The sequence below is a fragment of the Pseudarthrobacter sp. AG30 genome (assembly GCF_003116525.1).
In the GTDB taxonomy this organism is placed as follows: Bacteria; Actinomycetota; Actinomycetes; order Actinomycetales; family Micrococcaceae; genus Arthrobacter.
The window spans coordinates 113,519-169,776 of the sequence record NZ_QEHL01000019.1 but is presented as its reverse complement, the minus strand read 5'-3'; the positions used below and the strand labels follow the sequence as shown (position 1 = coordinate 169,776).

Here is a 56,258-nt window from a genome sequence, read left to right as displayed (position 1 = left end):
AAGAGGCAAGATAACAGGGGCCAGTGGCGGGTCGAAGAAAAGATGCTGGAGCAGTACATCCAGGAACGCTATGCCGAGGCCAGCCGCATGATCCAGGAGTCCCGCGCCAAGTCGATGTGACCGGCTAGCGCACCTTCCAGCCGCAAAAGCAGCAGGACCGACTGCGCCGCCGCTACAGACCGCCCGTCTTGCGTGACCTGATCATGGCAAGCCCGGCGAAGGGTATGGCAGAGACCTGGCTCACGCCCTGGCTCCTGCGGACCTCGCCGGGCGTGACCACGGCCAGGTCGATGTAGTCACTGCCCACGCGGTCGATCACTCCTGCCAGGCGGACGAGACCTGCAGCACCGCCAACGGTCACCGCCAGCTCCGCCCTGTCGCGTGCAAGGCCACGCAAGGAATGCGCGAGCCCAATCGATCGGCGAACCGCGGAATTTTCTGCTTGCGCGTGCCGCCCCAGTCCGACATAACGCGCCACGGCCGCGTAGGGAACAAGCACTTGGCTCTGCTCATCGTCCAGGACCAGCGCATCGGCCCCGGCATGTGTGAGCTCACCGTGTACGGTTTCCCCGCAGAGAAGATGGACGCCAATCCGGTAGCCCACCGATGCCCGCAGCCTGTCCTCAACCGGCAGGCTTACCAACTCGGCGCGGGCCCGCTCATTGATTTCGGCGTCCAACGACAACCGGTCAATTTCTGCAAGTTGGCTTTCGATGTCATTGAAAAGTGCATCCCAGCGCATTCCGCCAGCGTAAGTTGCCCTTCCGCCCCGGTCAACGCAGCCAGGATTTTCTCTCCAACGTCTGGACAAAAGACCTTACATCGGTCCAAACTGAATCAAACAATATCAAATGACATCAAAAGGAACGATGATGGATTGCAGGGAAGAAACACGGTGGTCGGACATCGTGTCGGCACTTGCCTTGCTCGTGCTCGGCGTCGCACTTTGGTTTCTGGGCTCCGGACTTGTCGCCCAATGGCAGGCTTCCGCCGCGCGCAATCAGGAACCATCCGTGGAAGTCCTGTTGGCGGCCGCCGCATCAGCGGCCGGTGCCGGCATTTTGCTGTGGTGGACGTTTGCGATCGTATGCGCCGGTTCAGGAGTCCTACTCGAGCGCCTCGGCCGGCGTCGGTCCGCGGCAGCCATGCGCCGGTTCTCTCCTGCATTCATGCAACGGGCCCTGGTTGCAGCCCTTTCGATCCAGCTCCTCGCGGGAGCGGCCGCACAAGCCGCCGCAACCCATCCGGGGCCCGCATGGGGCCCCACACCCAGCCACTCGTCGTCGGCCCCCTTCAGCCCACCACCCACGAGCAGCATTCCAGACACGGGAGGAGGAACCGTGAAGGAACAGTCCGCAGTGGAACCGCCAGGGAGCATCCCCGCAACGGAAGGACAACCCGGGCCCCAACCGCCCGCCGCCATGCCGGCACCCGGATGGCGTCCCGCTCCTCAGGTAGTGGAACCCGGCCTGCTCGCCGCGCCAGGGAGCAGGGCAGCAAGTGGAGCTGCTCCCGGGACCGGGGCTGTAACCGTGACCGTACTGTCCGGGGACACACTGTGGGCCATCGTAGCCAACCAGCTTGGCCCCGGCGCCTCGGATGTGGACATAGCCCTCGAATGGCCGCGCTGGTACTCGGTGAACCGCGGGCAAATCGGCGGGAACCCGGATGTCCTGCTGCCAGGCCAGATCCTCCGGGCGCCGCAGCCGTCGTAACTGCACTTTGCTACCTGGCAGTGGAACCAGCCAACTAAATGAAGGGGAATCCAATGATTGCTGTGACACCAATTCGCGCCAAGCAGGACGTGACGGCGCTTTCCGGGAACAAGACCGGTGGGCCGGGGATTGCCGCCAGCGGGACCTCGTCCGCAGGGCGTTTCCGGGGAGCACGTCCGGCACCGCTGCGACCAGTCGACGAGGCCGCGGAAGTGCGGGCCATCACCCGCGGGACCATCCAGGCCTCCATGGAGGTCCTGGCCGGAATCCGGCCCGTCCACCAGCTTGCACGCCGGCTGGATCCACGGTGCCTGTCGGCCCTTCAACACCGGGCAGCGTTGATCAGGCGTGAACTGACCCGGACTGGCAATCCGGCACTGGCCCGGCTTCACCGGAATTCAGTGGTCCGCTCGGTACGCGTCTGTGAGGTGTCCGATGGAATCTACGAGGCCAGCGCCGTCGTTGTGGATGACGTGCGCGCCCGCGCCGTTGCTGTGCGCATCGAACGGAGCAAACAGGTGTGGCGGGTGGTCGAACTTGTCATCGGGTGAGAGAGCGCCCGGAGAAGCCGACAGGGCAGGGAACAAGAGGTTCCCTGCCCTGTCGGCGGATGCCGGCGCCTTGGTAAGCCCGGCGGGCTAACGCTTCTTCTTCTTTGCGGGGCGCTTTGCTGCGTCCTGGGCGGCCGCCTTGGCCGGATTGCCGGAACGTCCGCCTGAGCGGGTTTCCACGCGGGTCTCGGTTCCGCCGCCTTCGCTGGGTGCCGTGTACCGGAGCTGGGCAGGCTTCTCGGGTGCTTCGAGACCGGCCGCCCGCAGTTGCGGATCCACGTGCTCGGTGTGGCCGCCGGAAGCATCCTGGACCACGACGTCCTGGGCGGGAGTGACTTCCACCTCGAGGTTGAAGAGGAAGCCGACGCTTTCCTCCCGGATGGCTTCCATCATGGCCTGGAACATGGCGAAGCCTTCACGCTGGTATTCCACGAGTGGATCGCGCTGGGCCATGGCCCGCAGGCCGATGCCCTCCTTGAGGTAGTCCATCTCGTAGAGGTGCTCCTGCCACTTGCGTCCTATGACCGACAGGACCACACGGCGCTCGAGTTCGCGCATGCTCTCGGAGCCAATCGCTTCCTCCCGCGCCTGGTAGACCAGGCGGGCGTCAGAGAGGATCTCCTCCTTCAGCAGCTCCACGGTAACCCGTGCCTTGCCGCCGGCTTCTTCGATGATGTCTTCCGCCGTGACACTGACGGGGTAGAGCGTCTTGAGGTTGGTCCACAGCTGGTGGAAGTCCCAGTCGTCACCGTTGCCCTCCGCCGTGGCGGCATCAATCAGGGCCACAATGGTGTCCTCGACGAAGAACTGCACCTTCTCGTGCAGGTCATCGCCCTCAAGGATGCGGCGGCGGTCGCTGTAAATGGCTTCGCGCTGGCGGTTCAGGACGTCGTCGTACTTGAGGACGTTCTTGCGCTGTTCGGCGTTGCGGCCTTCCACCTGGCCCTGCGCCGAGGCGATGGCCCGCGACACCAGCTTGGATTCCAGCGCGACGTCGTCCGGAACTGAGCTGTTCATCAGTCGTTCGGCGGCCCCAGAGTTGAAAAGCCGCATGAGGTCGTCCGTCAGGGAGAGGTAGAAGCGGGATTCTCCGGGGTCACCCTGGCGGCCGGACCGGCCGCGAAGCTGGTTGTCGATGCGCCGGGACTCGTGGCGTTCGGTGCCCAGGACGTACAGGCCTCCCAGATCCAGCACTTCCTCGTGTTCGTCCTTGACGGACTGCTTGGCTGCCTCAAGGGCTGCCGGCCAGGCGGCTTCGTACTCTTCGGAGTTCTCCTCCGGGTCCAGGCCGCGCTTGGCGAGCTCGGCCACTGCGGTGAATTCTGCATTGCCGCCCAGCATGATGTCAGTACCGCGGCCGGCCATGTTGGTGGCCACGGTGACGGCGCCCTTCCGGCCGGCCTGGGCAACGATGGCCGCTTCACGGGCGTGGTTCTTGGCGTTCAGGACCTCGTGGCGGATTCCTTCCTTTGCGAGCAGCTTGGAGAGGTACTCGCTCTTCTCCACGCTGGTGGTGCCCACCAGGACGGGCTGGCCTTTTTCGTGCCGCTCGGCGATGTCCTTCACGACGGCGTCGAACTTGACGACCTCGTTCTTGAACACAAGGTCAGGCTGGTCGATCCGCTGCATGTCCCGGTTGGTGGGAATCGCCACGACACCGAGCTTGTAGGTGCTCATGAATTCGGCAGCTTCCGTTTCGGCGGTGCCGGTCATGCCGGACAGCTTGCCGTACATGCGGAAGTAGTTCTGGAGCGTGACGGTAGCCAGGGTCTGGTTTTCCGCCTTGATCTCGACGCCTTCCTTGGCCTCGATTGCCTGGTGCATGCCTTCGTTGTAGCGCCGCCCGGCCAGGATGCGTCCGGTGTGCTCGTCGACGATCAGCACTTCGCCGTCCAGGATGACGTAGTCCTTGTCCCGCTTGAAGAGTTCCTTGGCCTTGATGGCATTGTTCAGGAACCCGATCAGCGGGGTGTTCGCGGACTCGTACAGATTTGAGATGCCGAGGTAGTCCTCGACTTTTTCGATGCCGCTCTCCAGGACGCCCACCGTACGCTTCTTTTCGTCCACTTCGTAGTCCTTCTCGGGCTGCAGCCGGAGCACTACCTTGGCGAATTCGCTGTACCAGCGGTTGGTGTCACCCTGCGCCGGGCCGGAGATGATCAGCGGCGTACGGGCTTCGTCGATAAGGATGGAGTCCACTTCGTCGACGATGGCGAAGTGGTGGCCGCGCTGGACCAGTTCGCTCCTGTCCCACGCCATGTTGTCGCGCAGGTAGTCGAAGCCGAATTCATTGTTGGTGCCGTAGGTGATGTCCGCGGCGTACTGCTGGCGGCGTACGGCCGGATCCTGGTTGGCCAGGATGACGCCGCTGGTCAGGCCCAGGAAGCGGTACACACGGCCCATGAGTTCGGACTGGTATTCGGCGAGGTAGTCGTTCACGGTAACCACGTGGACACCCTTGCCGGAAAGCGCGTTCAGGTAAGCGGGAGCGGTCGCCACCAGGGTCTTGCCTTCACCGGTCTTCATTTCCGCGATGTTGCCCAGGTGCAGGGCGGCGCCGCCCATGAGCTGGACGTCGAAGTGTCGCATTCCGAGTGTCCGCGAGGAGGCCTCGCGGACGGCGGCGAAGGCTTCGGGAAGAAGGTCGTCGAGTTTCTCGCCATCCTGGTGCCGCTCGCGGAGGCGGTCGGTCTCCTCCCGCAGTTCCGCGTCGGTGAACGTCTTGAACGAGTCTTCGAGGGCATTGATGGAGTCGGCATAGTTCCGCAACTGCCGGAGTGTCTTTTTGTCACCCGTGCGGAGGATTTTTTCGATAAGTGATGCCACGTGAAGATGCTCCCAGTCTCATGCCGCCGAATTCTGGCGTGTTCAGTCTACGGGAGAGACACCCGGCCGTTACTCCCTTTTCCCTGAGAGCGGATAGTCCTGCAGCCGCCCAAGCTCCTGTGTCAGGCATGCGGCGAGATCTCCCGCCGGGCCGGCTTCCACGTCGGGCAGGCCAAGCCATTGGCCCATGAGCTTCAGCTCTGCAGCCAGTTCGGCGGCGGTGTCCCCGGGGGCGTCCGGCTCGGCAAAAGCGGACCTCACCAGCAGCCTGCCCCCGGCGCGGTCCGCTTTCACGTCCACCCGGGCCACAATTCTGTCCCGCAGCAGAAAAGGCAGCACGTAGTACCCGAAACGCCGTTTGGGCTCCGGGGTGTAGATCTCAATCCGGTAGTGGAAGCCGAACAGTTCCAACAGGCGCCGCCGCTCGAAGACCAGGGAGTCGAACGGGCTCAGCAGGGCCCGGCCGTTGGCGCGCCTTGGCATGGCGGCTTCCACGTGCCGGAAGACTTCGCGGTTCCAACCGTTCACGTTGACGCGTTCCAGCCTGTCTTCCGACACCAGGTTCTCGACGGCCAGCGCGGTCGCCTTCACAGGTGTCCGGAAGTAGTCGGCGAAGCAACGGACGCTTCCGATCCCGTGCGCCATGGCCGCCGCCTCTGTCAGCCGCTGGAGCGCGGCGGCCGGATCGGACGCCGTGGCTTCGTTCGAAGAAAATGGCAGGACCTTGGCCGTCAGGGTGTACTTGCGCTCGAACTGCCCGGTCCTGGCGGCAGCTGACACTGCCCCTTCTTCGAAAAGGTGTTCCAGGACCCGTTTCACAGCGTTCCAGTTCCACCCCCAGTTCTCGGTCTGCCGTTCCTCGACGTGGCCGATCCTGGCTGTAAGTTCCGAGGCCGTCATGGGCCGGGACGTGGCGAGGACGGAAAGGATCCTGCCGGCCAGGTCGCTGCGGAGTTCCGGGTCCATGCGTGAGGCACCCACCCATGACCGCTTCTGCCATTGCAGGAGGTCACGGTAGTGCTCGGGCCGGATATAACTGGCCTCGTGCGCCCAGTACTCCACCATGCGGCGTGGCCGCTGCGCGGACATGCGGTGCAGGATTTCGCGATCGTAATTGCCAAGGCGCGAAAAGAAGGGCAAATAGTGACTGCGGACCAAGACGTTGACGGAATCGATTTGGACGAGCTGGAGACGGGCAAAGGTACGGCCCACCGCCCGTGCTGTCACGGGGCCGGCGGGCCGTCCTTTGTGGAGTCCCTGTGCTGCCAATGCGATGCGCCGTGCCTGGTCAAGGCTCAGCGATGCTGACATTCAGTCCTCTCACGTGGTGGTGTATTCCACCTTACGCGTTGGCGGGTGCGTCGTCGGAGCGGTACGCGAGGATCTTTTCCTCCACGACGGTGTCGCCGGGCTCGCACTCGTGGTCCAGGGTGATGACCCCGTAGGTCCAGCCACGACGGCGGTACACGACGGAGGGCGTGTTGGTGGCTTTGTCCACGAAGAGGTAGAAGTCGTGTCCCACCAGTTCCATGTTGTCCACGGCGTCATCGAGGGAGAGCGACGCCGCGGGGAAGACCTTGCGCCGGATCAGCACCGGTGAGCTTCCCGCCGGGATGTCGTTGTCGACATCATAGGGAGACTTGTTGTCGGCGGCCTGTACGGTTTCATCCCGGTGGTTTGCCTCAAGGTACAGCGGCTCGTGCGCGCTGGCGGGTTCAAGCGATGCGGTGGCCTCGCGAACGGCCTTGGGGGTGTGGCGCCCGTGGTGGACCTTCTTGCGGTCCTTGGCCCGGCGGAGCCGCTCAAGAAGTTTGTTGTAGGCGAGGTCAAAGGCAGCAAATTTGTCTGCGGCGCTCGCTTCGGCACGGATCACGGGTCCGCGGCCCAGCACTGTCACCTCTACGGTCAGCTGGTCGCCGGTTTGCCGGGCATTGGTCTCCTTGGAGACTTTCGCGTCGACACGCTGGACCTTGTCACCCAGCGATTCGATTTTTGCGATCTTTTCCCCGGCGTATTCGCGGAACCGGTCTGAAACGGTCAGATTTCGTCCGCTGATCATAAACTCCATGGTGCCCTCCAAATGACTTCGGTGACACGACGGCGGCACTTCCCTGGGCCCAGCTGTCTGACAGTCGAGCCCCTCTCCGAGCCGCCATCGAAAGGTACATTCTGTTCTTGGTACCCACCTTCGACGTTAGTTCATAGCCACCTGTTATTCATCCTTTCCCGGTTTATTTTTTTCTAAGTCATGGTCGCTTCGGCGGTTCCATGCGGGCGCCGGGCGCGGGGTCCGCAGCATCGGGCGGGCGTGTCGCGGCAAGCACGACGGCGCCCCTCACCTTGGCCCCTGCCTGGTGCAAGGCACGGGCTGCTTCCCCGATCGTGGCACCCGTCGTCAGGACGTCGTCGACGATGATGCACGGCCTCCCCGCAACCGCTGGACGGGACCGGACGACGACCCGCATGGACCCCCTGACCCGCTGGGAGCGGGCGCCCCTGCCCAGCCCCTTCTGGCCGCCGGACAGTCCTGTCCACCTGAGCGCTTGGGCCCCCGACGGCCGGACCTTTCGCAGGGCATCGACGACGGCAACGCCCGGCAGGTGCCCGGCCGCCTTCTTGAGTAGCAGGTGGACCGGGCTGAAGCCCCGGTTGACGTAGGCCGCCGTGCTGGTGGGGACGGGCACCAGCACGAACCCGTCAGCGTCCGCTGTTGCCGCCCGGACGGCCCCGGCCAAAGCCCGGGCCAGGCTTGCACCAAGCTGGTGCTGGCCGTGCCGTTTAAACGAGAGCAGGCCCCGCGCCAGCTCGTCCCGGTAAACAGCGGCCGCCACGACGGGGAGCAGGATGGTCCCGGATACATCCATCAGCGCGGGGGCGCCGCCCTCAGCCCGGAACGGCTCCCTGGCCAGGTGCCGGATACGGCTGCTGCAGGCTGGGCAGAGGGCACTGTCCTCCGCACCGCAGCACACACAGTCCACCGGGACGGCCAAGGCCAGGAGTTCGCCTCCGGCCCCCGCCACCCAGTCGACAAGCCGCAAAAGGGCACTCGCTTGATCCGCGCGGTGCTTTGCAGCCCACCGCGGCGGCGGATGAAGGTCCGGGTCACGGGCAGGTTCCCTGTCAGGGGACCTCGATGTTCCGGCGGGTCGTCTGGTGCCGTTCACCTTTACACCATCACCGGTCGGTACCTCATGGGAAAGGACCGGGCCCACCTATGTGGATACCAGGTGGGCCAGGTCCGCCCGCCCTCAGCCGGGGAACGACGGATCCACCGGGCCCTTGATTTGCGGTGACCAGCCATTGCCCAGGCGCTGGAAAATCCCTTCGCCGGACTGCACGTAAATGTCATCGGCACCGTTGCCTGCGCTGATGGACACCACCCCTGGCCAGGGGGCAAGCTGCTGCGGCTGGCCCGAGGTCAGGGACAGCAGCTCCGGCGTAACGTTGGAGCCAGCTGCCGCTTTCATCACGGCGACCGAGGTGCTGTTGACCCAGACCCCTTGGTCGGGATCGGTGGCGGTGACCAGCGTGATGGGCGCCGTCAGTTCGCGCGGGGTGCCGTCGCCGCCGCGGATCACGCCCGTCACCTGCACTTTGGATTTTCCGTTCTGTTCGGAGATCACCAGGGCGCGGACACCGTCACGCGAGATCCGGAATTCCTTCACCGTACGGCCGGCAAGCCACGACGGCGCCAACGTCACGGAGGGGACGGGTGCACCTTCCGCCACTCCACCGGGACGGAACGCCACCACCTCGGTTGCCCCGGTGGCGCCGGGGCCCGCCGTCCACACCCAGTCATTGAGGCTGAAGGACGGACGGCTGAGGGTGCTCCGTGTGGTCAGGGCGCGGGCGGGCTGGCCCGGGCTGATGCTGTACAGCGTGGTGCGTCCTTCGTTCAGGAACGCGGCAGCCTGGGACACGGGTGATTCCGCGGGGAACCGCGGGTTGAGGGCCGAGACGGACTGCATGTCGGGCAACGGGGAAACCCGGTTGTTTTCGTACCGCACCAGTTCGCCGCCGCTGACGGCAATCTGGCGGGACGGCACCGTCTTATCCAGCACCGGGGGAAGAACCGAACCGTTGTCCTCCACGCGCACCAGGTCCTGGTTGGCACGAAGCTCCACGTTGACCACATCAGGCTGGGTCCGGAACGTCAACGTCAACTGCATTTGCATGCGGAGCCGGTCTTCGGCTGATGTTTCCGTGAGCTCTTTTGCCGTCAAATCAACCTGGGCTGCTCCGGACACCACCGGCACCGATTCACGGGCCAGTTTGATCCCGGAAGGAAAGGCACTGACGACGGCGCCGCGAAGGTAGGGAGCGGGCCCGGCCAGCAGGGCACTGGTCATGGCTTTGACCGTCTTGTTCTTCAGGAACCACCGCACGTCCGGTACGGCATAGGTGAACGTCGGGTCGTAGAAGTAGATCGGGTAGGCGCCGTAGATCACCTTGAAGGTTTCCTCGGCGATGGCGGTCCCATCCGGTATCGCGGAAATCCGCCACTCGCCGTCAACCTGTGTCACGGTGACGGGAATCCGTTCCACCGTTCCCGGCGGTGACTGGGTGGCAATACCGTCGGCGTCCACGGTGTAGGCGACATCGAGCTCATAGTTGTAGACGTTTTCCGTGCCGGTCGGTACCACCCGCGCTTCCCGGTAAACCAGCGCCCGCTTGTCGGGTTTCCAGGACACCGCCGATGCCTGGGTGAGGTACTGCCGGGCCACTGCGTAGTCGTCCTCGTAGCCGCTGCCCGCCCGGTAGAAGTAGTCGATGATCGTCTCCGGTGTGGCGCCCGGTTGCGGCGCTGCAGGAAGGAACACCGGGGCACTGACATTTCCGGCGCTGCTTTCGCTGCTTTTTCCCACCGGCCCGGACGTCGGGATCCGGGCACACCCGGACAGGAGGACGATCAGCAGAACCAGGAAAGCCGCAGCGTACTGTGCGTGCCGTCCGTGCCGGGTCATGGTGTCTCCTCGGGGCCCCGGGACGGAGCGGGCTTGGCGGCATCTGTCTGCAGCACCAGCATGTTCTTGTTGTCCTGTTCTGCGGGGATGTTCCCTGGCGCGCCCGGGATGGTGACGTCCCTGGGTTCGAGCTGCACGGGTGACTCGGTGATCGCGCCATCCTGGCGCAACGGCAGGGTCAGGCGGAAGTTCGCCCCGCTGCCTTTCCGGCCCCAGGCCTGCAGCCAGCCGTGGTGCAGCTTGGTGTCCTCCATGGCGATGGACAGGCCCAGTCCGCTGCCTCCCGTCGTCCGGGCGCGGGCGGGGTCCGCCCGCCAGAACCTGTCGAAGACGCGGGCAGCTTCAGCCGGGTCCATCCCGATACCGTGGTCCCGCACGGAAACGCCAACAGCCGTCTCGTTGGCCGCGACCGTCACCGTCACCGGTTTTCCTTCGCCATGCTCCACGGCGTTCAGGATCAGGTTCCGCAGGATCCTGTCGATCCGGCGGGCATCCATTTCCACCACCATCGAGCCTTCCGGGGCCGCGAAGACGATGTCAGAGCCGTACTCGGCAGCCACGGGGGCCGCACCTTCGATGACGTGCGAAATCACATGGAGCAGGTCCTCGGGTTCAGCGTCCAGCACCGCGACGCCTGCATCGAAGCGGCTGATCTCAAGCAGGTCCGAGAGAAGGGACTGGAAACGCTCCACCTGGTTGTAGAGCAGCTCGGCCGAGCGCTTGTTGATGGGGTCGAAGTCGTCGCGCGCGTCGTACAGGACTTCGGCCGCCATGCGCACGGTGGTCAGGGGTGTCCGCAGTTCGTGCGAGACGTCCGAAACAAAGCGCTGCTGCATCTGTGAAAGGGTGGCGAGCTGGGTGATTTGTTCCTGCAGGCTGGCGGCCATGTGGTTGAAGGAGGCGCCCAGGCGGGCCACCTCGTCCTCGCCCCGGACCACCATGCGTTCCTGCAGTTGCCCGGCGGCCAGCTTTTCCGACACCATCGCGGCGTGGCTGACCGGGCTGACCACGTTGCGGGTGACGTACCAGGCGACCGCGCCGATCAGGAGCACCAGGACGGCGCCGCCTGCCCACAGGACGCTTTGGATCTCATTGAGCGTCTGCTGTGCCGTGTTCAGGTCGTAAATAAGGTAGAGCTCATAGACGGTGCCGTTAAAGGTCACTTTGTTTCCGACGGCGATTCCCGGCCGGTCTTCGGTGCCCACCGGAATAACGGTGGACGCCCAGAACTGTTCCTTGCCCGATTCCTGTACAGCCTTGCGCAGGTCCGGCGGGATGACGCTGACAGTGAGCTGGTCAGAGGCGCGGGACTCCACCCAGCGGTTGCGGGGTTTGGTCTGGTTGGGCATCGCTTCAAAAACGTAGCGCCGCTGGATGACCGATCCCCTGCCCTCGACCGCGCTGAGCGTGTCCGAAACCAAGGTGATGACGCTGGACTGGTCGGTGACCTGGGCGCCGTCGAACGTGTCCTGAACCTGCTTGACGTTGTAGCGGGTCTCCGACTCCGCCTGGGTCAACCGCTCCTGGAAGAGGTTGTTGGCAATCTGGTTGGACAGGTAGGCGCCAACCACCGCAAAGGAGGTCATGGCCAGCATCAGTGTGGTCAGGACCGTCCGGAACTGCAAGGAGCGGCGCCAACGTTTTTGCAGGGCCCTGCCGAGGTAACGCAGGCCGGGAAGGAACCGCACCACACCCGTCCGCACCAACCGGACGACGCGCAAGGCGACGATAAGGGCGCGCCGCTGCCAGATCCTTGCGCGGAACACCATGCGCGGCATGCCCGGGGGTGTGGACTCGGCAAGCCCCGGCCCGCGCTCTCCGTCGCTGCCGTTCAGCGGGGCGCCGGCTTCCGGCGCCTCCCCGGAAGCCGCAAGGCTCCGGTCAGGTCCCCCGTCCTGCGCGGCGGGGTCAGACCCCTGCTTTGTAGCCGACACCACGCACCGTCAATACAACTTCCGGGGCTTCCGGGTCCTGCTCGATCTTGGACCGCAGCCGCTGGACATGGACGTTGACCAGGCGGGTATCGGCGGCGTGCCGGTAGCCCCAAACCTGCTCCAGGAGGAGTTCCCGGGTGAAGACCTGCCACGGCTTGCGGGCCAGTGCCACGAGGAGGTCGAATTCCAGCGGCGTCAGGGAGATCCGGTCACTGCCCCTGCTGACAGTGTGGCCCGCGACGTCGATGGTGATGTCCGCGATCCGGAGGGTCTCGGGCGCCTTTTGGTCTCCGGGGCGGAGCCGGGCGCGCACGCGTGCCACCAGTTCGGCCGGTTTGAAGGGTTTGGGCACATAGTCGTCAGCACCGGATTCGAGCCCTCGGACGACGTCGGAAGTATCAGACTTGGCGGTCAGCATGACGATGGGCACATCCGATTCGGCACGGACCTGGCGGCAGACTTCGATACCGTCCATGCCGGGAAGCATGAGGTCGAGCAGGACCAGATCCGGCCGCGAAGACCGGAAGACGTCCAGCGCCTGGGCGCCGTCGGCGCAAAAGACGGGTTCGAAGCCGTCATTACGGAGGACAATTCCAATCATCTCGGCCAGCGCTTCGTCATCATCTACAACCAGAATGCGTGCCTTCATAGTTATATATTCCCTTATCGGGATGGCTTTGTCCTGTTCAGCGCCTTCCGGCATGGCGGGACACTAGGCGGTCCGACGCCGGAACTATAGTCTTGGGGTCAAGCCCTGCGCTGCCGGCGGGCACCTTTGGAGAGGGCAGCGCGCGGTATCAGGCGCAGTGGTATTGGGGGAGGAAATCAGTGTCACCACAGGAGTCGGAACCCGGCGAGCCCCGGCAGGGGCGGCCGGGCAACGGAGCAGACGACGACGGATCGGGCGCCGGGAGCGCCAGCGGCCCCGTACCGCCGGGTTGGCAGCAGCCGTGGGAATCACCTGCAGTCGCGCAACCGCCGGCAGGGCAACAGCCGCCCGGCTGGGAGCAACAGCCGTCATGGCACCAGCCGCCCCAGTGGCAGCAACCCCAGTGGCAACAGCCGGGACCGCCGAACCCCAGCAGCCCTTACCCGGGCCAACCCCCGTACGCCGGCCAACCGTACGGGCCCCCCGGATACGGCGGCCAGCCAAATCCCGGGTCCCCCTACCCCGGCATGCCCTACGGCACCCCGCCCTACGGTCAGCCGCGCTACGTCGCTCCCCCCAAACCCGGCATCATTCCCTTGCGGCCGCTGATGTTCGGCGAGATCCTGGATGGTTCTTTCCAAGCGATGCGCCGCAACGCAAAGGCCATGGTGGGCGCGGGCCTGCTGACCCAGGCCCTGGCCGCCGTCATCACCGCGGTAGTCACGGCCGTGAGTGCATCCTCGGCTGTATCGCTCGAAGGGTGGGCGCGCACTGCCACCCGGGGCGATATGGCGTCCATGGCCATCGGACTGATGGCAGGCGCCGCCGCGGTGACTGTCCTGTCCGTGTTCCTCTCCGCCGTCCTCCAGGGCGCCATGGTGGTGCCCGTGGCCCGGTCGGTCCTCAACCGCCCCACCGGCTTCCGGCGGATGATGTCCCTGGCGCGGCCCCGGATCGGCGCCCTCGTCGGATTGGCTGCGCTGCTGGTCGCGGCGGGAATTGCGGCCATGGGGCTGCTCGCCGTCATCCTGGCGCTCTTCTTCACCAACGTCCGGGGCGCCGCGTCCCTCTTCGCTTTCCCCCTGGTCCTGGGCGTCGTTGCCCTCTTCGCCTGGGTGGGCATCAAGCTCATGGTGGCGCCGGCCGCCGTCGTTATCGAAGAACTTGGTGCCTTCGCCGGGGTTCGGCGGTCGTGGGAGCTGACCCGGGCCAACTGGTGGCGGATCCTGGGCATCACGTTGGTGGTATCCATCCTGGTGGGCGTGATCAGCCAGGTGGTCCTGATCCCGGTGAGCTTCCTGCCCGTGGTCCTGGCCGGCGTCGTCTCGCCGCACGGCGGCAGCGGACAGGACGCCACCCTGGCAGTGGTCTTGGGCATCGTCACCGCCCTGGTCGGCGCCTTGGTCGGCGGGGTGGGGTTCGCCTTCCAGACCTCCGTCATGGCCCTGCTCTACATGGACTTGCGGATGCGCAAGGACGGCCTTGACATCACCTTGCTGCGCCAGGCGGAGACCGGGGCGGATCCGGACGGCATCCCGGGCCGGGGCCCCCGCCCGGGCACCAACACTCCGTACCCAGGGCAGGGTGCGGCGCCGGGAGCCTGGCCCTATGGCCACTGAGCCTCCGGTGCTTCCGGGCGCCGAAGAGGCACGGCGCTGGGCGGCGGAGGAACTGGCCAAACCGGAGTACCGGGAGGCCGCCCCGTCCTGGCTTGACACCCTGTGGCGGAACTTCCTGGATTGGCTGCAATCCCTGGACGGCTCCCGGGGGGATGCGCCATCCGTCCCCGGCGTTGCCATCGCCCTTGTCATTGCCGGGATCATCGCGGCCGCCGTCATCCTGGCGCGGCCCCGCCTCAATGCCCGAATCCGGCAGCCCAAGGACGTTTTTGAGCTCGGCAACTCCCTGGCGGCCGCGGACTACCGCGCCCGCGCGGAAGCCGCCGCCGCGGCAGAGAACTGGGGGGACGCCGTCGTCGACCGCTTCCGCGCCATGGTCCGCACCGCCGAACACCGGACGATACTGGACCCCCAGCCCGGCAGGACCGCAGACGAAGTGGCACAAGCGTTGTCCGTCCAGTTCGCTGCCGAAGCCGGGCCTTTGCGGTGGGCGGCAGAAACCTTTGATGGAATCCGCTACGGAAACAGGCCTGCGGGCAACGGGCAATACCGTGAAATGGTGGGACTCGATACCAGGCTGGAGGCCATGAAGCCCGCATCCGCCGGCTCCGCAGGCACGGTGCCGGTGCCATGACCGGGCTTCCACCAGCGAACACCGGCTACAGCAACACACCAAGCTCCGGGGCGGCCGCCGGGCAGGCGCCGCGAGGCCGCGGGCCGTTCGGGTGGATACGCAACCACCGTGGCCTGGCGGCCTCGGTTGTGCTTGCCGTTGCGGCGCTGGCACTCGTCATCGGAACGCAATTGGCCCCCAAGGGCGACACCGTTCCCCTGTCCGTCCACAATGCCGGACCCAACGGCGCCAGGGCGCTTGCGCAAATCCTCGGCCGCCACGGCGTGGACGTCCACACCCCGAACCGCTTCGATGCAGCGCTGGCCGACCTCCGGTCCAGCTCCTCACCCACGCTGCTGCTCTACGACCGGAACGGCATCCTTGGCAAACCCCAGCTTGCGGCCCTGGCAGCGGCGGCGGACCGCGTGGTGGTCATCTCCCCCAGGCTGGATACCCTGACAGCCCTCGACGTCGGCATCCACCAGGCCGGCGTCGTGCCTGACGCCGTCCCGGTCCTGGACCCGAGGTGCAGCCAGGCGGACGCCAACGCCGCAGGCCAGGTCACGGGCCAGGGAGGATTCGTGTACGACGGCGGCACCACCTGTTACCGGGCGGCGGGAACCGCCGGGATGCTCGCCACCAGCGGCGACCAGCGCACGGCAGTGCTGGGAAGCACGGCCGTCCTGGGGAACGACAAGCTCGACGACCTGGGCAACGCAGCCCTGGCAGTCAGGCTGCTCGGAGCATCGCCTGACCTTGTCTGGTACCTGCCCTCGCTGGAAGACGTGACGGTGACCGGCCACGGGAAGACCCTCGATGACCTGGCACCGGGTTGGGCACGCTTCCTGGGGCCTTGGCTGCTCCTGGTGGCGGTGGCTGCAATCGTGTGGCGGGGCCGGCGGCACGGGCCCTTGGTCTTCGAGCCCCTGCCCGTGGTGGTCAAGGCGGTTGAAACCGCGGAAGGACGCGCCAGGCTGTACCAGGACTCACGTGCCCTGGACCAGGCCCGGGACAACCTGCGGGCCGGCATGCTGGCGCGCATTTCCGGGAAGGTCCGGCTTGGCCCCGGCGCGGGGGCCGAGGACATCATTGCCGCAGCGGCCCGGCTCCTGGGCAGGGATCCGGCTGCCGTGCGCGCGCTGGTGAATGAACGACCGGCAACCGAAGCCCACCTGGTGGCCTGGTCACAGGCCATGGACAAACTCGAGAAAGAGGTCATGACCCAATGAGCGAACACAGCAGCGGCCCGCAGGTCCTTAATTCGGTGGGCGGCGGCAATACAGCAGACGACGACGCTGCGAGGCAGTCGCTCCTTGCCGTCCGCCGCGAAGTGGCAAAAGCGGTGGTGGGCCAGGACGCAACGGTTACGGGCCTCCTGATCGCCCTGCTTGCGCAGGGGCATGTCCTGCTGGAGGGCGTCCCGGGCGTGGCCAAGACCCTGCTGGTCAGGGCGCTGTCCTCGGCCTTGAGCCTGGACACCAAGCGGGTGCAGTTCACCCCGGACCTGATGCCGGGCGACGTCACCGGCTCGCTGGTCTACGACGCCCATACCTCCGAATTCAGCTTCCGGGAGGGACCGGTGTTCACCAACCTCCTGCTCGCAGACGAGATCAACAGGACCCCGCCGAAGACGCAGGCCTCACTCCTGGAGGCAATGGAGGAGCGGCAGGTGTCCGTGGACGGCCGGGCCCGGAGGCTGCCTTCACCGTTCTTGGTGGCCGCCACGCAGAATCCGGTGGAGTACGAAGGGACCTACCCGCTTCCCGAGGCACAGCTGGACCGGTTCCTGCTCAAGCTCAGCATGCCGCTGCCGCAGCGCCAGGACGAAATCGAGGTCATCCGGCGCCATGCCGCCGGGTTTGATCCCCGCGACCTTGCTGCCGCGGGAGTGCAGGCAGTAGCCGGTGCGGCGGATCTGGAACGGGCGCGTGAGGCAGTAACAAGGGTGGCTGTCGAACCGGAAATCATCGGCTACATCGTGGACCTGGTTAGGGCCACACGGAGCGCCCCCTCATTCCAGCTCGGGGTCTCCCCGCGCGGTGCCACCGCCCTCCTCAACACCTCACGGTCCTGGGCCTGGCTCTCCGGCCGCCCCTTCGTCACCCCTGACGACGTCAAGGCGCTGGCGCTGCCCTGCCTGCGCCACCGCGTGGCCCTGCAACCTGAGGCGCAGATGGACGGCGTACGGGTGGACGATGTCCTGGGCAGCATCCTGGCGTCCGTTCCCGTTCCCCGCTGATGGCCATCTCGGGTCGCTTCGTTGCACTGGTGCTGCTTGGCGTTGTCCCGGTACTGCTCCTCCCCGGCTGGCTGACCGTCCTGGCCACCGTGTCAGTGCTGACGGCCCTGGCGTGTGCCGATCTCGTGTTCGCCGGGTCGCTGCGGCAGATCAGCGTGGTGCGCCCGGCGCCGGAAAATGTGATGCTGAACGGCCAAACGGACGCGGTGTTCACGGTCCGCAACGACGGCAACCGGGCGCTGCGGGGCACGGCCAGGGACGGTTGGCAACCTTCGGCCGGCGCCCGGAACCCGGTGCAGGACATCGACGTGCCGGCGGGCGAAAGCCGCCGCTACACCGTACGGCTTCAACCGGTCCGGCGCGGGGACCTCACAACGCAGCATGTGACCATCCGTTCCTTCGGCCCGCTTCGCCTCGCCGCCCGCCAGCGCACCATCGGGTGCCCGGGCTCGGTGCGGGTCCTGCCGCCCTTCCATTCCCGGCGGCACTTGCCCTCAAAGTTGAAGAAGCTGCGCGAACTCGACGGCAAGGCTGCCGTGCAGATCCGTGGTGCCGGCACAGAATTCGACTCCCTGCGCGATTACGTCAGGGGCGATGACGTGCGCTCGATCGACTGGCGCGCCACCGCCCGCCGTTCCGCCGTGGTGGTCCGAACCTGGCGCCCGGAGCGGGACCGGCGCGTGGTGATGGTCCTTGATACTTCCCGGACCTCCGCCGCAAGGATCGGCGACGAAACCCGCCTGGACACCGGGATGGAGGCGGCGCTCCTGTTGGGCGTATTGGCGGAGCGCGGCGGCGACCGGGTGGACTTCGTTGCGTTTGACCGGCGGACCAGGGCCCGTGCCGCGTCCGCCGGGCAGGGAAACATCCTGGGGAGGCTGGTGCAGGCCATGGCCCCGCTGGAGGCGGAGCTGATCGAGATGGACTGGCCGGCGGTCCCGGCGCAGGTCAGGGCCCTCTCCGCGCATCGTTCCCTGGTGGTCCTGCTGACGTCGCTGGACGGTGGTGCACCGGAAGAAGGCCTGCTCCCGGCCGCCGAACGCTTGGCCAGCCAGCACGTCGTGGTGGTGGCCGCCGTCCGCGACCCGCAACTGGGCACGATGCTCCGCGATCGCAGCGATGCCACCGAAGTGTTCCGGGCGGCAGCCGCGGAACGCGCCCTTCTGCAGCGGGCAGCCCTGACCGCGGAGTTGCGGCGCTATGGTGTGGAAGTGGTGGACGCCGAACCCCATGAGTTGCCGCCCCGGCTCGCGGACATGTACATCCGGCTCAAGGCTGCCGGTAGATTGTAAAACCGGCGGCAGCTGTCCGTCACCGGCAACAGGAGGTCACCATGAGCGTCCCGATCTACCAGCAGGCCTTGGGCGCAGAGTTTTCCCGCCTGCAGCCCGAATTGCAGGAGTACTTCTCACTCGCCCCTGGATCAGGGCAGTACGGCGTGGGTGAAGGAACGTTCGACGTCGTGGGCTGCCGCCAGCGGTGGCTGCGCCCATTACTGCGGCTCACGAGCGGCGAAGAAGCATTTTTCCCGGAGTACGGCGAAAACGTCCCGTTCCGGATCGAGAACCATGCGCATCAGGATCCGTTTGGCCGATCCAGCCTGACCGCACGCCGGGAAATCCGCTTCCCCGGGCGCACCCGGCTTTTCCAGGACACCACCAGCGCCACCACGCGCGGCGGCGGCACGCAGCTGGTGGATTACGTCGGCCGGTACCGGCGCCTCGTCACGGACCTGAACCTGGGCGTCACCCCGGAAGGAAGGCTGCGCGGCGTATCCGAAGTTTCGCGGCTTTTCCTCGGACCGCTCCGGTTGCCCCTCCCTCGGGCACTGGATGCGAAAGCGTACGCGGAACAGTGGTGGGACCCCTCAGAAGGCCCGCACGGGCGGCACCGTATCCAGGTGAAAGTGGTCCAGCCCCAGATTGGCCTGGTCCTGGTGTACGCGGGGGCCTTCGACTACCGGCTCCGCCCCTACTCCGGCGGCAGCTCCGCCCAGAGCTACCTCCCCCGTTACGCCCAGCCGGACCGCTGGGAGAACAGGGTTTGAGTCTTATCCCAGCACCCGCTGGTTGAGCCCGTCCGCCACCTGGGTCAGCCTGCCGAGGACCGCCGTGGCCTGTGCAGGAGTGAGTCCCGCCAGTCCTGCGGAGGGCGTCACCCGCACCGCGCTGAGCAGTTGGGCGGGCAGGCCCAGCTGCCGCCAAGGACGCCATAGCGATTCCACGCCCTCGGTTACCTGCGGGAGTGTCCCCCCGGAGACTTCCAATGCACCGGCCCAGAAATGCTTGCCTGCCTCGACTGCCCCGGCGAGCTGTTCCCATTGCCGGTTGGTCAGGGCCTTCAACGGCAACGCAACGCCGTCGGCCCCCGCGGACAGGGCCAGCTCTATCGGTGCTTCGATGTCCGGGAGGGACACGACCACCTCGGCGGCTCCGGCTGCGCGGAGGGCGTCCAGGACCAGGCGCCAGGCCTCCCGCGCTTCGGAGACGGCGATCGCCCGCAGGGTCCGATACCCGCTGGCCGTGGGTATGGTGCCTGCCAGCACTGCTGTGATGGCCGGCTCGTCCACCTGGACCACCAGGCGGGTCCCTGGTACTGCTGCGGCGACCCGGCCAAGGTAGCCGCCCACCCCGGCGGCCAGGGAGGCTGCGAGGTCCCGGCGGGCGCCGTGGTCCAGCAAGGCGCGTTCACCGTTGTGCAGGTACAGGCCGGCAGCGAGGGTGAGCGGCCCCACCAGCTGGACCTTCAGTTCCCGGGCTGAAACGTCCTCGGCGCCGGCGACGTCCGCGAGGACATTCAGGTCGGTGGACAGGGCCGAAGCTGCCCGCCGCATGTCCTTGCCGGGGCGGTCAACAAGCCGCCACCCGTGGGGCTGGACATCAACGGCCAGTTCCTCAAGGAACGATGCGGTGCGGCCCAAGGCATCGGATCCAACGCCACGTTCCGGCAGTTCGGCGAGGAAAGGTAAATGCGGGCTGCCAAGTTCACCGCGGATGATCCGGGCGGCTTCGAGCGGATCCTCACCGGGCCACGGGCCCAGGCCAGTGGCCGTCACTTCCTGCGCAGCAATAACGGCCGGCTGCTGGCCGGGTCCGGGTTGGTGCTGTTCCCGGCTCACGCCAGTGCTGAGCTGTGGGGGTTGGCTTCGGCGGACGCCTGATGGTCCTCGGCGATGGCCTCATGGTGGCGGATAACCTCGCCGATGATGAAGTTCAGGAACTTTTCCGCGAAGGCGGGATCGAGGTGGGCGTCCTCGGCGAGTCGCCGCAGCCGTGCGATCTGGGCAGCTTCGCGCCCGGGGTCGCCGGCGGGCAACCGGTGTGCGGCCTTCAGGAAGCCCACCTTTTGCGTGGCCTTGAAACGCTCGGCGAGCAGGTACACCAGTGTGGCGTCGATATTGTCGATGCTGGAACGGATGGACAGCAGTTCAGCCATCACCGAATTATCCACGTGGCCTGCCAGTGAACTGGCGGATGGATCAAAATCGTCTGGGCCCGGGTTGTGCTGCGTCATGGTTCCAGTCTATGGGAGCGGATGGAATCGACGCGGGTATGAAGCGCCGGTGCCGGCTGACCGCCGGCACCGGCGCCACTGGCTCCTGCTTGCGGGAGCCACAGCCAGGCTCAGATGCCCAGGAGTGCCCGGTGTTCCTCCCGGCGTTTAGCCTGTTCGGCCGGGTCCGGCACTGGCAGCGAGGCGATCAGGCGGCGTGTGTAGTCATGGCGCGGGTTGCCCATGACCTGGCTGCCGATCCCCTGCTCCACCAGCTTGCCCTTGTACAGCACGCCCACCCAGGAGGACAGGATGTCAACTACGGCAAGGTCGTGGCTGATGAACAGGCAGCCGAAGCCAAACTCCTCCTGGATGTCCTTGAACAGTTCCAGGACCTTCGCCTGGACCGAAACGTCCAGGGCCGACGTCGGCTCATCCGCAATCAGCAGCCGCGGATTCAGGCTAAGTGCCCGCGCCAGCGATGCCCGCTGCCGCTGGCCGCCGGAGAGCTCGTGCGGGTACCTTCCCGCATACGACGCCGGCAGCTGCACCGATTCCAACAGCTCGCCGACGCGCTTGCGCGCCTGGGCCTCGCTTGGCCGGGTGTGGATCAGCATGGGCTCCGCGATGCAATCACCGATGGTGAGTTGCGGGTTGAACGAGGCGGCCGGATCCTGGAAGACGAAGCCGATGTCCTTGCGGAGTGGTTTGAACGTGCGTTCGCGCAAGTTCAGCATTTCGTAGCCCAGGACCTTCAGGCTGCCTCCGGTGGTCCGGTTCAGCCCGGCGATGGCCCGTCCGATGGTCGTCTTGCCGGATCCAGATTCCCCCACGAGGCCGAACACCTCGCCCCTGGACAAGGTGAAGCTGACGCCGTCCACTGCCTTGAAGGCGGGTGTCCCCAGTCGTCCCGGGTATTCGATCACCAGGTTGTCGGCTGACACCAGCACTTCCCCGTCCTGGTGCGGACGTTCGGTGAGGCCGGCCGACGCCGAGTTGCGGCCCAGGTGCGGCACGGCAGCGAGGAGCTTGCGGGTGTAGTCCTGGCGGGGTTCAGCGAACAACGTCTTCGAGGTGGCCTCCTCGACGATGTCGCCCCGGTACATCACCACTACCCGGTCGGCGAGGTCGGCCACCACTCCCATGTTGTGGGTGATCAGGACGATCGAGGTGCCGTACTTGTCCCTCAGGTCCCGGAGGAGTTCGAGGATTTCCGCCTGTACCGTGACATCCAGGGCCGTGGTGGGTTCGTCGGCGACAATGAGGCCGGGATTCAGGGCCAGGGCTGCCGCGATCACCACACGCTGTTTCTGGCCGCCGGAGAATTGGTGCGGGTAGTAGTTGACGCGGTGCTCGGGGTCCGGGATTCCCACTTTGCGCAGGGCTTCGATGGCGCGTTCCTTGGCTTCCTTCGCTGATACGCGCCGGCTGCCGTCTGCCCCGGCATGGGCCCGGATCCCTTCGGCGATCTGCCATCCCACCGTGAATACCGGGTTGAGGGCGGTGGAGGGTTCCTGGAACACCATGGCCACGTCGCGTCCACGGATCTGGCGGAGCCGGCCGGGGCTCAGGCTGATGACATTGGTGCCGTTGATCAGCACGGCGCCGGAACTCATCGCTGTTTCAGGCAGCAGCCCCAGGATGGTTTTGGCGGTGACGGTCTTGCCGGAGCCGGATTCGCCCACGATGGCCAGCACTTCTCCGGCCCTGACTTCAAGGTTGACGTCCTTGACGGCATGGACGTCGCCGCCGTCGGTGGCGAAGGTGACCTGCAAGTGGTCGATCTCCAGCACCGTTTTACGGTCCTGTTCCGTGCGGTCCGAAACGGACCCAAGGTTTTCGCTCACGGGTTGCTCAATTCTGTTTCGGTGCCGGGTCCAGCTGATGCGGCAGGTGCTTTGCGGCTGATCCGCTTCCGCCCGCGCAGGCGCGGATCGTTGAGGTCGTTGATGCTTTCGCCCACGAGCGTCAGCCCCAGCACGGTCCAGACGATGGCCAGGCCGGGGAACAGCCCCGTCCACCAAATGCCGGACGTGGTGTCGGCGAGCGCCTTGTTCAGGTCGAAGCCCCATTCCGCGGCTGAGCTCGGTTCGATGCCAAAGCCCAGGAAGCCCAACCCTGCGAGGGTCAGGATTGATTCGGAGGCGTTGAGGGTGAAGATCAGCGGCAGGGTGCGGGTGGCGTTGCGGTAGATGTGCCGGGTCATGATCCGGATGTTCGAGGCGCCCACCACCTTGGCCGATTCGACGAAAGGCTCTGCCTTGAGCCTGATCGTTTCGGCCCGGATCACCCTGAAGTACTGCGGGATGAACACGACCGTGATGGAGATGGCGGCAGCCAGGATTCCGCCCAGCAGGCTGGACTGGCCCCCGCTGATGACAATGGCCATGACGATCGCGACCAGCAGGGACGGAAAGGCGTAGATGGCATCGGCGACGACCACCAGGATGCGGTCCAGCCAGCCGCCGATGTAGCCGCTCACCAGGCCGAGGATGACGCCGGCGAAGATGGACAGGATGACGGCGACGATGATGACCAGCAGGGCTGTCTGGGTGCCCCAGATCACCCGTGACAGGACGTCATAACCGCCAACGGTGGTGCCCAGGAGGTGCTTGCCGCCGGGCGCCTGCTGGGTGGGGAAGTTGCCGTCGGCATCCGAGAGCTGCGCGAAGCCGTAAGGCGCCAGCAGCGGTGCTGCCAAGGCTGTGAGCAGGAAGATGCCTGTGAGGACGAGCCCCACGACCAGCATGAACCGTTGCAGCCCGACGCTCTTGTTGAAGTGGGAAACAACCGGCAGCCGCCGGAAGAAGGATGCCCGCGGGTTGGCCACGGGTTCCAGGGTGGTCTCGGCAGTCATGTCAGTACCTCACGCGGGGGTCGATCAGCGCGGCGATAATGTCCACGATGAAGTTGGTGACGGCGACGATGACGGCCAGCAGCACCACGATGCCCTGGACGGCGACGAAGTCGCGCGCCGTGAGGTAGTTGGCCAGCTGGAATCCGAGGCCTTTCCACTCAAAGGTTGTTTCGGTGAGCACGGCCCCGCCGAGCAGCACTGCGATCTGCAGGCCCATGACCGTGATGATGGGGATCAGCGCCGGCTTGTAGGCGTGCTTGGTGACCAGCCGGTATTCGCTGACGCCACGTGAGCGGCCCGCCTCAATGTAGTCCTTGCCGAGCGTGCCGATGACATTGGTCCGAACCAGGCGCAGGAAGACCCCGGCCGTCAGGAGGCCAAGGGCCAGAGCCGGAAGGACGGCGTGGGACATCACGTCGCTGAGGGCAGCCATGTTTCCGCTGCGCAGGGCATCCAGCCAGTAGATGCCGGTGGGGGCTTCCAGGGCTGTGAGGGACAGTTCGGTCCTCGTCCCGGCGCGGCCGGCGACCGGCAGCCAGCCCAGCCACACGGAGAACACCAACTTGAGCAGCATGCCGGCGAAGAACACCGGGGTTGCGTAGAACAGGATGGCCAGGATCCGGAGCACGGCGTCCGGCAGGTGATCACGACGGTGCGCGGCGATCATCCCGAGCGGTATGCCCACCACCAGCGCGACGATGATGGCGTTGATGGCGAGCTCCAGGGTGGCGGAGCCATAAGTGGTCAGCATCTCGGTGACCTTGCGGTTGTCCGAGAGGGTGGTGCCGAAGTTGCCCGTGACCAGCTGCCCCAGGTATTCGAAGTACTGCAGAAGCAGTGGCCGGTCGTAGCCGGCGGTGTGGATGCGTTCTTGCAGCTGTTCCGGCGGGAGCCGGCCGCCCATGGCGGCGGTAATGGGGTCGCCGGTGATCCGCATGAGGAAGAACACCAACGTGACGAGGATGAGGATGGTAGGGAAGATCAGCAGGAAGCGGACCAGGATGTACTGGGCGAGCCCTCCCCCTGCCGCTTTTTTCTTGGTCGGAAGGAGCGCGTCCGCATCACTTGGCGGCGCGTCAATCAAAGATGTCATCGGTACCTGGATTCGTGGTGACCGGGAGCCAGCATTCCCCTCGTTGCTGACTGATGACCGGCAAAAGGCGGGACACCATTGCGGCGTCCCGCCTCCGGCCCGTCAGAGCCCGATGGGGGTTGACTGCTTACTTGGACAGCACGCCAAGGCGTGTCTTGAACGAGGGGTCGAGGGTCTTCTCGACACCCTTGACGTCAGCTCCCGCCACCAGGAGCTGCGAGCCCTGCAGGAGCGGCAGGGTGGAGAGGTCCTTCGCCACTGCCGTCTGGGCATCGCCGATCAGCTTCTGGCGTTCGGTCTTGTCCGGAGTGACCAGCTGCTTCTGGATCAGGTCCGTGACGGTCGGGTTCTCGTAGTGGTTCTTGAGGAAGTTGCCCGGGATGAAGAAGGGCGTGAGGTAGTTGTCCGCATCCGAGTAGTCCGGGAACCAGCCGAGCTGGTATACGGGGTACGCGTCAGAGGTGCGTGCCTTGGAGTACGTCACCCATTCGGTGGACTGCAGGTCCACGGTGAAGAGGCCGGACTTCTCCAACTGTTCCTTGACCATGGCGTATTCATCGCCCGAAGACTTGCCGTAGTGGTCCGGGTTGTACTGCAGCTTCACGGTCACCGGACCGGTGATCCCTGCGTCGCTGAGGACCTTCTTGGCTTTGTCCAGGCTCGGCTTGCCGCTGCCGTCCCCGTACAGGTCCTTCATGGGCTGGATTGCGCCGGGCAGCCCATCCGCCACCACGGAGTAGGCGGGAACGTAGGTTCCCTTGTACACCTGGTCCGAGATGGCTTGCCGGTCAACAATGTCCGCCATGGCCTGGCGCACGGCCAGTGCCTTGCCAGGGTTGGCTTCAGGCGTCTTGGCGCCGAACGGCATGGTGTCGAAGTTGAAGACGATGTAGCGCAGCTCGCCACCCGGGCCCTTGTAGACCTTGACCTTGGAGTCCTTGCCGAGGTCGGCAGCGTCCGTGGCGGTGAGGCTTCGGCCGGCAACGTCGATGTTGCCGCCCTGGACGTCCAGCTTCAGGTTGTTGGAGTCGGCGTAGTACTTGATCACGGCGCTGTCGTTGGCCGGCTTGCCGAGCAGTCCGTTGTAGTCGGGGTTGCTCTTGAGGCTGACGAGTTCGTTCTTCTTGTAGGAATCGATGGTGTACTGGCCGGCGAACGGCTTGGCCGCCACGATGTCTTCGTCGCTCATCACCTTATCGGCGGGGAAAACTTCCTCATCCACGATCGGACCGGTGTTGGTGCCAAGGACGCTCGGGAAGACTTGGTCGTTGGCGGCGTTCAGGGTGAACACAACGGTGGTGTCGTCCTTGACGTCGACGGACTTGAGGTTGGACAGCAGCGACGCCGGGCCGTTGGGATCATTGATCTTGAGGACGCGGTCGTAGGAGAACTTCACGTCCGAGGCCGTCAGCGCGTGGCCGTTGGCGAACTTCAGGTTGGGCTTGAGCTTCACGGTGAACTCGGTGGGTGACGTGAAGGACGCGGACTCCGCGATGTCCGGGCTGACCTCGGCCGAACCGGGCTTCGAGTTCATCAGGAAGGGGTAGACCTGGTTCATCACCAGGAATGAGCCTGCGTCGTAGGAACCGGCGGGATCGAGGGTTACGACCTTGTCCGTGGTTCCAAAGGTAATGGCACCGCCGCCGGCACTGCCGGTGGACGTTCCCCCGCCGCCAGAGGGCCCCGTGCATGCTGTCAGGGCCAGGGCGGAGATGCCTGCCAGCGCGATGGCGCGGTGCAGGGCCGTTGTGCTCTTGATCATCTGTGAACTTCTTTCCGATGAGTACGCGCACGCCCGCGGTCACAGGTTGATAGCCCCAGACGCCGGCGTGCAGTGCTGATCCCTTGATTCAATCAGAGAGTCAGCCCTCGGGACGGCCATTTCTGTGAGTTGAAACACAATATTTTCTCAATAGTTACCCGGCAGTGCGATGCGGAATCGTGCAGGCGGCCGGCCCTGGGCACAGCAAAGGACCGCCACGGTGGAACCGCGGCGGTCCAGGGAACGGCAGGGTTACAGCGCGGCCCGCTGGAGGGACCGTGCGGCGTCGATGGTGGCCTGGCCCAGCACGCGGCTGCCCTGGTACAGCACCACGGTTTGGCCCGGGGCCACACCGCGCAACGGAGCCTCCAGCCGGACCATCAGCTGGCTGCCGGCAGCGCCGTCCCGGGCCGGCTCCACCCAGGCTGTGGCGGGTACGGGATCCCCGTGCGCACGGACCTGGGCGTGGCAGTTGAATTCCGCCCCCGAGTCCACCTCGGAAATGGGAAGGCCCGCCCAGGAGACCTTGATGCCGCGGATCTCGTCGATGGCCAGCAGGGCTTCGGGACCCACGACCACTTTGTTCTCCTTGGGCCGGATTTCCAGGACGAAGCGGGGCTTGCCGTCGGCGGCGGGGGTACCCAGTTTGAGTCCGCGCCGCTGGCCCACCGTGAAGGCGTTGGCTCCCGGGTGCTCCCCCACCTTGGCGCCGGACTCGTCCACGATGTCGCCTGTGGTCATCTCGATTTTCTCGGCGAGCCAGCCGGCGGTGTCGCCGTCCGGAATGAAGCAGATGTCGTGGCTGTCCGGCTTGTTGGCGACGGAGAGGCCCCGCCGTTCCGCTTCGGCACGGACCTCGGCTTTGGACGGGGTGTCGGCCAGGGGGAACATCGAGTGCTTGAGCTGTTCGTGGGTCAGGACCCCGAGGACGTAGCTCTGGTCCTTCGCCCAGTCGGCTGCGCGGTGGAGTTCCCGGTTGCCGTCGGCATCCTCGATCACTTTGGCGTAGTGGCCGGTGCAGACGGCGTCGAAGCCCAGGGCAATGGCTTTCTCCAACAGGGCGGCGAACTTGATCCGTTCGTTGCACCGCATGCACGGGTTGGGGGTGCGGCCGGCGGCGTATTCGTCGATAAAGTCCTGGACGACGTCTTCCTTGAAGCGCTCGGAGAAATCCCAGACGTAGTAGGGAATGCCGAGGACGTCGCAGGCACGCCAAGCGTCCCGGGAGTCTTCGATGGTGCAACAGCCCCGGCTGCCGGTGCGGAGGGTTCCGGGCATGCGGGACAGGGCAAGGTGGACGCCGACGACGTCGTGCCCGGCCTCGACCGCGCGGGCGGCGGCAACGGCGGAATCAACTCCGCCGCTCATGGCTGCTAGTACTCGCATGCTGGCTTTCTGTTGGGGGACGCTTGCTCACCGGGGCCCGGGCGGCAAGGCCGGGCGGGCGAAACGATCTTCGCCTATCCATTCTACGGACCCGCGCAAATCGCCCCTGGCCGCCGGGACCTGACCCGGCAAACCCGCCCAGGGCTCCAGCGCCCTGCGGAATCAGCTGCCGCGCAGTGCCTGCCGTGCCATGGTACCTGCGGTTTGGATGGTGGACTCGTGGCCGGCCATTCCGGCCTGGCGTGCACGTGCATAAGCCTCGGGCAGTGCCGCAAGCAGGGCATCGACGTCGGCCTCGGTGGAGGTGTGTCCCAGGCTGAACCGCTGGGCTCCCCGCGCGGTGTCCTCGTCCAGGCCCATGGCCAGCAGCACGTGGGAGGGCCGCGGGACGCCCGCGGTGCAGGCAGAGCCGGTGGACGATTCGATGCCCGCCAGGTCCAGGAGGAACAGCAGCGAATCCCCTTCGCAGCCAGGGAAAGTGAAATGCGCGTTGCCGGGCAGCCGACCGTCACCGGGCGCACCACGGAGTACGGCTTCGGGAACCCGTTCGCGGATGCCGTCCACAAGGCGGTCACGCAGGGCAGCGATCCGCGCCGCCTCGGCGGGCAACGCAGCTGCAACGGATTCCGCAGCGGCGGCGAAGGCCGCGATGGACGCAGTGTCCAGCGTCCCGGAGCGGACGTCGCGTTCCTGGCCGCCGCCGTGCTGCACCGGCGTCAATGTGACCGAGCGGCCCAGCAGGAGCGCACCCACTCCGACAGGGCCGCCGATCTTGTGGCCGGAAACGGACATTGCGTCGAGGCCGGATTCCTTGAAATCCACGGACAGGGAACCGAATGCCTGGACGGCGTCGGAGTGGACGGGCACGCCGGCCGCGTGGGCCAGCTCCACGATGCGGCGGACGGGCTGGATGGTGCCTACTTCGTTGTTGGCCCACATCACGGTCACCAGGGCGACACTGCCTGGGTCGCGTGCCAGCTCCGCCTCCAAGGTAACCAGATCCACCACACCCTCGCGGTCCACGGGCAGCCAGGTAACAGCCGCGCCCTCGTGGCGCTCAAGCCATTCGACGGTGTCCAGCACCGCGTGATGCTCGACGGCGGAGCAGAGGATGCGGCGCCGCCTGGGGTCTTCTGCCACGCGGGACCAGTACAAGCCCTTCACGGCGAGGTTGTCCGATTCGGTGCCGCCGGAGGTGAAGATCACTTCTGACGGGTGTGCCCCGACGGCCGCGGCAATGGTCTCGCGCGCGTCTTCCACGGCGCGGCGGGCCCGGCGGCCGGAACCGTGCAGCGATGACGGGTTTCCGGTACGTGCCAGCTCACGCGTCAGTGCGGTAAGGGCCGCACCGTTGAGCGGCGTGGTGGCGGCGTGGTCGAGGTAGGCGGGCACCGTCCAATTCTAGCGCCCGCTGCCGCGGCAGCCCCGGGCACCAACCTCGGACGCCCCGATGGCGGCAGCCGTCAGTTCACCGGCCAGGTCATAGTTGCGGTCCGCCCCCGCTTCGGCTCAGGCCGACGGCGGCACCAGGGGCATGTAGCGCGCCACATCCTTGCGGGCGGCGGCGAGCGACCCCGGATCCGGGCAGGAAACGGAGATGTAGGCCGACGAGCCCGCAGTGCCGAAGACCCTGGCAAGAACCGCGGTCGGCTTTCCGCCGTGCGCGGCAGGTTCCAGCACGAGGACCTCGACGCTCTTGCCGGGCTCTTCGACGCTGCCGCCCCACTGCAACGTTTCCGTCGTCAAATACGAGGGCTGGATGGTGGCGTCCAGGTACTGGAACAGGGCCACGGTGGACTCCCGGTCGTCCCCACGGACCAGCGGGCCCTGCCCCGTGCTGACCCGGGCCGCGACCACGCAACCGTCAGCCTTGGCGTATTGGCTTGCACCGGATACGTCCTTCGTGACCGGCTTCCACCCCGGTGCACGCTGCAGCTCGTCAGAGATGCCCACCGGAACGCCCGGCGCCAGGGTGCCCCCGGCCGCAAAGGGCAGGTCCCGGGCTGCCACTGCCGCGGCGTCGTGGCCGGGGGTGATCGTTGGGGTGGACAGGGCCGGCGTGCTTGGCGGCGTTTCCGGGGCAGCAGGGTCGCGGACACCCACGCTGCAGCCGGCCAGCAGCGCTGCCCCGAGCGCTGCCATTGCCAGCGGCACCCCCAGGCGCCATCCCCGGCCCGCCGGCACGGCCGTCGTCGGAAAACCCATTTCCACCCCGCATCCCCTGCAGCCGGTGTTCGGCTGTGCATCCACGAGTCTAAACTCCGGCCGCGGGAACCCCGGAACCCCGGGCGCTCGTTGACAATGCAGGCCGACCATCCGGGCTGGCTAGACTGGGCGGGCACTTCGCTTTCCCCGTGGCGCTTGAAGAACAGGACGATTGCTTGACCGAGAGCAGCAGCTCCCACTACCAGGTCCTCCGTGTGGCCGTCACAGCCACTGAAAAAGAGATCAAAGTGGCGTACCGGCGCGCAGCCAGGTCTGCCCACCCGGACCACGGGGGTGATGCCGCAACGTTCCGCCGGGTCACCGCTGCGTACGAGACGCTGATTGATCCGCAGCGCCGCAAGGCCTACGACCGGTCCTACGGGGCGGGCGCCGCGCCGGCCGACGCCGGCGCCCACTTCGATGCCCCCGCGGCAGGCAGCCGGGCGTCCGCCACAGTCCGCAGACCGGGCGGCGGGCGGAACACGGCCGGGGACCCTCCGGTTTACGTTCCGCCTTACGAAGGGAGCGGCGAGATCCCGCTGATTCCGTTGGAGCAGGCCGGCCAGCAGGTCCACGGGATGCCCCGGAAGAGGGGAATCTTCGGCGCCGAGGCCCGGATCCAGCGTGAAATGCGCACGGTGCAGCTCCTCTCCCGCCAGGTGCTGACGGCCATCCCCGCGGCCCGGCTCATCAACGGCCTGCAGTCGCCGGCGGACAACAGCCACATCGACCACGCCGTCCTGTCCGGCTACCGCCTCGCCTTGGTCAACTCGATGCTCCTGCCCAAGGGCGCCTATGCCTGGGACGGCCGCACCCTCAATCACGGGGGGCGTGCCGTGGCGCCCCCGCAGCTTGCCCGGGTGGTGTGGGCGATGCAGGACATCTTTCCGGAACTGAACGTCACGGGGTGGACCGTGGTGTTCAGCCCGGATGGCAACCTCCATGAGCCGGTGATCGACCATCACCGCCGCCCGGCAGGGCCCATGGAAACGGTCCAAATCGTCAACGCGGCCGGCCTGGTGCGCGGCCTGAAGGAGTTCCTTGCCGCAGGACCGGCACCCAACACCGTGATCGTGCCGGTCCTGGCCCGGCTGCTGCGCGGCATGCACTGACGGCGGTTGGCTAGGATGGGGACGTGTTCCGCATCCTCTTCCATGCCCCAGAAATACCCGGCAATACCGGCAATGCCATCCGCCTTGCCGCCATCACCGGCGCCGAACTGCACCTCGTGGAACCCCTGGGCTTCGACTTCTCCGATGCCAAGCTGCGCCGTGCAGGCCTGGACTACCACGACCTCGCGGTGGTGACAGTCCACCGGAGCATCGAAGACGCCTGGGAACAGCTCAAGCCGGAGCGGGTCTATGCCTTCACCTCGGACGGTACAACCAGTTACACCGACATCCCGTACCAGCCAGGGGACGTCCTGATGTTCGGCCGCGAATCCGTGGGCCTGCCTGCGGAGCTGAAGACCGACCCCCACGTGACCGCAACAGTGCGCCTGCCCATGCTCCCGGCGCTCCGCTCCCTCAACCTCGCCAACGCCGCCTCCATTGCCGTCTACGAAGCGTGGCGCCAGCAGGGCTTCGCCGGGGCCAAGCTCTAGCACCCCGCCCGGCGGGGACAACCGGGACTGAACTCTTTTTTCGTCGATCCCATCCGACTGCCGCACGGCTCCGAATGCCTTTTGAAACACATTCAAGCGGAGCAAGGAGCGGCAGGTGACATTACTCGAGGCGCATTCCAGGCGCGAACACCGCAACAGCCGCGGCACTGCCCGGGAATCTCCCGCCGGAGACTTATGCTTGGAAGTGATGGAAACTCCCAACGCGCCGAATCCCGAAGGCTCCGCCGCGGTGACCGATCCCCCAGCCGACATCAGCCAGCGGCTGTCGACCCTGCTTGCCGCAGTTGCCCGCGGGGACCAGGCCGCGTTTGCCGAGTTCTACCAACTCACGTCCCGCCGGGTTTTTGGCATGGCACGCCGGGTCCTGATCGACCCCGAACTCAGTGAAGACACAACGCAGGAAGTCTTCCTGCAGGTCTGGCAGAACGCGGCCAAGTTCGATCCGCAGGCCGGGAGCCCGCTGTCGTGGCTCATGACCATCTCCCACCGGCGGGCGGTGGACAAGGTCCGGTCCTCGCAATCCTCCACGGACCGTGAAGCGAAATACGGCGCCAGCACCCAGGACATCGACCACGACAGCGTCTCCGACGAAGTCGGAAGCCGGCTCGAGGCCGAGGCGGTGGTCCGCTGCCTGGAGACGCTGACCGAAACACAACAGGAATCCGTGCGCCTGGCCTACTACGGCGGCCTGACCTATCGGGAAGTCGCCGAACGGCTGAATGCCGCTGTTCCCACCATCAAGTCCCGCATCCGCGATGGACTGATCCGATTGAAGACCTGTCTGGGGGTGAGTTGAATTGAGTGACATGGACAACAGCCGCAACGACCGTTCGCGTGCGTTTGGCGACACCGTCGCCATGGACCTTGCCGCAGGCCGTGCCATCGACCTCGCCGAACTCTACGCCCTTGACGCGGTCACGGAGCACGAACGCGACGCGATTGACCAGTACATGTCCACCGCACCGGAAACGGAGCGCCTCGTCTTCCTGGAGCGTGTCCGCCAGTCCCGGGAGACGCTGGCCCGCACCTTCCGCGCGGAGGAGGAGCCGCCGTCGGACCTGTTCGAACGGATTGTGGCCCAGCTTCCCGCGGGCAGCGGCCGTACCAGTGCTGACGCCGTGCCCCCGGCCGTAGGCGCGGTAAAACCGCCAGAACCAACCGACGATCTCGCCGAGGCCCGCAAGCGCAGGGCGGAGCGCCGTCCGTCCGGCACCAGGCGCTGGCTGGTGGGCGTGGCAGCCGCGGCAGCGATTGCGCTGGGCGGCGTGGGAGTGGGCGCCTACCTGGCCGACCAGAATGATCCCGTCAACCAGGTCGTGCGTGCCGGGGACCTGCGCGAGGCGTCCGTCAACGTTCAAGGCGGCGGCAAGGCGACGGTGCTGATCTCCGCGTCAGAGGATGCCGCCGTGGTGAAAATGAGCGGCGTGCCCGCTCCACCGGCGGGCAAGGTCTACCAGATGTGGCTCATTCCCAAGGACGGCTCCGCCCCGGTGTCGCAGGGCCTGATGGACGAACAGGCACTCTCCAAACCTGCCGTGGTCCAAGGCATCCATTCGGCTGCTTCGCTGGGCATCACCGTTGAGCCGTCCGGCGGTTCGAAAGCGCCCACGCTGCCGACGGTTGCGGCGGCACCGCTCGGCGCCTGACCCGGCACCGGCGACCAACGCCAAAAGCCCCCCGTTCCCATGATCGGAACGGGGGGCTTCTTGCGTCCTAGAAGCCGGCGATGGTGTCCGGCCCGTTGACCGCCACCACGTGGAAGGCCTCGGCACTGCGCCCGCGCGGCATTCCTGCCCGCGCGGCGTTGGTGCGCATGCCCTGGCGCACGGTGGCTTCCATGGCCTCCACGTCGGGGTGCTGGCTGACGTGGACATGGATGGCGGCGAGTTTCGCGTCAACCTGGTCGGTGACATCGACGAAGTGGTTTTCCCGTTCACCCGGTCCCGCATAAAGCCAGAGCCACGGCAGCTTGTACGCTTCCAGCCCAGCTTCCGCCAGCTCGGGGTACGCGAACGGGTTCTCCAGTGCCGGGTACACGGCCCGGGTCACCGCCTCCCCCACTGCCAGGTGGTCCGGGTGGCTCTTCTGGATCCGCTGCCAGTTCCGTTCAGGATGCATGGCGAGGACGACGTCGGGGCGGACTTCGCGGATCAGCCGCACCACGCCTTTCATCACCTCGTGGGAGGCCTCAAGGTAGCCGTCACGCTGATGGAGGTAGTGGATGTCAGTGACGCCCACCAGCTCCGCTGCCCGGCGCTGTTCGGCGTCCCGCATGGCGATGATGTCCGCGCGGTGGGCAGGATCGAAGCCGCCGGCATCGCCGTCGGTCATGATGCAGTAGCTCACCTCCACCCCCGCAGCCGTCCACGCGGCGATGGTGCCCGCTGCGCCGAAGTCGATGTCGTCGGGGTGGGCCGCAAAACAGAGCACCCGCCCAACCCGGTGCAATTCCGGGTTGAACGGGCTCCCTGCCTGCTCGCTGGAAGCAGTCAACGGATCAGCCTTTGCGCTTCTTGATCTCGGCTGCGGCCTGGGGCAGGACATCGAAGACGTCCCCGATGATGCCGAAGTCGGCGATCTCGAAGACCGGCGATTCGGCATCCTTGTTCACGGCGACGATGACCTTGGACGTCTGCATGCCGGCTTTTTGCTGGATGGCACCGGAGATGCCTGCCGAGATATACAGCTGCGGGGAAACGGTCTTGCCGGTCTGCCCCACCTGTGCGTCGTGGCTGATCCATCCGGCGTCGGTGGCTGCGCGGGAAGCTCCTACGGCGGCACCGAGGGCATCGGCCAGCTCCTCGACGGGACCGAAGTCGCCGTCCATGCCGCGGCCGCCGGCAACGACGATCCGGGCGTCGGTGAGGTCCGGGCGGCCGCTGGCCACCTTCTGCTCGCGGGCAGTGATGCGGGCAGCGTTGGCGACGGCGGGCACCTCCACGGTTGCCGTTTCGGGCGTGGTGGGTGCGGGCGCGGGTTCCGGAACCACGTTGTTGGCCTTGAGCGTGAGCACGGAAACGGCCGTCGTGGCCTTGCAGGAGGTGTTGTACGAGCCGGCCAGGACCGACTTGTGCGCGGTACCGTCCGGGTCCACGGCGACGACGTCGGTGATGACGCCGGCGTTGAGCCGGATGCCCAGCCGCGCCGCGATCTCTTTGCCTTCCGGAGAGTTGTCCAGCAGCACGATCCCGGCTCCGGCTGCCTCTGCCGCTGCGGCCAGGTAGGCTGCCTTGGGCGCTACGAGGAAGTCACCCAGGTCCTCGGCCGACGGGTGCAGGACGGTGCCCACACCGTATTCCGCCAAGGTGGCGGCGACGTCGTCGGAAAGGTCTCCGTTGACCGCGACGGCGCTCTCCCCCAGGGAACGAGCCAGGGTCAGCAGCTCCAGGCTGCTCTTCTTGAGCGAAGCTCCGGGGCTGTCGATGAATACCAGTACTTTTGCCATGTCGTTGTCCCCTTAGAGCAGCTTCTGGGCGGCCAGGAAGTCAACCAGCTTGATGCCGGCGTCGCCCTCGTCGGTGATGATGGTACCGGCAGTCCTCGGCGGCCGCTGTTCGGCGCTGGTGACGGTGGTCCACGACCCTGCAAAGCCAACCTGGGCAGGGTCCATGCCGATGTCTGCGAGGGAGAGCGTGGTGATGCTCTTGCGCTTGGCCGCGATGATGCCCTTGAAGTTGGGGTACCGGGGTTCGTTGATCTGGTCCGTGACGGACACGACCGCGGGCAGTGCTGCTTCCACGGTCTCCGATGACGTGTCGGCGTCGCGCCGGGCAGTGAGCCGGCCGCCGTCGACCTCCAGCGAGGATGCGAAGGTCACCTGCGGCAGCCCGAGCCGCTCCGCCAGCTGGGCCGGGACCAGCGAGGTCTCACCATCGGTGGACGCCATCCCGGTCAGGACCAGGTCCACGCCGCCCAGGTGCCGGACGGCCGCCGCGAGCGCCAGCGAGGTGGCAGCCGCGTCCGAGCCGGCGAGCGCGTCGTCCGTGAGGTGGACGCCTTCGGTGGCGCCCATCTGCAGCGATTTCTTTACGGCGTTGACGGCCCCGGCAGGGCCCATGCTCAGGGCAATGACCTGGTTGCCCGCCTTGCTTCCGCCTCGGGCCTCGGCAAGCTGCAGGGCAGCTTCCAGGGCGTATTCGTCGAGCTCGGACAGGATGCTCTCGTCGCGGTCCGCGGTGTTGCCCTCGCCACCCAGGTGTCGGTCGAACTGGGCGTCCGGTACATGTTTGACCAGGACTACGATCTTCAATGTCTCTTCCACTGTGTTTACAGCAGCCTTCCATGCTTGTGGACAGCCAGCCGGGTGGGTCATGGCCGCGGAATGCCCGGCAGGCGGGTAGCTCCTAGCTAACCATATCGGCGCGTCCGGGCGCCCTCTTCCGTTAACGCCTGTGTCAGGTTTTCCGTTGCGCCGGACATGCCGACGGCGGCGCCCCCTGGGTGGGGACGCCGCCGTCGTGATGGCTTGGGCGTGTCAGCTGGCTGCCGCGCCGAGCGTGACGTCGAACGTCTGCTCCTTGCCGCCGCGCTGGACCGTGATCTTGACCGTGGAACCTGCCGGCTGCTCGCGGACCGCCGCGGTCAGCTGGTTCGGTTCACCGATGCTGAGGTCGTTGAACTTGGTGATGACGTCGCCGACCTTGATCCCGGCCTTCCCTGCCGGCGAACTGGCGTCAACCGTGGCTACGTCGGCGCCTACCGAGAATTCCGAGGACGCACCGGAGGTACTCTTCGCCTTGACGCTGACACCGAGCTGGCCATGGGAGGCCTTGCCGTTGTCGATGATCTCCTGCGCCACGCGCTTGGCGTTGTTGATCGGGATGCTGAACCCGACGCCGATGTTGCCGCTCTGGGACGTCGAGGTGCCGGAGCCTGCGGACGCGATGGCCACGTTCACGCCGATGATCTCACCCTTGCTGTTGACGAGGGCGCCGCCGGAGTTGCCGGGATTGATCGCTGCATCGGTCTGGATGACGTTGATGGCGATGGATCCCTGGCTCGAGCTTTGCTGGCTTTGTCCGCCGCCCGGAGGCGCAAACTGGAAGCCCTGGTCACCGCCCTGGCTGTTGTCACCGCCCTGCGGGGCTGCCGACGATGCCACGCTGATGGTCCGGTTCAGCGTGGACACGATGCCATCCGTCACCGTCCCGGTCAGCCCAAGCGGTGAACCGATGGCGATTGCGGTGTCACCCACGTTGAGTTTGGAGGAATCCCCCAGGGTTGCAGGAGTGAGGCTTGAGGTGTCGTCCACCTTGATCACCGCGAGGTCGGACAAGGGGTCCGTGCCTACGAGCTTCGCGGGAAGGACCTTGCCGTCGCTGGTGCGGATTTCAAGGGTGGCGTTGGCCGTCTGGCCGTCCAGCGTGACCACGTGGGTGTTGGTGAGAATGTGTCCCTGGTCGTCAAGGACGATGCCCGACCCGGTGCCACCGGAGCTGCCGCTGGTGGCACTGATGGTAACCACACTGGGGGAAGCCTTCACCGCGGCGGCTGTAATGGCGTTGACGTCATCCTTGTTATTCACGATGACCGTTCCCGGCTGGTTGCTGCCACCCACCGCCGAGGTGCCGGAGCCGGCGTTTCCAAACAGTTCACCTGCGCCCACCGTTGCCACGCCGCCGCCCACAAGCCCAGCGGCGAGGATGCTGGCGATGAGGGTGCCGATGCCGAAGGTCGCCTTCCGGCGCGGAGCATCCTTGGGATTGGGCGCCAGGCCGACACTTGAATGCTGCATACCGGGCCCCGCGCCCTGGCCTGGCTGGCCGTTCTGCTGCTGGCCGTAGTATCCGGACTGGCCGTAGAAAGGCTGGCGCTGCGGGTAAACGGGCCTGGGAGCGCCGGGGAGCTCCTGGGTGTGGTCCTGGCGTGCTGCCTGCGGCTGGTCCAGCCGTTCCGTGGGGTCGTGCTGCTGGTCAGCGGCACCGTACTGTCCCTGCTCGTGGCCGGCATTGCCCCCGCCCCCGGACTGAGTGTCCGCCGGGCCGGCTCCGGGCTGCTGCGGGTCCTGCTGCTGCCAGGGGTTCCGGCTGCCCGCGCTGCCCTCCGGGACCGGTCCTGGCGTGTGATTCTCAGTCATGGGACTTCCTTTCATCCTTGTCTGCCATTAACTATGACCCGTCCCGCTGGAACAAGCTCGGATGTTTGCTGAAAGCTTCCTGAACGTCGTGGCGTTCCCATAGAACCCCGCAATGTGTTTCGCTGGCGGCATATTCGGCCGCATGGACTGGCTGTGGGGTGCACCATAGAATCAAGATGAATTGCCACAGCGACCTGCGGCTTCACACCAAGCGTGGGGGCGCTGCTGGATTCGACGACTGATTCGTCCCGAGTCGGTGTCAGGCGTGCTGAAGGGTTGCACATGCGGTCAAAGTTCAAACGTTTCCTCGCCGTGATCGGCCTTGCCGGGCTGCTCACGATTCCCGCCGGCGCGGCCTGGGCCGAAGACCCGGTGACCATTCCCTCCGGAACGAACATTGTTGATAATGCCAACGTCCTGGGCAGCCGGAAGGGCGAAGTCCAGGACGCCATCCAGAAGCTCCTGAAAGACCACAAGTACAACCTGTACGTGGTCACGGTGAAGACCTTCACCAACCCGACCGATCCGGCCCAGTGGACCCAGAAAGTAGCTGAGCTGAGGACCATGGGCAGGGCTGACGCCGTCCTGGCAATTGCTGTTGATGACGGCAAGTTCAACTTCGTCACGAATTCGAGCAGCCCCATCCGGTCCAAGCAGGCCAACATCAGCCAAAACGCAGTCACCGCCAACCTGGCCGGGGGCAAGAAGGACTATGCGCAGGCTGCCATCGACACCGCCTCAGCAATCGGCGACGCCGCCAATGGCGGAAGCGGCAGTGTGTCTTCCGGTGACGGTGCGGGCGCCGCGGTTCTGGTTGGAGCCGGCGTCGTCGTGGCAGGCGGCGGCGCCTACCTGTACTACCGCAACCGCCGGAAGAAGGCCGCAGCCCAGGCCTCCACGGGCAGCTACGGCCCCCAAGGTGCCGAGCTGGACCCATTGGCTTCGCTGAGCGTGGACGAACTCCGCCGCAAGAGTGGCTCCCTCCTGATCGAAGCTGATGACGCCATCAAGTCCAGCGAACAGGAACTCGGCTTCGCCCAGGCGCAGTACGGCGACTCCGCCGTGGGGAACTTCACCAAAGCGCTGGAGGAAGCCAAAGCCCACATGGGCGAGTCCTTCAAATTGCAGCAGCAGCTTGATGACCACATTCCGGACACCGAAGAACAGCAACGCACCTGGCTGGGCGAGATTATCCGCCGGTCCGAGGCCGCCCTGGCCTCCCTGCAGGAGCAGAAAGCGGACTTCGACTCACTGCGTGAACTGGAAAAGAACGCGCCCCAGGCCCTCGCGGCCGTCAATGCCGGAGCCCGGGAAGCGGACGCCAAGATTTCCACGGCCGAGCAGTCGCTTGCCGAAATGCGGTCCAAGTACGCGGACAGCGCGCTGACACAGGTTTCTGACAACATCGTCCAAGCCAAGGAGCGGCTGGCCTTCGTGCAGAACGCCTCGGCAACCGCGCAGCAGAAACTGGACGGGGGCGAGCAAAGCCTCGCCGCCGTGGCAGTCCGCGCAGCCGAGGAGAGCCTGCACCAAACCAACGTCCTGCTGGACGCCATCTCCAAGCTGTCCGCGAGCCTCGATGAAGCCCGGAACAGCGTCGAAACGGCGGTGGTGGACACGGCGCAGGACCTGGCGCAGGCAAAGGCCATGATCCAGTCCGGAACCCACGCCGAGCTGGCGGGCCCCGTGGCTGCGGTGGAAGCGGCCCTTGCCCAGGTAAAGAGCGAAATCCAGGGCGGGAAGATCGATCCTGTCGCCACCCTGCAACGTGTCGAAAGCGCGCACCAGACCCTGGACCAGGCCTTGACCGGCATCCGGGACCAGCAGGAGCAGGCGCGGCGCGCCCAGGCATCCCTGCAGCAAACCATCATGTCCGCGCAAGCCCAAATCAGCGCAACCTCCGACTACATCACAGCGCGGCGCGGCGGCGTTGGCACCGAGGCGCGGACCCGACTGGCCGAATCCCAGCGCAACCTCGACTACGCCCTCTCCATCGCACGGACAGATCCGGTCACGGCCCTGACCTATGCACAGCAGGCCCACGCCCTGGCGGCGCAGGCAGCACAACTGGCCCAGGCAGACGTTGACCACTTTGACGGCTACGCCAACCAGGGCTTCGGCCGTGGCGGCATGTTCGGCGGCGGCGGTGGCGGCGGCCTGGGCGGTGCCATCCTTGGTGGCATCCTGATCAACTCCATCCTGAACGGCGGCCACGGCGGCTGGGGCGGCGGTGGCGGCGGTGGCGGCTGGGGCGGGGACTCCGGCGGAGGTGGCGGCTGGGGCGGAGACTCCGGCGGCTTCGGCGGCGGAGACTTCGGCGGCGGCGACTCCGGCAGTTTCTAGACCCTCCGCCGGCCCAGACCGGAGCAATCCGGCCGGCGGACAACAGCAGTACACCACTGTGCACCGGTTCCAGTGGGTCAACACAGAGCAGGACGAAAGGCAAACACCATGGTTAAGCAGTCCATTTTCGGCCGGATCGCACAGCTGGCAAAGGCGAATATCAACTCTTTGCTGGACAACGCCGAAGATCCGCAGAAGATGCTGGACCAGATGGTCCGCGACTACACGAACAACATCGCAGAGGCCGAATCCGCCGTGGCCCAGACCATCGGCAACCTCCGGATGCTCGAGGACGACTACAACGAGGACATCAAGAACGCCCAGGACTGGGGCAACAAAGCCCTCGCCGCCTCCCGCAAGGCTGACGAATTCCGCGCCGCCGGCGATGTGGCCGACGCCGAGAAATTCGACAACCTGGCCAAGGTTGCCCTGCAGCGCCAGATGGCGGCCGAGAGTGAAGCCAAGGGCGCTGAGCCCAGCATCGCCTCCCAGCGCGAAATCGTGGACAAGCTCAAGGTGGGCTTGGACCAGATGAAGAACAAGCTCAACCAGCTGACCAGCAAGCGCAACGAACTCGTCGCCAGGTCCAAGACCGCCGCTGCCCAGTCGCAGGTGCACGACGCCATTAAGAGCATCGACATCATGGACCCCACCAGCGAAGTCGGCCGCTTCGAAGAGAAGATCCGCCGCGAGGAGGCCAAGGTCCGCGGACAGGAGGAACTTGCCGCGTCCAGCCTCGATGCACAGTTCAACCAGCTGGAAGACCTGGGAGAGCAGACGGAGATCGAAGCCAGGCTGGCAGCGCTGAAGGCCGGGGCCAAGCCTGCCCTCGGCGCTGGGAGCCAGGCGTCAACGTCCGGATCCACGGTGGACGAAGCCGACTTCGACAAGCTCTGACCTGCGGGATATCCGCTGCATGGAACAAGACAATGGCCGGGACCGGTGTCCCGGCCATTGTCTTGCCTCCAGTGTGTAGCGTGGTGGTATGGCATCCACTGAACAAACGTCCCTGGTATGGCTGCGCGACGACCTGCGCCTGGACGACAACCCGGCGCTGGACGCCGCGGCCCGCCTGGGCGGTCCCATGACGGTGGTCTATATCCTCGACGAGGAGTCCGAAGGAATACGCCCGCTGGGTGGTGCTGCCCGCTGGTGGCTGCACCATTCCCTGGTGGCCCTGGCAGCGGACCTGGAAGGCAAAGGTTCCCGGCTGGTACTGCGCCGCGGTTCCGCGGCGGGCATCATCCAGGACCTGGCTGCCCGGACCAAGGCGACGCATCTTTTGTGGAACCGGCGGTACGGCCAGCCCGAGCGGACCATTGATGCCGGGCTCAAGGACTGGGCCGGAAGCAACGGCATCGAAGCCGCCAGCTTCCAGGCCAACCTCCTCTTCGAGCCTTGGACCATTACCACGGGCGCGGGCGGCCCGTACAAGGTCTACTCCCCCTTCTGGCGGGCCTGCCTGGCCGCGGCGGACATCCGCGACCCCCTGGAGGCACCTGGGACATTGCCGGGGCCTGCTCCGTCCGGCCGCGGACTGCCCGCCTCAGACACGCTCAGCAGCTGGGCCCTCCTGCCCACTTCCCCCGACTGGAGCGGCGGCCTGGCCGAGGCCTGGGAGCCGGGCGAAAAGGGCGCAGCACACCGCCTGGAGGAGTTCCTGGACGGCCCCATCGAGGAGTACGGCACGGGCAGGAACCTTCCCGGCACCGATGGCACCAGCAGGCTGTCACCATACCTGCGGTTCGGCGAGATCAGCCCGTTCCGCGTGTGGCGCGAGATCCGCCGCCGCCACCCCCGCAAAATCCCTGCCGACGTCGGAACATTCCGCTCGGAACTGGGCTGGCGCGAGTTCAACTGGCATCTGCTGTACCACAATCCGGACCTGGCCACCCAAAACTTCCGGCCGGCGTTCGACAAGTTTCAGTGGGGGTCGCCAGGCAAACGGGAACTTGCGGCGTGGAAGCACGGAAACACGGGCTATCCCCTGGTGGACGCCGGCATGCGGCAGCTCTGGCAGACGGGCTGGATGCACAACCGCGTCCGGATGGCGGCCGCATCCTTCCTGGTCAAGAACCTCCTGACAGATTGGCGGATCGGCGAGGAATGGTTCTGGGACACCCTGGTGGACGCGGACGCCGCGAACAACCCGGCCAACTGGCAGTGGGTGGCGGGTTCCGGCGCCGATGCCTCACCGTACTACCGGATCTTTAATCCCGTCACGCAGAGCAAGAAATTCGACGCCAACGGAAGGTACCTGCGCGAGTTCATCCCCGAACTTTCGGAGCTGGACGGCAAAGCCATCCATGAACCCTGGAAGTCAGGGGTCCAAGGCTACCCGGAACCGCTCGTGGACTTGCCGGAATCACGGGAGCGGGCGCTGAACACTTACCAGCAGCTCAAGGACTCTGAGGCTAGCGGCTGACCTTGCCCATAAGGGACGCGATGGGGCGCAGGAAGATCGGACGCGCCAGGAACCAGGCGGCCGCCATGACCGCGACCGAGGCAAGGAAGACCCAGAAGCCGAACCAGCCGTCGTCGTCGCTGACACCGTACATGTGGTTCAGGTTCCGCAGCGCGCCGGTGGTGAGCACCAGGAAGACGTGGACCACGATGAAGGCGACGAAGTAGATCATCACAGGGAAGTGGACGGCACGCGCCCATTCAATCGGGTAGGCCTTGTTGAGCCTGGCTGCCTTCTTTGGCCACGCGGAGGACATCCGCAGGCCGGTGATGAATGCCAGCGGCGCCGCAATGAAAACAGTGACGAAGTAGGCCAGGAGCTGCAGCGCGTTGTAGTTGATCCAGCCATCCTCCGTGGGCCAGTCCAGCGACGCGTATTGCAGCGCGGCAGAGAGGGCATTGGGAACGACATCCCAGCTCGTGGGGACAATGCGCATCCACTGGCCGGTGGCAAACAGCAGGACAGCGAAGACCAGCCCGTTCAGGATCCACAAGGCATCAAGGGTCAGGTGGAACCAGAGCTCCAGGCTGATCTTGGTGGGCGCATTCCTGGTACGGATCAAGCCCTTGTTGTTGCGGGTCCAATGCCCGCTGGGACGGGTGGTGGTCCGCACCTGCCATCCGGTGCGGATGATCAGGAGCAAGAAGAAACCGTTCAGGAAATGCTGCCAGGCGAGCCACGCCGGGAACCCCACAGGAGCGGAGGCCGGCAGTTCAGATTGGCCCGGGTAATCGGCCACGAACGATGCAACGGCCGGCAGTCCCATCAGCAGCCTGGCGGCCAGCACTGCCAGGACCAGTGCCACGAGGACGGCGGGAACCGCCCAATAGAGCCGGGACCGCTTACCCGTCGCGGCGCCGGGCTTCTTCGTGGGTGTGGCCATCGAACAACATACCTCTCAAGAATGGCGTATGGCTGCCCACGGATCGTGGGGTCCTCGAAAGAGAATACTAGGAACTATGCGCATCCAGGCAAAAAGAAGGCCCCGCCGGCGTAACTGCCGGCGGGACCTTCATAAGTTGCGGGGACAGGATTTGAACCTGTGACCTCTGGGTTATGAGCCCAGCGAGCTACCGAACTGCTCCACCCCGCGTCGCTTGATCAACACTACCCTACTTTTGCGGCGGTCCCGACCACCCTGAGCACCACCGGGGCACGCCTCCCGAAAGGCTCTGCGCTGTCGCGCGGGCAAAGCAAAAGGCCCGAACATTGTTCCCAATGTTCGGGCCTTCTTCCAGTTGCGGGGACAGGATTTGAACCTGTGACCTCTGGGTTATGAGCCCAGCGAGCTACCGAACTGCTCCACCCCGCGTCGCAAGAACTACTTTACCGGGAGGTGAACCGGAGGCCAAATCGGCGGGGCGTGACGTCCGTTACGCCGGCCCGGCACCCGCGCCCGTGAAGGCTGGGATGCCGGGCCGCCGTCGTCGGACTAGCGGCTCGCTGACGGGGACGGCGTCGCCGAAGGTGAACCGGAGGCGGCCGGTGCCGGCGTCGCTTCCGGAGCCGTGACCGGAATCTTGGCTTCGGCCTCCATGGCCTTCTGCAGTGCGGCCGCGACCTTCTTCTGGGCCTCGCCGTAGGCGGCGAAGTCGCCCGCCGCAAGGGCTGTCTGGCCGGCCTGGATGGCCGAGTTGGCGTCATCCAAAGCCGCCTTCAGCTGGGCCTTGGCGTCGGCTGCCGCAGGCGTCGAAGGCGCTGCCGGCCCGGCGGGCGTTTGCCCGTTATTGGCCGAGTCTCCGGCTGCTGCCCCCGAATCGCCTCCGAAGAGCTGCTTCAGGGCTGCGTCCAGGGTGGGCGCGAAGCCCACCTTGTCACCGAATGCCACCAGCACCCGCTGCAGGGTCGGGTAGGAGGTCTCGCCCGTCGACTTGAGGTAGACGGGCTGGACATAGAGGATGCCGCCGCCCACGGGCAGGGTGAGCAGGTTGCCGTTCAGCACATCCGATGCGCCCTGCCGCAACAGGTTAAGGGCCTGCGACACGGTGGGGTCCGAGTTGAACTTATTCTGCGCCTGCCCGGGGCCGGGGACCTGGGTCTCCGGCGGAATCTGCAGCAGCCGCAGCTTGCCGTAGCCGTCAGCCTTCACCCCCGCCTGGTTGCCGGCGTCCGAGTCGGCGGCCAGGAAGCCATACAGGACGTTCCGTGCGTTTCCGTTGACAATTTGCGGAATGAACGACGACGTCAGCTGGAATGCCGGCTTCTGCTGGTCGGGCATCTGCAAGGACATGTAGAACGGCGGCTGTTTGACGTCCGTGTCCACAGTCGGATCAGCCGGAGTGCTCCACACGTCGTTGTTCTTGTAGAAGCTGATGGGATCCGTCACGTGGTACTGCCCCAGGAGCTCCCGCTGGACCTTGAAGAGATCCTCCGGGTAGCGCACGTGGCTCATGAGCGCACCGGACATTTCGGAGTACGGCTTCAGCGAGGACGGGAAGACCTTCTGCCAGGCCTTGAGGACGGGGTCGGTATCGTCCCAGGCGTACAGGGTGACCGAGCCGTCGTAGGCGTCCACCGTGGCCTTGACCGAGTTCCGGATGTAGTTCACCGTGCTGTTGGGCAGCGCCACGGCGCGGCCGGAACTGGTCTGGGAATCAGCCGTCGCATCGGAGAGCTGCTTCTGCTGCGAGTAGGGGTAGTACTGGCTGGTGGTGTAGGCATCCACGATCCACTTGACCCGGCCGTCCACCAGGGCGGGGTAGGATCCGCCGTCCACCGTCAGGTACGGGGCCACCTTCTGGACGCGTTCGCGGGGGTTCCGGTCGTACAGGATTTGCGATTCGGAGTTCACCCCGTCCGAGAGCAGCAGGTCCGAGGACTGGAATTTGATGGCGTACAGGATCTTGTTGAAGAAAGAGCCGACGTTCGGGCCGCCGTTGCCCTTGAAGGTGTACTGGGTTTCGCCTTCGCCTTCCTTGCCGGACGGGCGGTCCTGTTCGCGCGGGGTGGCGCCGTCCGGAGCTCCCACGATCGAGTATTCCGGCGAGGACTCGCCGAAGTAGATCCGCGGCTCGTAGGTGGAATCACTGCCGAGGACGCCGGTGGAAGGGATGCCGGACTGCAGGAACTCAGGTTTGCCGTCCACCGTGAACTTGTTGCCCTTGGCGGCCACGACGCCATAGCCGTGCGTGTACACCACGTGCTGGTTGAGCCAGCCCTGCTGGTTGGTCTGCACGTTGGTGGGGTTCAGCTCGCGCACCGCGATCACGGTGTCCTGGATCTTGCCGTCCACCTCGTAGCGGTCCACGTTCAGGGCCTTGGGGAACTGGTAGTACGGGCGGTACTGTTCCAGCTGCGCGAAGGCGTCCGAGATCAGGTTGGGGTCCAGGAGCCGGATATTGGCCGTGGTCTGCGCATCAGGTGCCAGCGCACCGGTGCTGGCCGTGTTCGTGGCGTCGTAGCGGGTTTCCTGGATGCCGTCCAGGCCGTACGCCCTGCGGGTGTTGTCGATATTGCGCTGGATGTACTGGCTTTCCAGCGTCTGTTCGGACGGACGCACCTGGAACTGCTGGATCACCCACGGGTAGACGCCGCCGGCCAGGATGGACGTAATAATCAGCATTGCCGTGCCGATCACCGGCAGTCGCCAGCGGCCGATGACGGCAGCGACGATGAACAGGACTGCCACCAGGGCGGCCGCGACGGCGAGGATGGCCTTGGTGGGGATGACGGCGTTGACATCGGTGTACAGGGCACCGGCCCAGCGGCCGCCGTTGTTCTGCACGGACGAGAAGCGGTCCAGCCAGAAGTTGACTCCCAGGAGCACCAGGAAGGCCGCACCCGTGACCGCTATATGGATTTGTGCTGCGCGGCTGGTGAAGACGCCGCGCTCCATGAGCCGGATGCTGCCGTACAGGTAGTGGGTGAGGATCCCCGCGATGCCGGCAATGACCGCCACGCTGATGAGGAACCCGGTCACGAACCCCAGGAAGGGCAGGGTCATCAGGTAGAAGCTGATGTCCATGTTGAACTGCGGGTCGTTTTGCCCGAAGCCCACCTGGTTGAAGAAGAGCAGCACCTTCTGCCACTGGCTCGCCGCGGCGCTGCCCGCAAACAGGCCGAACAGGATGGGAAGCCCCACCATGACAATCCGGCGGACCGGCTCAAGCTGGGCCTGGTACCTGTTGAGGTTGTCCCGCACCTCCGAATCCGGCGCGTAGACCGGCCGGGCGTTATAGGCGATCCGGATCGCGGAGAACACAGCCGCGAACATGAGGGCGAAGCCGGCCACGAACGTGGCAATCTTGGCCAGGTTCTCCGTGATGAAGACCTCGATGAAGCCCAGCTGCCGGTACCAGAGGACGTCGGTCCAAACGTTGGCGAAGAAAATGAAGCCCACAACCACCAGGGCGACAACGATCAGGGTGGGCGTCAAGGCGCCGCGACGTGAAGGGGGTCTGCCTGTGGGCATGGTGCTGGCGGGACGGGACAAACTGGGTACCTCATAGCTGGTCGTCAGAATATTCGAAGCATGCGAGCGACGCACCCTACCGGCCAAAAACGGCTGGTTTGGTCCGTCATCTGTGCCACGAGTGGCGGTGGAGCTTAGTTCCTGTCGGTTCTAGATGCGCCCAGTCTAGTTGTTTGCGCAGGTCGGCAGGCCGGACGTGTCCTGTCCGCTGCCTGCGGCTTCCACCGCGCGCCGGGCCTGGGACAAGTTTTCCACCCGGACCACCTGGAGTCCGTCCGGAACATGGCCGGCCACCTCGTCGCAGTTTCCGGCCGGCGCCAGGAAGAGCGTGGCGCCGGATGCGCGGGCACCGCGCATCTTCTGTGCGATCCCTCCGATCGGGCCCACCGTGCCGTCCGGGGCGATGGTGCCCGTGCCCGCGATGTGCTTGCCGCCCGTGAGGTCACCCGGCGTCACGGTATCGATAATGCCCAGCGAAAACATGAGTCCTGCGCTCGGTCCGCCCACCTTGTCCAGGGAAATCTGGACTTGGAAGGGGAAATTGAACAGGTACTTGAGCATGACGCCAAGAATGTAGCGGCCTTGGCCGTTGTCCTTGGGCGTGATGTCCAAGGTAACGGGCTGGCCTCCGCGCTCCACCGTTACCGTGGCCGGTGCACCCTTGCCTGCCGCCAGCTCATCCTGGATGACGGACAGGGACGTGATGTCCTTGCCGTTGATGGTCTTCAGGACGTCGCCTTGCTGGATCTTCCCGGCGGAAGCGGAATCCTTTGACAGGTCCGCGGCCTGGAGCTGCTGGCTGAAAGGAATCTTGAGTTCATTCAGAGCCGACGCGACGGCGTTTTCCTGCGACGTGGTCATGGCCACGGCGCTTTGCTCCTGGGCCTCTTCCTTGGTGGTACCCGTGGGGTAGATCAATTCTTCCGGGTACACGGCTTTGGAACTGTCCAGCCACGCGGAGAAAGCGCTGAGGATGCTGACGGAGCCGGTGGGCCCGCCGTCAACGTAGACCGTGGTCAGGTCCAGGCTTCCGGCCGCAGGATAGGTTTCATGGCCGCTGACACTGATGACCGGATGCCCTTGGCTCTCCCCCAGCGTGTTGTAGGTGGGCCCGGGGGACTCGATGACATACGGCACCGGCAGGGTCCCAACAGCAATGCCCAGCCCCAGCGCCGCCAGCCCGGCAACCATCATGGTGGACAGGCGCCTGCCCGGCCGCCCGCCGTCGTCCGCAACCATGCCCCCTGCTGAGCCGCTGCCGTCCTCGCCGTCAAGGGGGCCGTTGCCTCCCGTTGGTTCCGGACCGGAGAAGGGGCGAAGCTCGGGAACGTGGTCCTCGGAGGAATGGCCGCCACGGGTTGTAGTCACCCCACCAACAGTACGCGGTGAAGATGTCCCGGGGCGCTTTGCCTAGAGCGAACGACGGCGGCGGGCGGCAGACAGCCACGCCCCACCGGGGTACCGTGAAGACTGATCAACAGTCACACCATCGATCGGCGGGACCATGACCTCCAACCCACTCAATCCGTCCAACGGCGACGACAATCCCAAGGATCCGTTGACCGAGATGCTGCAGAACCTGATGGGCGGCAAGGGGATGGAAAACTTCGACCCCGCCGAGCTCGCCAAGGCTGCCGGCCTGCCTGACGACCCCAACCTGCTGGCCCAGATGTTCTCCCAGGTGCAGGCGATGATGAGTGCGCCGTCCGAAGGACCCGTCAACTGGACTCTGGCGCACGACAACGCCCGGCGCGTCGCCGCCGGCAGTTCAGATCCCTCCGTCACCGCGCAGCAGTCCCGGGACGTCGACGAAGCACTCCGCCTGGCCGAACTGTGGTTGGACCCGGTAACGGACCTGCCCGCCACCGGGCTGATCGGCAAAGCCTGGTCCCGTGCCGAGTGGGTGGAAGCAACCCTTGGCACCTGGAAGCGGCTGACCGAACCGGTGGCCAACAGCATCGCCAACGCCCTGTCCTCGGCCATGACGGAGCAGATGCCCGAGGAGATGAAGTCCATGATGGGCGGCGCCTCCTCGATGCTGCAGAACATGGGCGGGGCCATCTTCGGCATGCAGCTGGGCCAGGCCATCGGGGCCCTGTCCAAGGATGTTGTCAGCTCCACCGACATTGGCGTCCCGCTCGCCGACCTTGAAATGGCGCTCCTGCCTGCCAACGTCGCGGCATTCGGCGAAGGCCTGTCGCTGCCCGAGAACGACATCCGGCTGTTCCTTGCCGTGCGGGAGGCCGCACACGCGCGCCTGTTCGTGCAGGTGCCGTGGTTGCGTGGCCACCTGCTGGGCGCCATCGAGGCCTACGCCCGTGGCATCCATATCGACACCTCCCGCATCGAGGAGCTCGCCCGGGACATCGACCCGAGCAACCCGGAAGGCATCCAGGAGGCCCTCTCCCAGGGCGTGTTCATGCCGCAGCGGACCCCCGCCCAGGAGCAGGCACTGGAGAAGCTCGAGACAGCGTTGGCCCTGGTGGAGGGCTGGGTGGACGAACTCACCGCCGCCGCCACCGAGAACCTGCTGCCCTCCGCCGGCGCCCTCCGGGAAACGGTGCGGCGCCGCAGGGCCACCGGCGGTCCGGCCGAACACGCATTTGCCTCCCTGGTGGGGCTGGAGCTGCGGCCCCGGCGCCTGCGCGACGCCGCGACGCTGTGGGCAACGCTGAAAGATGAGCGCGGCATTGAAGGCCGCGACGCCATCTGGCACCACCCCGACCTGCTGCCCACCGCCGAGGACCTCGATGACCCGAAGGGTTTCAGCTCCCGCCGGAAGCTCGCCGAAGCGAGCGACAGCGAGGTCGACGACGCCCTGCAGAAGTTGCTCAGCGGCGGTTTTGACGAGGCGCCCGCCGCTGACGGTGAAACCGCCGCCGGCACGGACACAAATGACGGCGGCCAGGACACGGACGACGACAGTCCGGACCAGCCGAAGAGCTGAGATTGGTTGGCGCGGCCGGGGGTTTCCCGGCCGCGCCGGTTCGTTAAGCCCGCGCGTTAAGCCCGCCTGAGCCGGACGTTGCGCGTCGGCAGGTCCTAGTCGGCGTCGCCCGGCCAGGGGTTCCCGGCGGTGTTGGGCACGCGGTCCGGGGCGGCGTCTTTGTCCAGGCCACGCGCGGTGGCGTACGAGACACCTTCGAGGAACGCCTTCGCGCGCCCGGTTTCGGGATAGGCCTCGAGCAACCGCCAGAACGCCGCGTTATGCGGGGCCACCAGCAGGTGCGCCAATTCGTGCAGCAGCACGTAGTCGATCACCCATTGGGGCATCGGGCGCAGCTTGTCCGACAAGCGGATGGTCCCCTCGGCGGGGGTCGCTGACCCCCACCGCGAGTTTTGGTTGCCGACCCAGCGGACCGATGTGGGCGTCGCCCGGCCGCCGAGGTATTTCGCGGACAATGTGGCGGCATGGGCTGCCAAGGCTTCGTCGGTGGCGGGACGCCGCCGGCCGGAAGAGGTGCGCCGCTCCCCCTGCTTGTGCAGCTTTGCCAGCATCCGGTGGACCCACTCACGTTCCTGGGCCGCGGTGAACCGGGCCGGAATGGCGACCACGGCGGTACCGTCTTCCCAGAATGCCGCGACGGTCCGGGTGCGGCGCGCGGACCGCCGCACCTCCACGGGGGATCCACCGGTGGTGGTCAGGACGGCGGCGGGCTGCCCGTGGCTGCCAGGCGGGCTGCCGCGCCTCACAGGACGCTGCTTTCGGCAAGGACCTTCAGGACGTCCTCCCCATAGCGTTCAAGCTTGGATGGACCGATGCCGGCGAGCCCGGCAAGTTCTTCGAGGGACGCAGGCCGCGCCTCCGCTATCGCCGTGAGGGTGGCGTCGGTGAAGACGACGAAAGCAGGAACGTCAGCGGACTGGGCGACGTCGCGCCGCCAGTTCCGGAGGGCGTCAAAGGTCTGTTCCTCGTAGCTGGGCGGACACGCGTTGCAGCGGCCCACCTTGCGCTCCGCCCCGGTGGACAGCATGCTGCCACAAACCCGGCAGACTGCCGGAGCGGCCGCCTTGCGGCGCGGAACCGGTCCCTTGCCGCGGGCGCTGGAGCTGGCAACGGAGTCGGGCCGCAGCCCGTCGAGGAAACGGGACGGCTTGCGGTTGGCCCGGCCACCGGGAGTCCGAGCCGTGCTCCACGACAGCGAGAGGTGTTCACGGGCGCGGGTGATCCCGACATAGAGCAACCGGCGCTCCTCGTCCACCGATTCAGGCGAATCCGCGAAGGAAATGGGCATCAGGCCTTCGCTGAGCCCCACCAGGAACACGGCATCCCATTCCAATCCCTTGGCTGCGTGCAGGGAGGCGAGCGTCACGCCTTGCACGGTGGGGGCATGCTGGGCGAGGGACCGCTCCTGGAGCTCGTTGACGAAGTCGCCGAGACCGAATTCCGGGCCGCGGTTCTGCGCCAGTTCATCGGCCAGTGCCACCAGCGCCGCCAATGACTCCCACCGCTCGCGGAGGGCGCCCCCGCTGTGCGGCGCGGAATCCGTATAGCCGAGGGAGGAAACAATGTCCCGAACCACCTGGCCCAGTGGTTCCGGGGAATCGGATTCACTGACGGCCCTGGTGGCGGCGCGAAGCTGGAGGAGGGCGTCCCGCACCTCCTTGCGCGCGAAGAAGCGTTCGCCGCCCCGCAGCTGGTAGCCGATTCCCGCAGCTGCCAGCGCCTGTTCGTAGGCCTCGGACTGGCCATTGGTGCGGAAAAGGACAGCGACCTCGCTCGCCGGCGTCCCGGCGTCGAGCAGTGCCTTGATCTTCAGCGCCACGGTGGCGGCTTCGGCTTCGTCGTCCGTGCATTCGGTGAACTGGGGCACGGGGCCGGCGGGATGCTGGGCCACGAGTTGCAGGGGCGTGGCCCAGGCGGCGTCTGCGGCAGGGCCGCCACTGCGCCGGCCTGCCAGCAGGTCGTTGGCCAGCTTCACAACCTGGGGTGTGGAACGGTAGTCCCGGATGAGCTTGACCACGTTGGCCTGCGGGTAGCGGGTCTTGAAGTCCAGCAGGTGCCGGGGGGATGCTCCGGTAAAGGAGTAGATGGTCTGGCTGGCGTCGCCCACCACGCAGAGTTCGTCGCGGCCGCCAAGCCAGAGTTCGAGGAGCCGCTGCTGCAGCGGGGAAACGTCCTGGTATTCGTCCACCACGAAGTGCCGGTACTGCTCACGGACCGTGGCCGCCACCTTCTCGTCCTCCTGCAGGATGCCCACCGTAATCAGCAGCACATCTTCGAAGTCGATCACGTTGCGGTCCGTCTTGACGTCCTCGTAGGACTGGAAAACGCGGGCCACCGCCGTGAGGTCGAATCCCCCGGGTGCACCGCGTCCCTGCGCGTTCTCCAGGTAATTGGCAGGCGTCAGCATGGACACCTTGGCCCATTCAATCTCCGAGGCGAGGTCGCGGATGGACGCGCGGTCGGTGCTCAGCCGCAGCCGCCGGGCGGCCTCGGCGAGGATCTGGGCCTTGTGATCCAGCAGGTTCGGCAGGGTGCCGCCCACCGCTTGCGGCCAAAAAAACTGCAGTTGGCGCAGCGCGGCGGCGTGGAAGGTCCTTGCCTGGACATTGCCCGCTCCCAGGTCCCGCAGGCGGCTGCGCATCTCGGCCGCGGCCCGGGCGGTGAAGGTCACCGCCAGCAGTCGCTGGGGCGTGTAGACCCCCGAATGGACGCCGTAGGCGATGCGGTGCGTGATGGCGCGGGTCTTGCCCGTACCCGCTCCCGCCAGGACGCACAGCGGACCGTTGAGGGTGCTGGCCACTTCACGCTGTTCGGCGTCCAGCCCCCCGAGGATCCGGTCCTCCAGGGAGGCTGCGCCGTCAAAATTCTCTGTAGTCACTTCTGCTGCTTTGTTTCTCGACTACCGCGTGCTGGAGTCTGGTGGATGGAATTACTTAGGCTCCGGTCAGGTCCCGGATCCGGCCGCCGTACCAGTGCTCAATCAGTGAGCGGGCAATCGAGAGCCTGCTGGAAATGGTGATTTCGCCACTGAGCACGGCTTCCTGGAGTTCCTCGCGGCTGAACCAGCGGGCCCTGGTGACCTCGACGCCGTCGGGCGTTGCCTGGGTGTCTTCGGTGACGGCGGTAAATCCAAGCATAAGGGAGGCAGGGAACGGCCACGACTGGGAGCCCAGATACTGGCAGGCCGAAACCCGGACCCCGACTTCCTCCTGGATCTCGCGGACGACGGCCTGCTCCAGCGATTCGCCCGGCTCAACAAAGCCGGCAAGGGTGGAGTAATTAATGGCATCCACGGGACCCCCGCCACCGAGCAGCAGCCGCCCGTCCGCGCCGACGACAGTGACGATGATCGCAGGATCGGTCCGGGGATAGTGTTCCGAATTGTCCGCCGGGCAACGGCGGACCCAGCCGCCGGCTTCCACGACTGTAGGCGTGCCGCAGCGCGGGCAGTGTGTGTGGCCGGCGTGCCAGTTGGCGATGGCGCTGGACTCCACAAACAACGCCGTGGAGGTGGCGGTCAGGCCTGCCGCGACGTCCCTGAACCCCGCCCAGGCCGCATCCGCGGGGATGCCGGCCGTACCGGGTTCGGGCGGTTCAGGCAGGACGAACAGCAACAGCTCCGTGCCCTCCGGGAGGTCCGAACCTGGCAGTGCGGAGCCAAGGTACACCACGAGGTGCGGGGTTGCCCCGGCCCTTTCAAGCTCCGCCAAAAGTTCCCTGGCGGGGGCGAGCACCATGGTGCTTTCCTGCACCAGGCCCTGCCGGCCCGACAGGACGACGGCCAGCGCATCCGGACCGGCCAGCAGGTCATCGATCATGCCGGGCCTGATGCGGGCAGCAGATCCCCGGTCCACCAGGGCCGGCCGCACCGGGAGCAGGGTGTCCGCCAGGTGGTTCGCGGGCAACCCTGCCGGCGCAGCCTGGTGAACGGGCAGGACAGACTCCGTATGGCTCATGAGTCCACCGTACTGACTGCCCCGGACATTTCACATTTCATGGTGCGGTTTGCCGGTAGGTAACGCCCCCTGAATTCAAGCAATCTCAAGACTCGCCGCCGGCAGACCTCAGTCTGGGACAGCTGGCAATCTACCGTGGAACGGTGAGAAGAAAACCGATTGAGCTGGCGGCCATTGCAACCGCGGCAGTCCCCGGACTGACGCCGACGGCCGTTAGTTCTGCACCGGATGATCCCGCGGACTTCGACTCGGCCCTGCTCCTGGATTCAGAAGGCAAGCGCTGGCGGGTCAGGTCGCCGCGGCACGCGGAGGCCAGCGCCCGGCTGGAAACGGAGTTCCTGGTGCTGCGGGCCTTCGCTCCGGCCGTGCGGGCCGAACTGCCCTTCCTCATGCCCACGGTAGCCGGCAGCGTACGGCTGGGAACCTTAAGCACCTTCGTGTACTCGCACCTGTCGGGCACCACGCGCAGCGTTGAGGAATTGACGTCCGGTCCGGGCAGCGTCGCCCGCGAAATCGGTACCGCCCTGGCTGCCATCCACGACCTGCCCCGGTCTTTGGTGAGCAACGCCGATCTCCCCAGCTACACCCCCAACGAGTTTCGCCAACGGAGGCTGAACGAGCTGGACCAAGCAGCAACCACGGGTAAGATTCCGGCCGCGCTCCTGCGCCGCTGGGAACACGCAATGGAGGACGTGTCCCTGTGGCGGTTCAACCCCTGCGTGGTCCACGGCGACCTGCACGAAGACAACCTGCTTATCGAGTCAGGGCGGGTCACGGCGGTCACCGGCTGGACAGACCTGAGGATCGGTGACCCCGCGGACGACTTCGCCTGGCTGGTGGCTTCGAATGAGCAGGACTTCGTTGATGCAGTTCTGAAATCCTACACCTCCGGTCGCCGCGACGCCCCGGACCAGCACCTCCTTCGCCGGGCTGCATTGTCAGCGGAGTTTGCGCTGGCACAATACCTGGTCAAGGGGCTTGCAGCTGGTGATGAGGCCATGGTCATCGAGGCAGAAGGCATGCTGGAGAGCCTGGCCGGCGACATCGCCGAGTTTGGTGGGCAGCCAATCAGCGTCGAACCCCTTCCGGACCCCGCAAGCCGGGACAATGCGGAAGCGGCTGCACCGGCGTCCTCGGAGAGTACCGCGTCGACCGCCGTGCCCACCCCGGCACATTCCGGGTCCTCCCCCGCCGTCACGGTTGTTCCGGTCCCGGCAAAACCGGCAGCGCCCGCACAGCCCGCCGTGCATGTGACTCCCATCCCGGTGGAGGAGGCACCCGACGCCGAGGACGGGGCGTCGACGACCCAAGGACCTGATGACACCTCCACCGCCGCCATCTCGGTCATAAACGTCAAACAGGGCTGAGCCGCACCGGGACGCACGCCGGCTGCGCGCAAAGTAAACCCGCGCCTCACGTCCGGGCGAGGGCGCGCGACACTATTCCTTCCAGCTCGGCGGCCGACCCGAGGTCGTGCGGCCGCACCACGGCGTTGTCCGCCACATAGAAGAACGCAGCCCGCACGTCTTCCAGCGGAACGCCTTTCAGGCGTGCCCAGGCAAGCCGGTACACGGCAAGCTGGATCGAACGGGTCTTCAGCTGCCCGGCTGACGGGCGGCGGCCGGTCTTCCAGTCCACCAGGTCCCAGCGGCCGTCGGCGTCCTGGAAGACGGCGTCGACCCGTCCCCGGACAACTACGTCACCCACCCTTGTTTCGACCGGCACCTCAACGAAGGCCGGGGACCTGTCGGCCCATGGGGATGCCTTGAACGTGGCCACCATGTCGTCAAGGTCGTACGCAGCATCGATGTGATCGTCCGACCCCGGCGCCTCGCCGAGGTCAAGCATCCCCGCGGTTCCGAAGTACTCCTCCACCCAGGCATGGAAGGCCGTGCCCTTTCGCGCCGACATGCCCGGTTCGCGGGGAACCGGCCTGCGCAGCCGCCCTACCACTGCTTCAGGGTCCTCCCCGAGGTCCACGAGGGTGGAGGCGGAGATGTGGGTAGGCAGGTGAACCTCCTGGCCGCCTGACCTTCTGGCCCTGCGTTCCAGCAACAGCGCAGCTTCCCTCGCCCAGCCGGCGGCCGCTCCCGTGAGCAGCGGCCCCCCGCCGTTCCGGGGCACGCCCGCTCCGCTGGATTTCCCGGACGCCTCCGGCAGCTCCACGCCGGCCTCCAGCAGGCCCAACACCCGCCCGGCCGCAGCTTCCATGGCTGCCCTGCGGCCACGTGACATGCGGAGCCGCGCACCGGTCCGCGCGTCCGTCGGACCCTCCAGCGGGTCATAGGGCCACACCGCTTCTTCTGTCTCCAGCGTCAGCGGGCTTTCTTCCGGAAGGGCAGCCTCTTCCAAGGACAACCGATGGATCACAGCGGCAGCCTGAAGTTCATTGCCGGCCGGCTGGGTCAGTGGTGCAAGCTCCGCCAGGAAAGGGGACATCTCGGCCCGGCCGGCGCGAGAACCCACCCAGGCGGCGCTCGATACCCACAGCACATGCTTGGCCCTTGTGTAGGCAACGTAGGCAAGCCGTCG

45 protein-coding genes and 2 tRNA genes (1 of these 47 cut by a window edge) are annotated in these 56,258 nt (G+C 66.4%); 17 read left to right on the top strand and 30 right to left on the bottom strand.

Annotated features, from left to right (window positions below):
• Positions 1-172: 172 nt before the first annotated feature.
• The gene (locus DC347_RS17090) at positions 173-742 is read right to left on the bottom strand and encodes a hypothetical protein (RefSeq protein ID WP_109863788.1); all 570 of its coding nucleotides are present in this window, start codon (positions 740-742) and stop codon (positions 173-175) included.
• 790 nt (positions 743-1,532) lie between these two features.
• Here DC347_RS17090 and DC347_RS17085 point away from each other — a divergent pair.
• Entirely contained in the window at positions 1,533-1,715 is a 183-nt protein-coding gene (locus tag DC347_RS17085) for a LysM peptidoglycan-binding domain-containing protein (protein WP_109863787.1), read from the top strand.
• 53 nt (positions 1,716-1,768) lie between these two features.
• The gene (locus tag DC347_RS17080; protein WP_109863786.1) at positions 1,769-2,266 is read left to right on the top strand and encodes an Rv3235 family protein; all 498 of its coding nucleotides are present in this window, start codon (positions 1,769-1,771) and stop codon (positions 2,264-2,266) included.
• Positions 2,267-2,353: 87 nt separating this feature from the next.
• On the opposite strand, the gene secA is transcribed toward DC347_RS17080, so the two are convergent.
• The 7 genes from secA to mtrA form a co-directional block, all read right to left on the bottom strand.
• A complete protein-coding gene (secA, locus tag DC347_RS17075) occupies positions 2,354-5,092 on the bottom strand; it encodes a preprotein translocase subunit SecA (RefSeq protein ID WP_109863785.1) in 2,739 nt (912 codons plus the stop codon).
• Positions 5,093-5,161: 69 nt separating this feature from the next.
• Positions 5,162-6,403 carry a winged helix-turn-helix domain-containing protein gene (locus tag DC347_RS17070; protein ID WP_109863784.1) on the bottom strand — a complete coding sequence of 414 codons (1,242 nt, stop codon included), beginning with the start codon at positions 6,401-6,403 and terminating at the stop codon, positions 5,162-5,164.
• 31 nt (positions 6,404-6,434) lie between these two features.
• Positions 6,435-7,160 (bottom strand): ribosome-associated translation inhibitor RaiA, encoded by a 726-nt coding sequence (raiA, locus tag DC347_RS17065; protein WP_026264258.1) that lies wholly within the window; start codon positions 7,158-7,160, stop codon positions 6,435-6,437.
• Between the two features lie 178 nt (positions 7,161-7,338).
• Positions 7,339-8,130 carry a ComF family protein gene (locus DC347_RS17060; protein WP_109863783.1) on the bottom strand — a complete coding sequence of 264 codons (792 nt, stop codon included), beginning with the start codon at positions 8,128-8,130 and terminating at the stop codon, positions 7,339-7,341.
• A gap of 210 nt (positions 8,131-8,340) precedes the next feature.
• A complete protein-coding gene (locus DC347_RS17055; protein ID WP_109863782.1) occupies positions 8,341-10,056 on the bottom strand; it encodes an LpqB family beta-propeller domain-containing protein in 1,716 nt (571 codons plus the stop codon).
• Positions 10,053-11,825, bottom strand: a complete 1,773-nt coding sequence (mtrB, locus tag DC347_RS17050; protein ID WP_196803307.1) for an MtrAB system histidine kinase MtrB — start codon at positions 11,823-11,825, stop codon at positions 10,053-10,055. Before mtrB ends, DC347_RS17055 begins: the two co-directional genes overlap by 4 nt.
• Positions 11,826-11,964: 139 nt before the next feature.
• Positions 11,965-12,639: an MtrAB system response regulator MtrA gene (gene mtrA / locus DC347_RS17045; protein ID WP_018760230.1), complete on the bottom strand. Its 675-nt coding sequence runs from the start codon at positions 12,637-12,639 to the stop codon at positions 11,965-11,967.
• Positions 12,640-13,166: 527 nt separating this feature from the next.
• Here mtrA and DC347_RS17040 point away from each other — a divergent pair.
• From DC347_RS17040 to DC347_RS17015, 6 genes are read left to right on the top strand one after another with little or no spacing between them, the layout of a single operon-like run.
• Positions 13,167-14,258 carry a hypothetical protein gene (locus DC347_RS17040; protein ID WP_109863780.1) on the top strand — a complete coding sequence of 364 codons (1,092 nt, stop codon included), beginning with the start codon at positions 13,167-13,169 and terminating at the stop codon, positions 14,256-14,258.
• Positions 14,248-14,892 (top strand): DUF4129 domain-containing protein, encoded by a 645-nt coding sequence (locus tag DC347_RS17035; protein WP_109863779.1) that lies wholly within the window; start codon positions 14,248-14,250, stop codon positions 14,890-14,892. Before DC347_RS17040 ends, DC347_RS17035 begins: the two co-directional genes overlap by 11 nt.
• Positions 14,889-16,100, top strand: a complete 1,212-nt coding sequence (locus DC347_RS17030; protein WP_109863778.1) for a DUF4350 domain-containing protein — start codon at positions 14,889-14,891, stop codon at positions 16,098-16,100. The genes DC347_RS17035 and DC347_RS17030 overlap by 4 nt, the downstream gene beginning before the upstream one ends.
• Positions 16,097-17,110: a MoxR family ATPase gene (locus tag DC347_RS17025; protein WP_109863777.1), complete on the top strand. Its 1,014-nt coding sequence runs from the start codon at positions 16,097-16,099 to the stop codon at positions 17,108-17,110. The genes DC347_RS17030 and DC347_RS17025 overlap by 4 nt, the downstream gene beginning before the upstream one ends.
• Positions 17,110-18,402 (top strand): DUF58 domain-containing protein, encoded by a 1,293-nt coding sequence (locus DC347_RS17020; RefSeq protein WP_109863776.1) that lies wholly within the window; start codon positions 17,110-17,112, stop codon positions 18,400-18,402. Before DC347_RS17025 ends, DC347_RS17020 begins: the two co-directional genes overlap by 1 nt.
• A gap of 41 nt (positions 18,403-18,443) precedes the next feature.
• Positions 18,444-19,157, top strand: coding sequence for a DUF4166 domain-containing protein (locus tag DC347_RS17015; RefSeq protein WP_109863775.1), 714 nt, complete (start codon positions 18,444-18,446; stop codon positions 19,155-19,157).
• Between the two features lie 3 nt (positions 19,158-19,160).
• Here DC347_RS17015 and DC347_RS17010 read toward each other — a convergent pair whose 3' ends face one another.
• The 9 genes from DC347_RS17010 to DC347_RS16970 all read right to left on the bottom strand — a co-directional run bounded on the left by DC347_RS17010 (position 19,161) and on the right by DC347_RS16970 (position 29,905).
• Positions 19,161-20,165, bottom strand: a complete 1,005-nt coding sequence (locus DC347_RS17010; RefSeq protein ID WP_240617830.1) for a hypothetical protein — start codon at positions 20,163-20,165, stop codon at positions 19,161-19,163.
• A 59-nt stretch (positions 20,166-20,224) separates the two neighbouring features.
• A complete protein-coding gene (locus tag DC347_RS17005) occupies positions 20,225-20,623 on the bottom strand; it encodes a chorismate mutase (protein ID WP_018760238.1) in 399 nt (132 codons plus the stop codon).
• A gap of 110 nt (positions 20,624-20,733) precedes the next feature.
• Positions 20,734-22,449: an ABC transporter ATP-binding protein gene (locus tag DC347_RS17000; protein ID WP_109863774.1), complete on the bottom strand. Its 1,716-nt coding sequence runs from the start codon at positions 22,447-22,449 to the stop codon at positions 20,734-20,736.
• Positions 22,446-23,459 carry an ABC transporter permease gene (locus DC347_RS16995; protein ID WP_018760240.1) on the bottom strand — a complete coding sequence of 338 codons (1,014 nt, stop codon included), beginning with the start codon at positions 23,457-23,459 and terminating at the stop codon, positions 22,446-22,448. The genes DC347_RS17000 and DC347_RS16995 overlap by 4 nt, the downstream gene beginning before the upstream one ends.
• 1 nt (position 23,460) lies before the next feature.
• Positions 23,461-24,552, bottom strand: coding sequence for an ABC transporter permease (locus DC347_RS16990; RefSeq protein ID WP_026264261.1), 1,092 nt, complete (start codon positions 24,550-24,552; stop codon positions 23,461-23,463).
• A 127-nt stretch (positions 24,553-24,679) separates the two neighbouring features.
• Positions 24,680-26,314, bottom strand: coding sequence for an ABC transporter substrate-binding protein (locus DC347_RS16985; RefSeq protein ID WP_109863773.1), 1,635 nt, complete (start codon positions 26,312-26,314; stop codon positions 24,680-24,682).
• Positions 26,315-26,566: 252 nt separating this feature from the next.
• Positions 26,567-27,700, bottom strand: coding sequence for a tRNA 2-thiouridine(34) synthase MnmA (gene mnmA / locus DC347_RS16980; RefSeq protein ID WP_051083382.1), 1,134 nt, complete (start codon positions 27,698-27,700; stop codon positions 26,567-26,569).
• Positions 27,701-27,862: 162 nt separating this feature from the next.
• Positions 27,863-29,092: a cysteine desulfurase family protein gene (locus DC347_RS16975; protein ID WP_109863772.1), complete on the bottom strand. Its 1,230-nt coding sequence runs from the start codon at positions 29,090-29,092 to the stop codon at positions 27,863-27,865.
• Between the two features lie 117 nt (positions 29,093-29,209).
• Positions 29,210-29,905, bottom strand: coding sequence for a hypothetical protein (locus DC347_RS16970; RefSeq protein ID WP_018760245.1), 696 nt, complete (start codon positions 29,903-29,905; stop codon positions 29,210-29,212).
• Positions 29,906-30,081: 176 nt separating this feature from the next.
• Between DC347_RS16970 and DC347_RS16965 the strand changes: the two genes are divergently transcribed.
• The 4 genes from DC347_RS16965 to DC347_RS16950 all read left to right on the top strand — a co-directional run bounded on the left by DC347_RS16965 (position 30,082) and on the right by DC347_RS16950 (position 33,175).
• Entirely contained in the window at positions 30,082-31,017 is a 936-nt protein-coding gene (locus tag DC347_RS16965) for a J domain-containing protein (protein WP_109863771.1), read from the top strand.
• A 23-nt stretch (positions 31,018-31,040) separates the two neighbouring features.
• Positions 31,041-31,508, top strand: a complete 468-nt coding sequence (locus DC347_RS16960) for a tRNA (cytidine(34)-2'-O)-methyltransferase (RefSeq protein ID WP_018760247.1) — start codon at positions 31,041-31,043, stop codon at positions 31,506-31,508.
• Positions 31,509-31,716: 208 nt separating this feature from the next.
• The gene (locus tag DC347_RS16955) at positions 31,717-32,325 is read left to right on the top strand and encodes a sigma-70 family RNA polymerase sigma factor (RefSeq protein WP_109863770.1); all 609 of its coding nucleotides are present in this window, start codon (positions 31,717-31,719) and stop codon (positions 32,323-32,325) included.
• Positions 32,326-32,335: 10 nt separating this feature from the next.
• On the top strand, positions 32,336-33,175 hold the full coding sequence (locus DC347_RS16950; RefSeq protein WP_109863769.1) for an anti-sigma factor: 840 nt from the start codon (positions 32,336-32,338) through the stop codon (positions 33,173-33,175).
• Between the two features lie 67 nt (positions 33,176-33,242).
• Here the strand turns inward: DC347_RS16950 and DC347_RS16945 are convergent, their stop codons facing one another.
• From DC347_RS16945 to DC347_RS16930, 4 genes are all read right to left on the bottom strand, one after another.
• On the bottom strand, positions 33,243-34,022 hold the full coding sequence (locus tag DC347_RS16945; RefSeq protein WP_026264262.1) for a PIG-L deacetylase family protein: 780 nt from the start codon (positions 34,020-34,022) through the stop codon (positions 33,243-33,245).
• Between the two features lie 4 nt (positions 34,023-34,026).
• On the bottom strand, positions 34,027-34,974 hold the full coding sequence (locus DC347_RS16940) for an electron transfer flavoprotein subunit alpha/FixB family protein (protein ID WP_109863768.1): 948 nt from the start codon (positions 34,972-34,974) through the stop codon (positions 34,027-34,029).
• A 12-nt stretch (positions 34,975-34,986) separates the two neighbouring features.
• Positions 34,987-35,778, bottom strand: a complete 792-nt coding sequence (locus DC347_RS16935) for an electron transfer flavoprotein subunit beta/FixA family protein (RefSeq protein ID WP_109863794.1) — start codon at positions 35,776-35,778, stop codon at positions 34,987-34,989.
• A gap of 225 nt (positions 35,779-36,003) precedes the next feature.
• Positions 36,004-37,605: a S1C family serine protease gene (locus tag DC347_RS16930; protein ID WP_109863767.1), complete on the bottom strand. Its 1,602-nt coding sequence runs from the start codon at positions 37,603-37,605 to the stop codon at positions 36,004-36,006.
• A 282-nt stretch (positions 37,606-37,887) separates the two neighbouring features.
• On the opposite strand from DC347_RS16930, the gene DC347_RS16925 reads away from it, so the two are divergent.
• The 3 genes from DC347_RS16925 (at position 37,888) to DC347_RS16915 (ending at position 42,373) form a co-directional block, all read left to right on the top strand.
• Positions 37,888-39,948 (top strand): TPM domain-containing protein, encoded by a 2,061-nt coding sequence (locus DC347_RS16925; RefSeq protein WP_109863766.1) that lies wholly within the window; start codon positions 37,888-37,890, stop codon positions 39,946-39,948.
• A gap of 108 nt (positions 39,949-40,056) precedes the next feature.
• Complete coding sequence (locus tag DC347_RS16920; RefSeq protein WP_109863765.1) at positions 40,057-40,845, top strand: PspA/IM30 family protein; 789 nt, start codon at positions 40,057-40,059, stop codon at positions 40,843-40,845.
• Between the two features lie 88 nt (positions 40,846-40,933).
• Complete coding sequence (locus DC347_RS16915; protein ID WP_018760256.1) at positions 40,934-42,373, top strand: deoxyribodipyrimidine photo-lyase; 1,440 nt, start codon at positions 40,934-40,936, stop codon at positions 42,371-42,373.
• Here the strand turns inward: DC347_RS16915 and DC347_RS16910 are convergent.
• From DC347_RS16910 to DC347_RS16890, 5 genes are all read right to left on the bottom strand, one after another.
• Entirely contained in the window at positions 42,363-43,295 is a 933-nt protein-coding gene (locus DC347_RS16910) for a cytochrome b/b6 domain-containing protein (RefSeq protein WP_018760257.1), read from the bottom strand. The two genes, DC347_RS16915 and DC347_RS16910, sit on opposite strands and share 11 nt — an antisense overlap.
• Before the next feature lie 136 nt (positions 43,296-43,431).
• Positions 43,432-43,505, bottom strand: a tRNA-Met gene (locus DC347_RS16905).
• 145 nt (positions 43,506-43,650) lie between these two features.
• Positions 43,651-43,724, bottom strand: a tRNA-Met gene (locus DC347_RS16900).
• Positions 43,725-43,844: 120 nt separating this feature from the next.
• Complete coding sequence (locus DC347_RS16895) at positions 43,845-46,823, bottom strand: UPF0182 family protein (RefSeq protein ID WP_206073954.1); 2,979 nt, start codon at positions 46,821-46,823, stop codon at positions 43,845-43,847.
• A 165-nt stretch (positions 46,824-46,988) separates the two neighbouring features.
• Positions 46,989-48,062: a PDZ domain-containing protein gene (locus tag DC347_RS16890; protein ID WP_109863763.1), complete on the bottom strand. Its 1,074-nt coding sequence runs from the start codon at positions 48,060-48,062 to the stop codon at positions 46,989-46,991.
• Positions 48,063-48,327: 265 nt separating this feature from the next.
• Between DC347_RS16890 and DC347_RS16885 the strand changes: the two genes are divergently transcribed.
• Positions 48,328-49,770, top strand: coding sequence for a zinc-dependent metalloprotease (locus DC347_RS16885; protein WP_109863762.1), 1,443 nt, complete (start codon positions 48,328-48,330; stop codon positions 49,768-49,770).
• 95 nt (positions 49,771-49,865) lie between these two features.
• On the opposite strand, the gene DC347_RS16880 is transcribed toward DC347_RS16885, so the two are convergent.
• From DC347_RS16880 to nudC, 3 genes are read right to left on the bottom strand one after another with little or no spacing between them, the layout of a single operon-like run.
• A complete protein-coding gene (locus DC347_RS16880) occupies positions 49,866-50,516 on the bottom strand; it encodes a M48 family metallopeptidase (protein ID WP_109863761.1) in 651 nt (216 codons plus the stop codon).
• Positions 50,513-52,648: an ATP-dependent helicase gene (locus DC347_RS16875; protein WP_109863760.1), complete on the bottom strand. Its 2,136-nt coding sequence runs from the start codon at positions 52,646-52,648 to the stop codon at positions 50,513-50,515. Before DC347_RS16875 ends, DC347_RS16880 begins: the two co-directional genes overlap by 4 nt.
• A gap of 55 nt (positions 52,649-52,703) precedes the next feature.
• Complete coding sequence (nudC, locus tag DC347_RS16870) at positions 52,704-53,726, bottom strand: NAD(+) diphosphatase (protein ID WP_109863759.1); 1,023 nt, start codon at positions 53,724-53,726, stop codon at positions 52,704-52,706.
• A gap of 143 nt (positions 53,727-53,869) precedes the next feature.
• On the opposite strand from nudC, the gene DC347_RS16865 reads away from it, so the two are divergent.
• Entirely contained in the window at positions 53,870-55,093 is a 1,224-nt protein-coding gene (locus DC347_RS16865; protein ID WP_109863758.1) for a macrolide 2'-phosphotransferase, read from the top strand.
• A 46-nt stretch (positions 55,094-55,139) separates the two neighbouring features.
• Here the strand turns inward: DC347_RS16865 and DC347_RS16860 are convergent, their stop codons facing one another.
• Positions 55,140-56,258, bottom strand: partial view of a UvrD-helicase domain-containing protein gene (locus DC347_RS16860; protein ID WP_240617829.1) — the 3' portion only. Its footprint extends 2,409 nt past the window's final position; 1,119 of the gene's 3,528 nt are visible here — the last part of the coding sequence; the start codon falls outside the window, past its right edge; it ends in the stop codon at positions 55,140-55,142.

What these genes read in the sequence shown, in the direction of transcription:
- DC347_RS17090 (WP_109863788.1), bottom strand. Translation starts at nt 742, where the DNA reads ATGCGCTGGGATGCACTTTTCAATGACATCGAAAGCCAACTTGCAGAA.
- DC347_RS17080 (WP_109863786.1), top strand. Translation starts at nt 1,769, where the DNA reads ATGATTGCTGTGACACCAATTCGCGCCAAGCAGGACGTGACGGCGCTT.
- DC347_RS17070 (WP_109863784.1), bottom strand. Translation starts at nt 6,403, where the DNA reads ATGTCAGCATCGCTGAGCCTTGACCAGGCACGGCGCATCGCATTGGCA.
- raiA (WP_026264258.1), bottom strand. Translation starts at nt 7,160, where the DNA reads ATGGAGTTTATGATCAGCGGACGAAATCTGACCGTTTCAGACCGGTTC.
- DC347_RS17055 (WP_109863782.1), bottom strand. Translation starts at nt 10,056, where the DNA reads ATGACCCGGCACGGACGGCACGCACAGTACGCTGCGGCTTTCCTGGTT.
- mtrB (WP_196803307.1), bottom strand. Translation starts at nt 11,825, where the DNA reads ATGGTGTTCCGCGCAAGGATCTGGCAGCGGCGCGCCCTTATCGTCGCC.
- mtrA (WP_018760230.1), bottom strand. Translation starts at nt 12,639, where the DNA reads ATGAAGGCACGCATTCTGGTTGTAGATGATGACGAAGCGCTGGCCGAG.
- DC347_RS17040 (WP_109863780.1), top strand. Translation starts at nt 13,167, where the DNA reads ATGCCCTACGGCACCCCGCCCTACGGTCAGCCGCGCTACGTCGCTCCC.
- DC347_RS17035 (WP_109863779.1), top strand. Translation starts at nt 14,248, where the DNA reads ATGGCCACTGAGCCTCCGGTGCTTCCGGGCGCCGAAGAGGCACGGCGC.
- DC347_RS17030 (WP_109863778.1), top strand. Translation starts at nt 14,889, where the DNA reads ATGACCGGGCTTCCACCAGCGAACACCGGCTACAGCAACACACCAAGC.
- DC347_RS17025 (WP_109863777.1), top strand. Translation starts at nt 16,097, where the DNA reads ATGAGCGAACACAGCAGCGGCCCGCAGGTCCTTAATTCGGTGGGCGGC.
- DC347_RS17020 (WP_109863776.1), top strand. Translation starts at nt 17,110, where the DNA reads ATGGCCATCTCGGGTCGCTTCGTTGCACTGGTGCTGCTTGGCGTTGTC.
- DC347_RS17015 (WP_109863775.1), top strand. Translation starts at nt 18,444, where the DNA reads ATGAGCGTCCCGATCTACCAGCAGGCCTTGGGCGCAGAGTTTTCCCGC.
- DC347_RS17005 (WP_018760238.1), bottom strand. Translation starts at nt 20,623, where the DNA reads ATGACGCAGCACAACCCGGGCCCAGACGATTTTGATCCATCCGCCAGT.
- DC347_RS16995 (WP_018760240.1), bottom strand. Translation starts at nt 23,459, where the DNA reads ATGACTGCCGAGACCACCCTGGAACCCGTGGCCAACCCGCGGGCATCC.
- DC347_RS16990 (WP_026264261.1), bottom strand. Translation starts at nt 24,552, where the DNA reads ATGACATCTTTGATTGACGCGCCGCCAAGTGATGCGGACGCGCTCCTT.
- DC347_RS16985 (WP_109863773.1), bottom strand. Translation starts at nt 26,314, where the DNA reads ATGATCAAGAGCACAACGGCCCTGCACCGCGCCATCGCGCTGGCAGGC.
- mnmA (WP_051083382.1), bottom strand. Translation starts at nt 27,700, where the DNA reads ATGCGAGTACTAGCAGCCATGAGCGGCGGAGTTGATTCCGCCGTTGCC.
- DC347_RS16970 (WP_018760245.1), bottom strand. Translation starts at nt 29,905, where the DNA reads ATGGGTTTTCCGACGACGGCCGTGCCGGCGGGCCGGGGATGGCGCCTG.
- DC347_RS16955 (WP_109863770.1), top strand. Translation starts at nt 31,717, where the DNA reads ATGGAAACTCCCAACGCGCCGAATCCCGAAGGCTCCGCCGCGGTGACC.
- DC347_RS16950 (WP_109863769.1), top strand. Translation starts at nt 32,336, where the DNA reads ATGGACAACAGCCGCAACGACCGTTCGCGTGCGTTTGGCGACACCGTC.
- DC347_RS16940 (WP_109863768.1), bottom strand. Translation starts at nt 34,974, where the DNA reads ATGGCAAAAGTACTGGTATTCATCGACAGCCCCGGAGCTTCGCTCAAG.
- DC347_RS16930 (WP_109863767.1), bottom strand. Translation starts at nt 37,605, where the DNA reads ATGACTGAGAATCACACGCCAGGACCGGTCCCGGAGGGCAGCGCGGGC.
- DC347_RS16925 (WP_109863766.1), top strand. Translation starts at nt 37,888, where the DNA reads ATGCGGTCAAAGTTCAAACGTTTCCTCGCCGTGATCGGCCTTGCCGGG.
- DC347_RS16920 (WP_109863765.1), top strand. Translation starts at nt 40,057, where the DNA reads ATGGTTAAGCAGTCCATTTTCGGCCGGATCGCACAGCTGGCAAAGGCG.
- DC347_RS16915 (WP_018760256.1), top strand. Translation starts at nt 40,934, where the DNA reads ATGGCATCCACTGAACAAACGTCCCTGGTATGGCTGCGCGACGACCTG.
- DC347_RS16910 (WP_018760257.1), bottom strand. Translation starts at nt 43,295, where the DNA reads ATGGCCACACCCACGAAGAAGCCCGGCGCCGCGACGGGTAAGCGGTCC.
- DC347_RS16895 (WP_206073954.1), bottom strand. Translation starts at nt 46,823, where the DNA reads ATGCCCACAGGCAGACCCCCTTCACGTCGCGGCGCCTTGACGCCCACC.
- DC347_RS16890 (WP_109863763.1), bottom strand. Translation starts at nt 48,062, where the DNA reads ATGGTTGCGGACGACGGCGGGCGGCCGGGCAGGCGCCTGTCCACCATG.
- DC347_RS16885 (WP_109863762.1), top strand. Translation starts at nt 48,328, where the DNA reads ATGACCTCCAACCCACTCAATCCGTCCAACGGCGACGACAATCCCAAG.
- nudC (WP_109863759.1), bottom strand. Translation starts at nt 53,726, where the DNA reads ATGAGCCATACGGAGTCTGTCCTGCCCGTTCACCAGGCTGCGCCGGCA.